The organism is Chryseobacterium amylolyticum (genome assembly GCF_051011775.1).
Lineage (GTDB): Bacteria > Bacteroidota > Bacteroidia > Flavobacteriales > Weeksellaceae > Chryseobacterium.
In genome coordinates, this window is record NZ_JBPCHX010000005.1 from 402,335 (window position 1) to 449,416 (window position 47,082).

Annotated in this window: 39 protein-coding genes (1 of these 39 running past the window's edge); 24 read left to right on the top strand and 15 right to left on the bottom strand. The window is 37.4% G+C overall.

From position 1 onward, the window contains the following. On the top strand, positions 1 to 528 hold the final stretch of the coding sequence (locus ACR1PO_RS16345; protein ID WP_433987454.1) for an NAD(P)H-dependent flavin oxidoreductase. 531 nt of this gene lie to the left of the window's left edge; 528 of the gene's 1,059 nt are visible here — the last part of the coding sequence; its start codon lies beyond the left edge, outside the window; its stop codon occupies positions 526 to 528. Between the two features lie 155 nt (positions 529 to 683). Here the strand turns inward: ACR1PO_RS16345 and ACR1PO_RS16350 are convergent, their stop codons facing one another. Next, on the bottom strand, positions 684 to 1,544 hold the full coding sequence (locus tag ACR1PO_RS16350) for a lectin-like protein (RefSeq protein ID WP_433987455.1): 861 nt from the start codon (positions 1,542 to 1,544) through the stop codon (positions 684 to 686). Between the two features lie 285 nt (positions 1,545 to 1,829). On the opposite strand from ACR1PO_RS16350, the gene ACR1PO_RS16355 reads away from it, so the two are divergent. Continuing rightward, positions 1,830 to 2,381, top strand: coding sequence for a hypothetical protein (locus tag ACR1PO_RS16355; protein ID WP_433987456.1), 552 nt, complete (start codon positions 1,830 to 1,832; stop codon positions 2,379 to 2,381). 296 nt (positions 2,382 to 2,677) lie between these two features. On the opposite strand, the gene ACR1PO_RS16360 is transcribed toward ACR1PO_RS16355, so the two are convergent. The 8 genes from ACR1PO_RS16360 to ACR1PO_RS16395 all read right to left on the bottom strand — a co-directional run bounded on the left by ACR1PO_RS16360 (position 2,678) and on the right by ACR1PO_RS16395 (position 10,011). After that, a complete protein-coding gene (locus ACR1PO_RS16360; protein ID WP_433987457.1) occupies positions 2,678 to 4,015 on the bottom strand; it encodes a UDP-N-acetylmuramate--L-alanine ligase in 1,338 nt (445 codons plus the stop codon). Between the two features lie 6 nt (positions 4,016 to 4,021). After that, the gene (locus tag ACR1PO_RS16365; protein WP_332386093.1) at positions 4,022 to 4,459 is read right to left on the bottom strand and encodes a hypothetical protein; all 438 of its coding nucleotides are present in this window, start codon (positions 4,457 to 4,459) and stop codon (positions 4,022 to 4,024) included. Positions 4,460 to 4,473: 14 nt separating this feature from the next. After that, the gene (locus ACR1PO_RS16370) at positions 4,474 to 5,280 is read right to left on the bottom strand and encodes a lysophospholipid acyltransferase family protein (RefSeq protein WP_002984229.1); all 807 of its coding nucleotides are present in this window, start codon (positions 5,278 to 5,280) and stop codon (positions 4,474 to 4,476) included. 27 nt (positions 5,281 to 5,307) lie between these two features. Further along, complete coding sequence (locus tag ACR1PO_RS16375; RefSeq protein WP_142726461.1) at positions 5,308 to 5,937, bottom strand: NUDIX hydrolase; 630 nt, start codon at positions 5,935 to 5,937, stop codon at positions 5,308 to 5,310. Positions 5,938 to 6,137: 200 nt separating this feature from the next. Beyond that, on the bottom strand, positions 6,138 to 6,614 hold the full coding sequence (locus ACR1PO_RS16380; protein ID WP_433987458.1) for an OsmC family protein: 477 nt from the start codon (positions 6,612 to 6,614) through the stop codon (positions 6,138 to 6,140). A gap of 194 nt (positions 6,615 to 6,808) precedes the next feature. After that, positions 6,809 to 8,368, bottom strand: coding sequence for an Rne/Rng family ribonuclease (locus ACR1PO_RS16385; RefSeq protein ID WP_433987459.1), 1,560 nt, complete (start codon positions 8,366 to 8,368; stop codon positions 6,809 to 6,811). A gap of 367 nt (positions 8,369 to 8,735) precedes the next feature. Next, positions 8,736 to 9,026 (bottom strand): HU family DNA-binding protein, encoded by a 291-nt coding sequence (locus ACR1PO_RS16390; RefSeq protein ID WP_002984212.1) that lies wholly within the window; start codon positions 9,024 to 9,026, stop codon positions 8,736 to 8,738. A 313-nt stretch (positions 9,027 to 9,339) separates the two neighbouring features. Then, positions 9,340 to 10,011: a response regulator transcription factor gene (locus ACR1PO_RS16395; RefSeq protein ID WP_120233558.1), complete on the bottom strand. Its 672-nt coding sequence runs from the start codon at positions 10,009 to 10,011 to the stop codon at positions 9,340 to 9,342. 179 nt (positions 10,012 to 10,190) lie between these two features. Here ACR1PO_RS16395 and tssO point away from each other — a divergent pair, with 179 nt between their 5' ends. The 18 genes from tssO to polA all read left to right on the top strand — a co-directional run bounded on the left by tssO (position 10,191) and on the right by polA (position 34,241). Continuing rightward, complete coding sequence (gene tssO, locus ACR1PO_RS16400; protein ID WP_374464308.1) at positions 10,191 to 10,727, top strand: type VI secretion system TssO; 537 nt, start codon at positions 10,191 to 10,193, stop codon at positions 10,725 to 10,727. Positions 10,728 to 10,738: 11 nt separating this feature from the next. Beyond that, a complete protein-coding gene (locus ACR1PO_RS16405; RefSeq protein ID WP_002984205.1) occupies positions 10,739 to 11,263 on the top strand; it encodes a type VI secretion system transmembrane protein TssO in 525 nt (174 codons plus the stop codon). A 48-nt stretch (positions 11,264 to 11,311) separates the two neighbouring features. Beyond that, positions 11,312 to 12,223, top strand: a complete 912-nt coding sequence (locus ACR1PO_RS16410; protein ID WP_002984201.1) for a PKD domain-containing protein — start codon at positions 11,312 to 11,314, stop codon at positions 12,221 to 12,223. 47 nt (positions 12,224 to 12,270) lie between these two features. Continuing rightward, positions 12,271 to 14,676, top strand: coding sequence for a type VI secretion system protein TssR domain-containing protein (gene tssR / locus ACR1PO_RS16415; protein WP_332386085.1), 2,406 nt, complete (start codon positions 12,271 to 12,273; stop codon positions 14,674 to 14,676). A gap of 370 nt (positions 14,677 to 15,046) precedes the next feature. After that, positions 15,047 to 15,454, top strand: coding sequence for a type VI secretion system tube protein TssD (gene tssD / locus ACR1PO_RS16420; RefSeq protein WP_433987460.1), 408 nt, complete (start codon positions 15,047 to 15,049; stop codon positions 15,452 to 15,454). Positions 15,455 to 15,624: 170 nt separating this feature from the next. Continuing rightward, a complete protein-coding gene (locus ACR1PO_RS16425) occupies positions 15,625 to 17,556 on the top strand; it encodes a type VI secretion system Vgr family protein (RefSeq protein ID WP_332386084.1) in 1,932 nt (643 codons plus the stop codon). Positions 17,557 to 17,558: 2 nt separating this feature from the next. Continuing rightward, entirely contained in the window at positions 17,559 to 18,941 is a 1,383-nt protein-coding gene (locus tag ACR1PO_RS16430; RefSeq protein ID WP_433987461.1) for a hypothetical protein, read from the top strand. A 6-nt stretch (positions 18,942 to 18,947) separates the two neighbouring features. Then, positions 18,948 to 19,556, top strand: a complete 609-nt coding sequence (locus tag ACR1PO_RS16435; protein ID WP_433987462.1) for a toxin-antitoxin system YwqK family antitoxin — start codon at positions 18,948 to 18,950, stop codon at positions 19,554 to 19,556. Positions 19,557 to 20,028: 472 nt separating this feature from the next. Further along, positions 20,029 to 22,524 carry an ATP-dependent Clp protease ATP-binding subunit gene (locus ACR1PO_RS16440; protein ID WP_433987463.1) on the top strand — a complete coding sequence of 832 codons (2,496 nt, stop codon included), beginning with the start codon at positions 20,029 to 20,031 and terminating at the stop codon, positions 22,522 to 22,524. A gap of 66 nt (positions 22,525 to 22,590) precedes the next feature. Continuing rightward, positions 22,591 to 23,454, top strand: a complete 864-nt coding sequence (locus ACR1PO_RS16445) for a lytic transglycosylase domain-containing protein (protein WP_374464298.1) — start codon at positions 22,591 to 22,593, stop codon at positions 23,452 to 23,454. A 337-nt stretch (positions 23,455 to 23,791) separates the two neighbouring features. Beyond that, positions 23,792 to 24,205 carry a type VI secretion system tube protein TssD gene (gene tssD / locus ACR1PO_RS16450; protein ID WP_053328223.1) on the top strand — a complete coding sequence of 138 codons (414 nt, stop codon included), beginning with the start codon at positions 23,792 to 23,794 and terminating at the stop codon, positions 24,203 to 24,205. A 190-nt stretch (positions 24,206 to 24,395) separates the two neighbouring features. Then, positions 24,396 to 26,582 (top strand): type VI secretion system Vgr family protein, encoded by a 2,187-nt coding sequence (locus tag ACR1PO_RS16455; RefSeq protein ID WP_433987464.1) that lies wholly within the window; start codon positions 24,396 to 24,398, stop codon positions 26,580 to 26,582. Between the two features lie 32 nt (positions 26,583 to 26,614). After that, positions 26,615 to 27,472, top strand: coding sequence for a hypothetical protein (locus tag ACR1PO_RS16460; RefSeq protein ID WP_433987465.1), 858 nt, complete (start codon positions 26,615 to 26,617; stop codon positions 27,470 to 27,472). Between the two features lie 17 nt (positions 27,473 to 27,489). After that, positions 27,490 to 28,737, top strand: a complete 1,248-nt coding sequence (locus tag ACR1PO_RS16465; protein WP_433987466.1) for a Tle-like phospholipase domain-containing protein — start codon at positions 27,490 to 27,492, stop codon at positions 28,735 to 28,737. Positions 28,738 to 28,771: 34 nt separating this feature from the next. Next, on the top strand, positions 28,772 to 29,656 hold the full coding sequence (locus tag ACR1PO_RS16470) for an ankyrin repeat domain-containing protein (protein ID WP_433987467.1): 885 nt from the start codon (positions 28,772 to 28,774) through the stop codon (positions 29,654 to 29,656). A gap of 280 nt (positions 29,657 to 29,936) precedes the next feature. Continuing rightward, on the top strand, positions 29,937 to 30,350 hold the full coding sequence (gene tssD, locus ACR1PO_RS16475; RefSeq protein WP_053328223.1) for a type VI secretion system tube protein TssD: 414 nt from the start codon (positions 29,937 to 29,939) through the stop codon (positions 30,348 to 30,350). Positions 30,351 to 30,714: 364 nt separating this feature from the next. After that, a complete protein-coding gene (tssD, locus tag ACR1PO_RS16480) occupies positions 30,715 to 31,128 on the top strand; it encodes a type VI secretion system tube protein TssD (RefSeq protein ID WP_002984162.1) in 414 nt (137 codons plus the stop codon). Positions 31,129 to 31,406: 278 nt separating this feature from the next. Next, positions 31,407 to 34,241: a DNA polymerase I gene (gene polA, locus ACR1PO_RS16485; RefSeq protein WP_433987468.1), complete on the top strand. Its 2,835-nt coding sequence runs from the start codon at positions 31,407 to 31,409 to the stop codon at positions 34,239 to 34,241. Between the two features lie 78 nt (positions 34,242 to 34,319). Here polA and ACR1PO_RS16490 read toward each other — a convergent pair whose 3' ends face one another. The 4 genes from ACR1PO_RS16490 to ACR1PO_RS16505 all read right to left on the bottom strand — a co-directional run bounded on the left by ACR1PO_RS16490 (position 34,320) and on the right by ACR1PO_RS16505 (position 36,782). Continuing rightward, complete coding sequence (locus ACR1PO_RS16490) at positions 34,320 to 35,033, bottom strand: hypothetical protein (protein ID WP_433987469.1); 714 nt, start codon at positions 35,031 to 35,033, stop codon at positions 34,320 to 34,322. A gap of 7 nt (positions 35,034 to 35,040) precedes the next feature. Then, positions 35,041 to 35,496 carry a hypothetical protein gene (locus ACR1PO_RS16495; RefSeq protein ID WP_433987470.1) on the bottom strand — a complete coding sequence of 152 codons (456 nt, stop codon included), beginning with the start codon at positions 35,494 to 35,496 and terminating at the stop codon, positions 35,041 to 35,043. An 18-nt stretch (positions 35,497 to 35,514) separates the two neighbouring features. Beyond that, on the bottom strand, positions 35,515 to 36,249 hold the full coding sequence (locus ACR1PO_RS16500) for a protein phosphatase 2C domain-containing protein (protein ID WP_433987471.1): 735 nt from the start codon (positions 36,247 to 36,249) through the stop codon (positions 35,515 to 35,517). A 134-nt stretch (positions 36,250 to 36,383) separates the two neighbouring features. Next, positions 36,384 to 36,782, bottom strand: coding sequence for an immunity 22 family protein (locus ACR1PO_RS16505; RefSeq protein ID WP_332386068.1), 399 nt, complete (start codon positions 36,780 to 36,782; stop codon positions 36,384 to 36,386). A gap of 216 nt (positions 36,783 to 36,998) precedes the next feature. Between ACR1PO_RS16505 and ACR1PO_RS16510 the strand changes: the two genes are divergently transcribed. Continuing rightward, positions 36,999 to 37,646, top strand: a complete 648-nt coding sequence (locus ACR1PO_RS16510; protein ID WP_332386067.1) for an MgtC/SapB family protein — start codon at positions 36,999 to 37,001, stop codon at positions 37,644 to 37,646. Positions 37,647 to 37,687: 41 nt separating this feature from the next. Here the strand turns inward: ACR1PO_RS16510 and ACR1PO_RS16515 are convergent, their stop codons facing one another. Next, positions 37,688 to 38,173: a copper resistance protein NlpE gene (locus ACR1PO_RS16515; RefSeq protein WP_433987472.1), complete on the bottom strand. Its 486-nt coding sequence runs from the start codon at positions 38,171 to 38,173 to the stop codon at positions 37,688 to 37,690. A 377-nt stretch (positions 38,174 to 38,550) separates the two neighbouring features. Here ACR1PO_RS16515 and ACR1PO_RS16520 point away from each other — a divergent pair, with 377 nt between their 5' ends. The 3 genes from ACR1PO_RS16520 (at position 38,551) to ACR1PO_RS16530 (ending at position 42,829) form a co-directional block, all read left to right on the top strand. Next, entirely contained in the window at positions 38,551 to 40,689 is a 2,139-nt protein-coding gene (locus ACR1PO_RS16520; protein WP_433987473.1) for a S46 family peptidase, read from the top strand. A gap of 68 nt (positions 40,690 to 40,757) precedes the next feature. After that, positions 40,758 to 41,756 (top strand): polysaccharide deacetylase family protein, encoded by a 999-nt coding sequence (locus tag ACR1PO_RS16525; protein ID WP_433987474.1) that lies wholly within the window; start codon positions 40,758 to 40,760, stop codon positions 41,754 to 41,756. After that, on the top strand, positions 41,753 to 42,829 hold the full coding sequence (locus ACR1PO_RS16530) for a GNAT family N-acetyltransferase (protein WP_433987475.1): 1,077 nt from the start codon (positions 41,753 to 41,755) through the stop codon (positions 42,827 to 42,829). The genes ACR1PO_RS16525 and ACR1PO_RS16530 overlap by 4 nt, the downstream gene beginning before the upstream one ends. A 76-nt stretch (positions 42,830 to 42,905) precedes the next feature. Here ACR1PO_RS16530 and ACR1PO_RS16535 read toward each other — a convergent pair whose 3' ends face one another. Next, positions 42,906 to 45,773, bottom strand: coding sequence for a M16 family metallopeptidase (locus ACR1PO_RS16535; RefSeq protein ID WP_433987476.1), 2,868 nt, complete (start codon positions 45,771 to 45,773; stop codon positions 42,906 to 42,908). Positions 45,774 to 47,082: the final 1,309 nt, after the last annotated feature.

Genomic DNA, 47,082 nt, shown 5'->3' on the forward strand with positions numbered 1-47,082 from the left:
TGTGTTCAGGGAATAGAAGCCGGAGGTCACAGAGGAAGTTTCGAAGCAGAAAATATTCCGCAGATCGGAGGTTTATCTTTATTGTCACAGATATATGATCAGGTAAATGTTCCTTTGATTTATGCAGGAGGAATTTATGGCTCAAGAACATTGCTGGCTGTTAAAGATTTGGGAGCACAGGGTTTTCAGGTAGGTAATCTTTTATTGGCTTCTCAGGAAAGTGCTTTACTGCCATTTGAAAAAGAAAGATTGAAAAAAGTAAGAGAAGAAGAAATTGTCTTAACGAAGAGCTTCTCCGGAAGATATGCCAGAGGGGTAAAAAATAAATTTATAGAAACCGTTGAAAACTCAGAATATATTTTACCGTATCCATATCAGAATAAACTGACCAATGCCTTACGCAAAGCTGCAAAATCTCTGCAAAATCCGGAGTTTGTGGGGATCTGGGTTGGACAGTCTATTCATCAGTATAGTGAACGTTCTACAGAAGACATTCTGAAGAAACTGATCAAAGAGTGTGAAAGATGAATCTGTAGGCATAAATTTGATGATAATTTTATATTTTAGTACATCAATAAGTCGGTACCGGGGAGCAGGGTTCTTACCTTCAGTTCTCCGTTGATGTCATAGGAAAACCCTCTCTTATTTATAATATATTTCAGAGATATATATGCACCGGAACGCTATTCATTGAATTCTATAATAAGCTGGTTCATAACTACTCCTCCAAGGGTTGTAGATATTCCATTCAGATCATTCCATTTTCTATCTGGATAATATCCTGAATATATATGAACTGAACCTTCGGCTCCCTGATAGTTATTGGGTTCTCCCGGATTAAACCAGTTTTCCGTGGTGGCAGGATTGGTCGCCCAGTTGATGATAAATTCTTCCCCGGTAATCCACTGGAGTCTGTCCGGATTTCCTGGTCTCTGGATTTTATTAAAGCCAATCCATATATTGTTTTGCAGGTTGTAACCTGTACCTGTAGCTACAATATTAGTGTTAACCCAGGCTCTTTCCGCATCACTAGGCATGGTGACCAGATAGCCTCCCATAAGCTTTCCGAAGATGAAGGCATTAAACCAGTTGATCGCTTGTGAAAGCTGATAGGCACAGTAGGTATGATGATTTCCTGACCATTTTTTGCATCCGAGTTCTGTCGCGGTGCCTCCGCCAGGCAGGGGTACAGGAGGTTGTGGTCTTGCAGCGACGGGCTTTGGTTCATAGCCCAGAATTGTATTGCTGAAGCCTGATGGAGGATTGCCCAGATCGCTTTTTGGAATCTTACGGATATTTCCCTCTGAATCTGCCGAGAGTATATTGTCTGAGTCGCTACCGGAGTTCAGGGTTCTTACCCTCAGTTCACCGTTGATGTCAAGGGTTTTTGTAGGGGTTAATGTATTGATCCCCACTTTACCCGTTTGCCCCTGCATCCATAGGGTAGGGAAAAAGAAAGCGATAAAGAGAATAGTCAGGTCTGGAATTATACCGGACAGGATATTTTCCTTTGGAAAAAGATTTTTCAAATTTTTTTTTAACATAATTGTGTTTTTTATGGTCTGCAGTTTTAAAAGTCCGCAGTTCTTTTTAATTTTCAACCCATTGTGGGATATGGGATTATGCTCAGTTTCCTGATGCCGGCACTGTCTGTAAGGAGCTTCAATTACTTTTCTCAGCGTGTGTTGCAGCCTGTTTTTCCTCACGTAGCTTCCGGGACTGCTTGGCTACTGTTTTGTTTTTCATATCTTTGCTTTATAGCATTTTAGCAAATATATAGCCTTTTTTCTATTTACAAAATAAAAAATATACTTTTTTCTATTTTTATTATGAAAGCTATCGAAAGGATTTATGAATATATGGATTATAAGGGGATTAAAGCTATTTCTTTTGAAAGGTCTATTGGATTGTCTAACGGATATCTGGGGAAACAGTTAAAAAGAAAAGCAGATCTGGGCGAAAGTATTCTTATTAAAATAATAGACAATTGTCCTGATATAAATCCATTGTGGCTTATTACCGGAAGCGGAAAAATGCTTGAAACCGGGAATACCCACTTTTCACAGGGAATCAGTGAGGCGAATCATTCCAATATCAGGCTACCTTTTGAAAAGACAATCGCTCCTCCGGAAACCGTTGCAGAAAAAGAGGCTGTATATGGAAAAACGCAGACCGATCCTTTGCTGGTTCACGCTTTGAATGAACATTTAAATGAACAAAAATTACTGTATATTAGACAAATACAGTTGCTGAATGTTCAAATTGAGATGCTGACAAAGGATAAAGAAGAAAGAATTCAGGAATACAGAGACAGGATATCAGAACTTAAAGAGTATATAGAAATCCTAAAAAATATGCCACCGCCGGATGTTATTCATTAGGGGTTGAGATAAGGCTGGAACTCATCTGCTTACTGCTGTGTTTTTGAAAATCTGTAAAGCTGTTTTTAATTTATTATGTTTTTTGAAATAAATAGGTGATTATTAGGATGTCGAGTGGGTGTGAGTATGAAGGAGCTGTTCACTTATTGAGAATGACTAAATAGATGTTGTCATTGTTTTTTATATTAGATAATAATCCCCTCCTTATAGCGAACCTGAAAATAGTAAAGACTTACAATAAATCCTTTCCTGCATACAGGAAAGGATTTTGTTTTGTAAAACCGGAGATTACGATCTTATTTCGTTAGATTCAGTCCTCCGAAATTTCCGGAACTCATCATTAAATAAACACCATCCGTTTTATCTAATGTGTTCCAGTATGCATGAAGATCTTCAGCATTGGTGAAAACCCTTACATTGTCATTCCTGAACTTTTCCTTGATGAACTCAGGAGAAATAGGCTCCATTCTTTTAATCTTCAAAGCTTCTTCAGAATAGAAAACTACAGCCTCGTCCAGACCATCCATAGCGTGGTCATACTGCTCAAGGAAAGCAGGATTTAAGCTTGAATAGGTGTGAAGTTCAAGAAACCCATGCTTCTTATCATTTTTAAACTGTTCTACGAATGCTTTTACGGCAGCCTTTACCTTACTTGGTGCATGGGCAAAATCTTTGTAAAGGATTCCTTTATCTTCTCTTTCCACTTTTTCAAGGCGTTTGGAAGCGCCTTTGAAGCTCATGATCGCCTCATAGAAATCTTCATCCATGATGCCAAGCTGCTGGCAGATATGTCTTGCTCCTTCAAGGTTTAACAGGTTATGTGCTCCAAAAACAGAAAGCGGAACATCTCCCATTTCAGTTTTTAAATATACTTTACCGTTACTGATTTCATATTCAGGAGTTTTGTAAGGGATCTTTCTGAAATAATTTTCAGCATTTTCCACTACTTTCACTACTTCCGGGTCTTCTTCATTGTATACAAGAACTCCGCCTGCAGTAATGCTTGCCACAAACTTTCTGAACTGCTCAATATAATCATCAAAAGTTTTGAATACATTGATGTGATCCCATGCAATACCGCTCATTAAAGCAATATTCGGTTGATACAGTAAAAATTTTGAGCGCAGGTCAATAGGAGAGGAAAGATATTCGTCACCTTCCAGCACCATGAAGTCATTATCCTGGGTCAGTTTTACCATACAGTCAAAACCTTCAAGCTGGGCACCCACCATAAAATCCACATCTTTATGATGAAAATTCAGCACATGAAGAATCATTGAGGTAATGGTTGTTTTACCGTGTGATCCCGCAATGACGACTCTGGTTTTATTTTTAGACTGTTCGTAAAGGAATTCCGGGTAAGAATATATTTTCAGGCCCAGTTCTTTTGCTCTTACCAGCTCAGGATTATCCTGATGTGCATGCATCCCGAGAATGACAGCATCAATATCCGGAGTGATCTTTTCCGGGAACCAGCCCATTTCCTGGGGCATTATTCCCTTCTTTTCAAGTCGGGATTTTGAAGGTTCAAAAATAGCATCATCAGAACCAGTTACCTGATATCCTTTGTCTTTTAATGCGATGGCAAGATTATGCATGGCGCTTCCGCCAATGGCAATGAAGTGGGTTTTCAATTGTCTTTACTGTTTTTTAACATTAATATTAATGATCTGCTGGAAAGCTTCAAGAATATTGTTCCAGTTGGTCTGGTAATTCGGAATGATCATGCTGGCATCCGTTTTACTGCCTTCATTGGGACCTTTCTTAACATTGATGGAAGTCGAAATATTGTCATACAATTTTTTACGGTCTTCCTGTATCCTCCTGAAATTATTCTGAGAAAGAACCTGGTCCAGTTTCTTTAAATCTTCATCAGAAATTTTAAAATCCTGTTTGTATTTTTTTCCCTGGCCTTCAAAAGAATAGTGTGCATTATTCCCTTTTATAAGCAGGTTTTCATAAACAGGAGCATAGCCTCCGCTTTTCGAATAGCTGATGTCAAAATCCGAATATACCTTCTGGCTGTTGCATGAAACTAATACTATGATTGCGAATAATATTCCAAGTATTTTGTTCATAATTTTTAATTTACTTAATTATTTGAATCCTTTTGTTCTAATTTTTTAGCTTTAAGTTCTTCATCATAATTGTGTAAAAGATTGAAATCTTCTGTCTGCTCAATAGCAGTCATGATTTTCAACAGGATTTCCGGTGCTTTTTCGTTATCATAATCGATATCCAAAGGAGCTTTGAATTCCATCGTAGGTTTCACACCGGTTACCTTCACGCGGAGTCCTTTCTTGTCAAAAGCTCTTCTGAATCCGTTTATTTTGATTGGAATCACAATAGGACGCTGGTTTTTTACCAATTTGGCCGTTCCTCTTCGTCCCTGTGCAAAAGCTGATGTAGTACCCTGAGGGAAAGTAGCTACCCAGCCATTGTCCAATGCTTTCATAATATTGTCTACCTCACTCATGTCTACCATTCTGTTGACATTTTTTCCTTCGGATCTCCAGGTTCTTTTTACCGTTACAGCCCCTGCAATTTTAAAAATCTTGGGAAGAATACCTTTATTCATGGTTTCTTCGGCTGCAACATAGTAAAAATCGATCTTTGGATTTAGCAGATAGATCGGGTTTTTTATCGTGTTTAAATATCCGTTGTTTACAGCACAGAAAGCATGATACATCGCTGCTACGTCTGCAAAATAGGTCTGGTGGTTAGACACAAACAATACATTGGAATCCGGAAGATCCACAAGATGTTCTGTGCCGGTAATCTTCAGTTTATTAAAGCCATTGAACCTTCTGTAGGATACAATACCTAAAATAAAAATAATAAACCTTTTCAAAAAATAAGGTGTTCCGAATGCATCGGTGAAAATATTTTTCTTCGCCATTTCTCAATTAAACACGGTAGTGCAAAGTTACATTTTTTTCAGCAACTGGCTGAATTCACTTAATATCATTGCTGTAGCGCCCCAGATAATGTATCCGTTGAAATTAATGACCGGAACCTCATGTCCGCCTGCACTCGGCAGAGCCATAATTTCAGGCGTGTCTGAAAGATTGAGAAAGGATGTGATCGGAAATTCTATCGTTTCCACTGCTTCCGTCTGCTGAAGAACGAAGGCAGGATTTTTTTTAGTATAGGAAATATAAGGATACACGTAAAAATTGCTTGGCGGAATATAAATAGGGGACATTTCTCTGATGATTCTTACATAATGTTTATCTATCCCTATTTCCTCAGAGGTTTCCCGAACCGCCGTTTCTGCAAAGTCTCTGTCCATTTCCTCACGCTTTCCTCCGGGCAGCGATATCTGTCCGCTGTGTCTGTCGTGCTCGTTAATAGTCCTTTGAATCAATGGAAAATACCACTCGTTGTCTTTCAGATATAAAACAATATTGACTGCTGCAAATTTGGGATTCTTTGCCAATACTTCATCATAAGTAAAAACGGGACGGTAGGGAGGTGAGAAGACTCCATGGGCGTGCTCACCGGGAAGTTCCACACTTTTTATTTTTCTCAATAAATCTTTTCCAAAATTTTCCATAGCTCAAATTTAGCAATATATCTTGAAGAAATAAGGGCCTTAACATTAATTAACCAATAGGAAAAGTTTATCAATAGTGAATTTTGCTTCGCAAATGAATAGTGAATTGTTATAGGTCACAACAATTGACAAATGAAGCAAATTAGCTATGCAGCAATAGTTATTATTACTGGATTTTCAATTTTACTGTATTTTTGAATTTATTTTTCTGATTTAACTAACACTGAAGGAATATGTTTTACCGGAAAATTAACCGAATTGGCAATGAAGCAATATTCATTCGCTTTATGATGAAGCTGTTCTGCTTTTTCAGTCATTGATGCTTCTGTAACCGTCACCCTGGGATGTAAGGTCACTTCTGTAAAATGACCGCTTCCGCTGGCTGTTTCTGCCATTATGCCGGAAGCTTCATCTGTATATTCTGTTACAATAATGCCGGCTTCAGAACAGAAGTGCAGATACCAGAGCATGTGACAGGAGGAAAGAGAAGATAAAAGCATTTCTTCCGGATTATATTTTGTGCTGTCACCACGGAATGCCGGATCAGATGATCCTTCAATAACAGGTTTGTTTTCTGCTGAAATGGTATGGCTTCTTTCATAGGCTCTGTAACCGCTGGTTCCGGTACCTTTGTTTCCTGTCCATTGGATGGTGGTTTTGTAATGGTGAGTTTTCATATTTAAAATGTAAAATGTAAAATGTAAAATGTAAAATGTCTTTTTGTTAAAATTCAATAGGGTGGTTTCAACCGACCTGCTAAGAAAATTATCCATTGGCTTCAGCCACACTTAAATTGTTAATCATATTCTGTTCTTATAAATAAATTATAAAATGAAAAAAACCTCCAGTACAACTGAAGGTCTTAAATTTTTTAATTGGAGAATTCTATTAATTCTTCTTTTTTAGCATTGTAGATTTTGTATTCTAAATATTTAAAAGAATCTCTTGGAACGATGGTTACCCATTTTTTGTATTTGATAAACCACTTCATCTGGATACTTTTAATGCCTTTTGTAAGGTAGGCTTCCACAAATGGGTGTACATGCAGGTATACTTTTCCTTTTTCCTTCTGCAGGATGTTTCTTAAAGTTTCACCCATTCTTTCCACGATAACAATAGGAGCTACAATTTCTCCGTCTTTGTTCGGGTTTTCTTCTTTGGTTTCGATCTGCTTTTCCGGACGGTTTCTTTGTCTGGTGATCTGGATCAGACCAAATTTACTTGGAGGAAGTATTTTGTGGCGGGCTTTGTCGCGCTTCATTTCCTCTTTGAGATGCTCGTAAAGATCTCTTCTGTGATCAGAATTCGGCATGTCTATGAAATCGATAACGATGATCCCTCCCATATCGCGGAGGCGAAGTTGTCTTGCGATTTCAGTAGCCGCCATTTTGTTCACTTTCAGTGCGTGTTCTTTATTGACAGCCGTTCCGGTAGTAATATTGTTTCCGGAGTTGACGTCAACGACGTGAAGGGCTTCTGTGTGCTCAATAACAAGATAGGCTCCTTTAGAACTTGGGATGTTTACGTGCTTTCCAAAGCTCTGTTTAAGCTGTTTTTCAACATTGTAATATTCCAGAAGCGGAATATGAGAATCATAAAACTGGACAATATTTTTCTTTTCAGGAGCAATTACTTCAATGTAATTCTTCATTTCGTTCACCATCTGTTCATCGTCACAGATGATATTCACGAAGTCCTGGTTAAAATTGTCTCTTAAAATAGCTGAAGCTTTGTCTTCTTCGCTTAAAACTTTAGACGGAACTTTATTTCTCTGGATATTTTTAAAAGTGCTTTCCCATTTCTGAACCAGCTGGTTCATGTCATTATGAAGATCGGCTACTTTTTTTCCTTCTGCTACTGTTCTGATGATCACCCCGAATCCTTCAGGCTTAATGCTGTCGATAAGGGTTCGCAGTCTTTCTTTTTCCTCAGAGCTTCTGATTTTTTTGGAAATAGAAACTTTATTGTCAAAAGGAATTAAAACCAGAAAGCGTCCTGTTAATGAAATCTGGGTAGAAATCCTGGGACCTTTGGTAGAAATTGGTTCTTTGGTAATCTGTAGCAGAACCAGATCGTCTTTGACGATTACTTTGTCTACTGTTCCGTTTTTGTCTATTTCGGGTTGTATCTCGAAATTTTTTAAGCTCGAAGTGCTTTGTTTTTTGGAAATAGTATCTTTTAAAAACTTTCTGTACGTAAGGTACTGCGGTCCCAGATCCTGATAATGCAGGAATGCATCCTTATCATATCCGATATTGACAAATGCCGCATTCAGATTGGGTGCCAGTTTTTTTACTTTTCCTATAAACAGATCTCCAACTATAAAATCGCTTTTGTCTTCTTGCTCATGAAGTTCACATAGTCTTCCGTCTTCCAGCAGTGCAATCTTTGTAAGATCATCTTCATGCGAAACTATTAGTTCTTTCTTCATTTTTTAATAAGATAAAATTGTTAAGATTATAGGAAGTGGATGTTTTTTTCGATTTATTCATCTATTAAATATAAGGATTTTGAATGAAAACCATTATATGTTTGTTAAAATAATATTTGAAACCATCCGTTTTCCGCGGAATCTTATAGTTGCAAACAAAAATATAGTCAGTGAACTTTAAAAATTTAAATCCACCAACTATATTATTATATTGTAAATCTCGGGAAAAAGAGATTATTTTTTCTTATGTCTGTTTGCTCTTCTTCTTTTCTTTCTTTTGTGAGTCGCAACCTTGTGTCTTTTTCTTTTCTTTCCGCTTGGCATAATTTTAATTTTTTAGTAACTAGTTAATATTCAGTTAATGTTCTTATTTTACTGCAACTTTAGTTTTTACTTTCTCAACAAAAGATTTTGAAGGTTTGAAAGCAGGAATGTTATGAGCAGGAATCTCAATTGCAGTGTTTTTAGAAATATTTCTTCCTGTTTTAGCAGCTCTTGTTTTAATGATAAAAGATCCAAAACCTCTTAGATAAACGTTATCCCCATTATACATAGAAGTTCTGATCTCCTGCATAAAAGCTTCTACAACTTTCTGTGTTTCATTCTTTTCTGTTCCCAACTTATTTGAGATGGTGTTTACCAATTCTGCCTTTGTCATTTCCTTATTTTAATTTTAAATTTTAGGTGTGCAAATTTAGTTAAAAAAATTGAATACTAGCAAATTAGTGACAAAATATTTTTATTCAAAGAGCAGGACTTTTTATATATACACTATATTAAGGCAGGGTTGTAATAATTTAACAATAAAATAATGTAGCGGGATAAGGGTGCAGAAAAAACCTGAACAAAACTTAATAAATAGCGGATCTGGATGGCTCTGCAGGGGTTTGTAGTCTTATAAAAGACACTAACAGAATGCCTGCTTACCTCTTTTGTTAGCCGGAATTAAAAAAAAATGCTGAATCGGAATTTTACAGACTGGAATTATAATATCCGTTTTCTACGCAGAATCTTATGAGGTGAAGCTTGGTTTTTAATCCCAGCTTTTCTGTAAGACGGTTGATATAGGTGTCAATAGTTCTGGTACTCAGGTTAAGTTTTTCTGCAATTTCCTTATTGCTGAATCCTTCATAACAGAACCTCATAAGCTGTATTTCAGCCGGTGAAAGCTCTTCCTGTCCTTTCTTCTGCCTGTCCATATATTCCTGTACGGCAAGGGGCTGCTGCTCCCATTCTTTGGAATAAGCCTGATAATCGAAGTCATCAGAAGCAATACTTCCTTTAATAATATCCTTTATAATGGTACTTTTTTTCTGACAGTAGTATATATTGGGAATCTTTGAAAGGATTTCGGCCATATCTTCCTGATAAGTGCCGGAGTAGGTGATAATAGGAGTTTCAGTATTGTTTTTTCTGATATACTTGATTGCTTCAATCCCGCTTAATACCGGCATGAAGAGTTCAATAATGAACACGTCTTCCTGTCTTCTGTAGATTCTGTTTACCAGTTCATGTCCGTTATTACAATCATTCAGAAGCATATAGAAAGGGTTTTCCATAAGTGTTTTGATCATTATTTTCTTAAAATAAAAATCACTGTCAGCAATGGAAAAACGTACGGTATTAGATAATATTTTGCTCATTCTTAATATCGATTTGGCGAATGATATTTAAAATTCAGAGGTCTAATTTATGAAAAACTTATCAAAGTGAAAATTAATATTAATTTAATCAGGGTTTTCACGAAACAGGGTTGGGGAAATTACGTATTGTGCATGAATTTTTTTTTTTATATTTTCACAGGCCAAACAAATCGCAAATTATGTCTTCTAACAGGGAAAAAAAATTGAACAAATCTGACGTCAGAATGGGCATTTGGAAGTTTATTCTGTCATTTGTTGTTTTGTCGGTTGTATCTTTTGCTTGCTTATTTCTCTTCTTTAAGAGTTATGATATACAGCGGGAAGGGATCAGCCGTGAAGCTGAAGCCTATAAAGAACTGATGCTTCGAAGTGACGTACTGAAAGATCACATTGATGATATTTACGACAAAATGAACCAGCTTAGTATTAATAAGGTGGAAAATGAAGTGTTTCTCAGAACCAATATTATGGATAATGTGAGAGATGCCAAAAACATTATGGGTAAAGACAGTGTGGAAAGCTTTAAGCATTATGCCGTACTCATGAAGCAGATTGTGCCTATGATGAACTTAAAAGCTAAGATCATTGAGGTAGAGTATCAGAAGAAAAGTATTATAAGGGATCTGGATGAATGTATGGGTAAGATAAAAGTGACCAACAATGAGCTTAGAAAAGATCCTACAAGAAATTTCACAGGAAGTAAAAGAAGAAGATAAAAAGGAAAGATATGCAAGGACAAATCACATTATCTAAGAAAGAAAGGCATTATCAGTTTTTTTATTTAATACTGATGCTGGTGACTGCCATGTTATTTTTGGGAGTGATCTTTTTAAAAGGATTCCAGTCTCCCTTTTCTGATGAAGATGTAAGAGGCATTCAGAATCTTGAACAGAAAGCTGCGTTTGAAAAACACCAGAAAATTGTTCTTCCTATCATGGACAGTACTTATACCATGATCAGCAAACTTACCGATGACGGACCACAGCCTTTCATGGAAAACAATATTCAGCTGGGCGTTAATGACCTTAACAGCTATTTCAACAGTACAGATGTTGTGGATATCCGTAAGGATGCCTATCCTCAGATCGCAAAATTCTATAAAATGTATTTTGAAGACAAAAAAGTTCTTTCAACAGCCTCTGAAGACATTAAAATTTTCCAGAAGCAGGTAGATGAATGCAGAATCGGATTTAAAGATAAACAGAATAAGCTCTATCAGCGCGAGCAGGATCTGAAAGCAAGAATGCAGTAAGCAAATAAATACTAGGAACATAAATAAAACACATCACAATTACTAACTATGAATTATTTTCAAAAGAACAAGAAAAACATTATTATCGGTGTTATTGCAACTTTGCTGATCGCAGCATTGGTTGCTCTGTGGCTGCAGAAAAAGGTAATACATTCGGCAGATGATATTGTTGGGGTGGTTTATCCGTCTTCACTGGCGGTAGGAGACACGCTTTTATTCGAAGATAAAACCCAGTTTGCCAAAACCAAAAGATGGAATTTCGGAGATGGGACAACTTCAGATAAAAACAGTGGTATTCACTTCTATAATAAACCGGGATATTATCAGGTGAGTTTGATCGTCGACAATAAGTATACGAAATCTTTCCCTGTAATGGTAAGCGCAAGAAGCGTTCAGAAGCCAAAGGATACAGCCAAGATTACAACAACAATTGAAGCTCCTGCACAGGCTATGCAAAATGAAAATGTACCTTTCCGTGCTGTTTCTGAGGCAAAGCGTTTTGCATGGAAATTCGGAGAAACCGGAAACACGGATGCTAAAGATAAATTTACAATCTATTCCTATAAAAAGCCCGGTGATTATCTTGTAACGCTTTACACAGAAGAAAGCGAAGATCCTGTTTATCACCGTATTAAAATTCTTCCTGCTTATGATGCTCTTGCAGAAGATGAGATTTCTGTGGAAGATTCTTATGCAAAAGTAGACAACGATTTCAAATATCACCTGCAGCAGATTGCTAACGGAAACAGTTTCAATATGCATTACAATTACCTGTTGAAAACTTACCTGTGTAACAATGAAAATACAGTGGTAAAAGTAAATGACAGTAAAGTAAATAACTTCTACATGTATTGTGCAGGCCTTCAGTTTGACAAGAATACGGTGATCCAGACTGTAAAAGTAAACCTGGATGATACCCAGAACTGTGTAACGAAAGTAGATATCAATCAAAGCAAATAATTTTGTCCGGTCTTACGGATGTACCAATCATAAAAAGATTAAATAGGATGAAAAATAAATTTCCTCTAGCAGCATATTATATAGGGTTATCAGTATTATTGACGAGTTGCCAGGTAAAACTGCCGTCCAAGAAAACCCCGGAGCCATCACAGTATGGGCAGGTGGATGCTTCCCCTGTCGTTAACGGATATCCAAAAAAATCAGTTCCATGGATCGTCATTTCAGACAGATCAAGAAATACGGCTTACCTGGATAAAGATGATGAGAAGTCTTACAAAGAAGTCAAATTCCTTGAACCTTTAATGGTTCTGAAACATAGAGACGGAATGGTAAAAGTAGCGGAATATGTTCCGGATGCTTTAATGAAAAAAGTTTCGTCAAAATCAGTTAAGACATATGGCTGGATTCCGGAATCTGACCTTCTTCTCTGGAATAACGCTTTAAAAAGTGAAAAAACAGGGTATCCTGTAAGAGTAGCAGTAGTACCCAATAACAGCGAAGTCATCAGAAATGCTGAAAGATACTATAAAAATGACTCTATTATGGTGTTTAACTCACCGAGTCTTATTGAAACAGCCAATGTGAAAATCCCTAACGGACAGATTGTATACGTTTACAAGATGGCTGAAAATAACAAACGTTTCCTGGTAGGTAAAAAACCTTCTGTTGATATGGACAGTATCAGCAAGGGACTTTACGGATGGGTAAGCTCAAATGTAATTTCTACCTGGGGAGAGCGTTCTGCCATCAAACTTAAAAATACAACAGGGATTAACGATACAACACTGGGAATCCATGAAGGGCACCCTGGCGGATCAGCATCAGATGCAACTAATAAAACAGCAATTCTTCTTACCGACGTAAACAAGAGAACACCTCTGGAAAATATTTACCCGGTAAATCTTCCTTTAGAAGAAACTCCGACTCCCGATACCAAGACAAAATATTTCACCAATATTTTAGACTACAGCAAAAACTTTGTATCCAACGTATTGGGAGAGCCTATCTATTTTGACCGCTACAGAGAGATCACGGAAAAAGATAAAAATATCAATATTGTGTTTGCATTGGATGTGAGTGCTGCCAATGCGCCTTATGCACCTATTGTAAAATCATTGCTGCAGGATCTTCAGCTTAGATTCGAAAAACCATCATATTTTAACAATGTTAAATATGGAGCGGTTTTATACAAGAATAATCCTTGTGGGGATAATGTGGCAGTATCCACCTTAAGTACAGACTACAGTAAGATCACTGCATTTATTGATCAGAAAACGAATGAAATGAACTGCGCAAGCAATAACGGTTATCAGCCGGTAGGAGAAGCTCTTACTGCAGCCGGAAACCTTCTTTCCAATGTTCCTGATGAAACCAATATTGTTGTAACTGTGGGAACTTCTGCCAACCAAAGCGGGAATATGTACAGCGTGATCAGTTCACTGACTCAGGCTCAGGCAAGACTGATCATGTTCCAGACCAGTGCAAGATCTGCAGATACCTACAATGATTTTGTACTGATGGCGGAAAACGTGGTTACCAATACAGCTAAAAATATTGCTGAACTCAAAAAACAAAAGATCATCGACCAAAATGATGTTTTAACCAAAAATAATTTCAGCCTTGTGGAAGGTGATTCGGGATTCTTTTCTTTAGCTTACCCTAAACAGAGTATGTCCCAGGGATTCGTTATCTTCCCTAAAAAAGGAGATATTACGACTCCGGGATTCCTGAAAAAATCGGTTGACAGCCTTATTGCACAGGTTACTTTGGACAATCAGACGGTTGATAAATCCCTTAATGAATATTTCCATTCGTCAGTAGGCGCAGGAAGAACAGATGTTGATCTGAAATATAAATATCTGTATCCGGGACTTACCAATCCTGTTTCTGCAGGCATTGCAGCACAGCTGATCAATTACGGAAGCCCGTTCCTTGTGAAAGGATATATTCCAAAAGATCTGAAAGAATTTACACCGGCAATAGAAAAGGGAATCCTTATTTCCGAATCGGAATATGATAACCTGAAAGCTTTCTACACGGAAGTATACAGAAATACCCAGGCTGACCGTGCAGATTTCAACCAGGCAAGAGCTGTCAAAGAGTACGTTAAGCTGCTTAAGAAATATAATCCTACGATAAAATTCCTAGATAAAGGAGCGCTTTATGAACTGCCTATGTCTTACGCTATCGGAATGAGTACAGGATTTGATCTTTCTGAAGAAGAATTGATGGCTAAATATAAACTGAAAGGCTGGAAGAAATCAAAAGTTGTTCCTAATGAAACGGTGAAAAACTATTTTTACCACTATAAAAACCTGGCAGACAGAATGCTGGCCAACAGAAATAACCCAGCTGTAAAAATTCAGCAGAACGGACAGACTTTCTATTGGCTTAATGAATACTTTACCCCGTCAAGAATTCCAACAGAACAGCCGGAATATACAAAACATTAAGAATCTTATTTTAATGATACCAAAAGCAGGAGGATTTACTTCTGCTTTTTTTGTGTTGTAATGAAACTTCCCTGTTTTAAAATAATCCTGAATTTTATACTTTGAATTAAATTTTCAGTCTCATTATTTCTCTTTTATGTGTAAAAATAGTATTTGTCTTAAAAACGGGATTTAACTTAAAATGCTTCATTGGTGGGAGTTATAAGGTAGGGTTTAAATCAATTGTCGTAGAATTACTACAACAAATCGTAGAACTACTACAATTTCTGAGATTTGTACTGAAAAGTTTTTTTTAGCGGAAAAGAGCCTCTATCTTTGCTATACAATCACTGAATCACAAAATATTACTAACGATTAAAATTTACTAATCATGGCCGAAAGAAATTCAAGAGGAATCTTAAAATTCAATAATGGAGAAGGACAGAAGCTGTTAAAAATGAATTACAGCGTTTCCCGATCTACAGACGTATCAGGACGTGTAGCGTCAGACCCTTCCAACGCACTTATCAAGGTTACGGTAGAAGCTACTGAAAATTCAGACATCCTTGAAAGCCTGTTAAACGGTAAATACAAACCGACAGTAGGAGAAATCACCTTCAACAAATCTCACGAGGAAGGAACACTGATCACCCTGAAATGGGAAAACGGATATGTAATCCAGCATCAGGTAGACTTCGATGCCATTGACAGCAACAGTATGCTGATCAGCTTCGTAGTAAGTGCTGAAACCATTGACTACGGTACTTCTCAGTATGCGGGACTATGGCCGTCAAGCTAATATTACACACATTATCAACATTCATAAGAAAAAAGACTGTCCCTATTAAAGGCGGTCTTTTTTTGCCTGAATAAAAACTAATTCAAAGGATTTTTATTCTACAACAGGCTTATATAATGTCTGTTATGTAAAATATTGTTATCTTTAATACCAACACAAACACAAAGCATATGAAAACCGAATCAAAGACAAAAGGATCTTCTTTCCGTCCGTCACAGAATGCAGACGGAATATCCGAGAATCATCATACGGGCATCAACCGGCTGGTTAAATTGTCACTGGTTGTAGAAGGCAAAATTATTAAGTACTATAAACATTTCACTCTCAAACAAAAAGCGGGTCACCACCACGAATTCAATCTTATCCTTGCTCATGATGCACTGGGAGACAGACAAAGCCATACTCTTGAAGAAGCTAATAAATTCCTTGGAAAACGTCTGACAGCTGTTATGTCGTACAAAGATATTGAGAATAGTCCTGAAAGAAATTTCGTTGGGGTTATTACCAAAGTAGGATTCAGCCAGGAAAAGATGAGTCTTGGCAATATCGTGCTTTCAGGATACAGTCCGACCATTTTGCTGGATGGAGCTCCTCATATTCAGAGTTTTGGCGGTGGAAAGCCTGTGAATATGGGAATCATTGCAGAAGAAGTAATCAAACAGGGATTAGATAAAGAACGGTTTGACATAAGAGTGGATACCAATGATTATTCTCAGATTATTTACAGCAGCCAGTATAACGAAACCCATTACAATTATCTGGCGAGAATGGCAGAAGCGTATGGAGAACAATTCTACTACGATGGTGAGGTATTGCATTTTGGAAAACTTCCGCCACAGAATAAACCTATAAAGCTGATGTACGGAAGTAATGCAGACAACATCAGAGTGGAGTTAAAAGCTGTTCATACAAAACCTCAATATTACGGGTATAACAGCAGTAAAAATGAAAAACTGACTTCAGGTGAAACGCCGGTCAGCCATTTGGGGGATCTGGCCCGTACGGCATATAGCCATAACGATAAAATATATAAAACTCCGGCATTACAGGTTGCCCCAATCAAGGCAACCACACATCTGGATGTAGAGCATTCCCAGAGGAGTACATCAGGCAGCGAAGCTGTCAATGTATTTTCTGTTTCAGGATCTACAACCGTTCCGTTTTTGCATCCGGGATGCGTTGCAGATATTCATATGAGAAAGCCGGATAGCAATGAAACTTCCTATTTTACAAAGGTGATGGTTACTGAAGCTGTTCATGAGATTGATACAATTGGCCATTACACAGGCACTTTTGAATCCATAGCGGCTGATACAGGCTTTTTACCCAAACCGGAATTTACAGTACCTGCTGCCCAGCCGCAGATTGCAACAGTAATCTCGAACACCGATCCGGAAGGTCAGGGCAGGGTTCAGGTAAGATTTGACTGGCAGATGAATGATACCACCCACTTTGTCCGGGTAATGAGTCCGGATGCAGGAGGAACCGATCAGATCACACAAAACCGTGGTTATGTTGCCATTCCGGAAGTGGGTGATCAGGTAATGGTCAACTTTGTCCACAGTCATCCCGACAGGCCCTTCGTGATGGGAGGAATGTTCCATGGAGGAATAGGCCTTGGCGGCGGGGCCGACAACCGGGTAAAATCTATCCAGACAAGAAGCGGCCACAGAATAGTTTTCACTGAAGATGAAAGTATCATTATTACAGACAAAAGCGGCAATGAGATCCATCTGGATACTACAGGAAGCAATATCAATATTACAGCACCGGAAACCATGACCCTGAACTGTAAGAATATGAACATCAATGTGGGGGAGAATATGACTACGACGGTGGGAATGAACAAATCAGACAGTATCGGATTAAATAATACCGAGACTGTAGGCGCTATGAAACTTACTTCGGTTATAGGAAATGTAAGTACATTCATTACGGGTAAACTTACTGAGATCATTGAGGGAGATGTACACAGTGAAACAAAGAAGGAAAGAAATGAAATTTCGGAGAAGGAAATCAACATTACTTCCAACGCTTCCATTAACAAACATGCCCAGCAGGAAGTTCAAAATAACAGCGGTGAGAAATCTAAAGCACATTAGCCATGAGCAGAACGAGAATTGTAAAAGGCACCTACAACAAAATCTCACATGAAAATCATAATATGTATTCTCAGGAGAGTATTATTTCACGTGCCATGAAATGGATTTCTGAAAAGGGTAATGCTAAAGGGGTGAGCCATAATACGCCGCAATCTCCACCACTACAGCAGCTTATACAATTGATTGTACAATTCAGACCGAATAAAAACTGGAAAGGAGAGTTTGGCTTTGATTGGATGAGAATGGGAGATACGGCCCTTTTTAATGATCAGAAATTTGAGGATATTGTAGCTTATCAGTATGAAGATGCCAAGTTTACGACAAAAGTAAAAAACGGCAATAAATATGATGGATACTTTGAGGTCGACGAAACAATGTTTAATAACCTGAAAAAAGAGTATAATCCTTTCTCTGTTGCATGGAAAACGAAAAAAGATAAAACAGGAAAAGATGTTCCTGAAGAATACTTTATACCATGGCTATCTATCCTAAAAGATAAAGAAGTTAAGATTACTTTTTTTGCAGAAATACAACATGAAGCTGATTATTTGGAGTTTACCAAATCTGATTATTTTACTTTTACTCCTGATAAAATTGAAATAAAAGGTAAAAAGAAAATAGCTTTGAACGATTATGAAGTGACGGTCAAATGCATAAAAGAGTTTACAGGTAATCAGACTATAGAGTTAAAAGCTTTTAAAACTGAAGCAGGTGCAACCGTTGAGTCAATTGCCGGAAAAATAAATGTCTGGGCAAATGATAATACAAAACAGAAGAAAAAAGATGTTGTGTTTGTTGAAATAAAAACTCCGGAATTGTCAACCGGATCAGGGAAGAATAAACCTAATATTAATGATGAAAAAAATAGGATTAATCAATACCTTGAGCAGGCATATATCAAATTATCGGATGATTCTGATATTGTTGAATTAGATTTAACAGCAGATAAAAATTTTATTGACTTCGTAACCAGTGGTGAGGTAGATCCTGGTAAAATGAGCGGCGGAAAAGAACTGCAGGATTATTTGAAAGTTCAATTGGAAAAGGCTTATCCTAAGAAATACACAAAGCATTTCAAAGCATTTTATTTTGCTGAGCATGGTTACGATGCAAGAGGACATGTTTCCGGATATTCAAATTATGGAGCAGATTATGTGGTCGTATTTAAAAGTAAAAACGAGCAGACTGCAGCACATGAATTTCTTCATTCTATGAATTTAGCCCATACCTTTGCAAATAAGGAGGCATCTTCTCATGCATTGTATACGTATGAGTATAGAAAGACAGATAATTTATTAGATTATTCGCATCATGGAGGGAATGACAATAAACGATGTTCATTATATTATTGGCAATGGAAAAAAGCCAATTCATCTATAAAATAGGTAGTTATGAATAAAATAATAGTGTTAATGTGGTTGAGTATGTTTATACAATGCCAATCTCAAAAAATAGATAAATATATGATACCAATTGTTGATAATAAGTATGAAAAATTTGATATTGAAAATTTCCAAAAGAAATCAGTAAGAGGCTACTTGAAAGTGCGGGAAGGTAGCAATACCTACATTCAGGATTTTCAATCACCAGGTTATAGAGAAATAATTTATAATGATAATCTGTTGTATAAGGTTACTAAATTTTTCTATGACAGTGGTAATATTGAGAAAAAAGGATGCTTGTTCAATGAAGGTTCAGTAGTTGGTATTTGGTATCATTTTGACGAATCTGGTAAGCTCCTTAAAGAGGAAAACATGGATGAAGGTTACGACTTTAAACCTGCGGATGTTATTGCATACTGTGAAAAGAATAAAATTGATCTGCCTAAAGGCTACCATGATTCTGGTTACCAGACTAGAGTATTAAAACAGGATTTTGAAGGCAAAAAAGTATGGAGAATTTCTCATCAAATTGCAGGCGACAAAATAGAAGAAATCATTCTGGATGGTAAAACAGGAAAAGAGCTTCAGAAAAAAACAGTACCTTTTTATAACCCATAATTCATGATTGATAAAAGATTTATAGAAAAACTATTTCTTGTTGGGTCGTTTTCTACAATGCCGATCTCAGGAATTAAAATAAATGTATAAGAATTGGAAAAATAGAAAGTGAATATCAGGAATATGGGCATAAAGAAGAGGAAAAAACAAACGATACCATTTAAAAAAAGAAATGAACAGAGAATTCGTTTTTGATTATGACGTAGATAGGGTTAATTCATTAATTCAGCAATATAAATAGCCTCTTTCGTTATAAACCGGGTAAAGGTCACTGGAGGTAAAAAAAATCATGCTTTCTTCTCTATTTGAAGAATTAACTATCTTTATATCATTTGGAATAAAATAACTAATTTTAGCATCACAAAAAGAACAATTTTTTATACCCTGATGAAAGGGATGGAAAATATGGATCGAAACCATCAAATCAGCATAATAAACAGAATGCAAATATATTAATATAAGAAAATTATAAATGGGAGTACTAGTAACCAACGAAACAGTAAAGCAACTATTTCATATTGCTCAGTCGATAGCGAAGGAAAATTATAATGGAACTTATGGTGGCCCGCACATCCTGCAGGCTTTAATGCATAAAGATATCGGACTTAATGAATTCCTGAAAAGTATAGATAAAGATCCGGGATACTTCTATGAATGGGCAGATGTGCGTATTGAAGAATACCCGAAAACCAGCCATCTTCCGGATGAAGTAGGACAGGATGATGCAGTGGATACCCTTATTGAAGAGGCTGACGATATCCGCTTAAAATTAGGACTGGATGAGATTACTCCGATCTGCATCCTTACAGCCATTGTAAAACCACAGGTTGTATTCTCTCTTCAGCAGTTAAAATCACTTCCGTTGAGGGAACATGAAATCTTTAATCTGTACAGAAAAGATACTCCGTTTACTGTTTCAGAAGATGGGAACTTCTCGTCATTATTTTCAAATGGTTCAGACTATTCAGATGCTTCCTTTCCTTCCATTAAAAGCTACTGTGTAGACAGAACGGCGCAGGCAAGAAAAGGAGAAATCGAAAATATCATCGGCAGGGATAAAGAGCTCAGAATGCTGGTGGAAATTCTTTGCCGCAGAAGCAAACCGAATGTGATTATCATCGGGGAGCCGGGAGTTGGAAAAACTGCTTTGGTAGAAGGTTTTGCCACTGAAATTATTAAAGGAAATGTTCCTGAAATGCTTAAAAACGGTACCCTTTTAGAACTGGATACCGGAGCATTACTGGCAGGAACCTCTTATAAAGGTGAAATTGAAGACCGCCTGAAAAAAGTCATCAATGAATGTAAGAAAATTGAAAAAGCCATTCTTTTCATTGATGAAATTCATACCCTTTTAGACCCGAAAGGAAGCATCGGAAACGTTGCCAATCTCCTGAAGCCCGAGCTTGCAAGAGGTGAAATTACCGTAATCGGAGCGACGACACAGGAAGAATACAGAAAAATTATTGAGCCGGAGCAGGCTTTCAACCGTCGTTTTGAAGTGTTAACCGTTCTTGAACCGGACGAGAAAACCTGTGTCAAAATGATAGATGTACTTCTTGAAGGGTATAAAAAACATCATGGAATTGAAGTAGAAAAAACAGCCCTTCCGGAATGCGTACGTCTGGCAAAAAGATATGCCAAAGGTAAAAAATTACCGGACGCTGCTATTGATTTGTTGGACAGAACAATGGCAGCCATCAAAATGCTTGATGAACTTTCCGAAAAAGAACTTGAAAGCTGGAAAGAAAGTTATGATGCAATTTTGAAGGAAGAATATGCAGACAGCAAAGATAAAGCGGATGAACTGATCTGGACTTACAACCTGTTGAGAGATAAAATAAGTCCGATTCTGTGGGGATCACTGAGTGAACAGCCTTCGATTGACAACTCTATGCCCGTAGATCAGATTCAGAAGATCATTGAAGATACCTACGCAGAGCTTTTACAGCATGCAGCTAAGAAAAGAGAAAAAGTAGACAGATTGGAACTGGCTGCGGTAATGGCTGCCAAAACCAATATTCCAATCGGGAAAATCCAGGCCCAGGAAAAAGAAAAACTTCTGAATATGGAATCCCTTTTGTTGAACAGAGTGGTAGGACAGGATCATGCATTGAAAATCCTTTCCGATGCCATTGTTGAAAACCGAAGCGGATTGAATAAGCCGGGACAGCCCATCGGATCTTTCTTCCTTCTGGGACCTACGGGAACCGGTAAAACAGAGCTGGCAAAATCAATGGCAGAATTACTGTTCAATGACGAAAAGGCAATGGTACGCTTTGATATGTCAGAATTTAAAGAAGAGCATTCCGCAGCATTGCTATATGGAGCACCTCCGGGATATGTAGGATATGAAGAAGGAGGTATGCTGGTAAATAAAATCAGACAACAGCCTTATACTGTTGTATTATTTGATGAAATTGAAAAGGCCCACCATTCCGTTTTTGATGTTTTCCTTCAGATTATGGATGAAGGAAAAGTTCATGATAAATTAGGTAAAGAAGGAGATTTCAGCAATGCACTGATCCTGTTTACCTCCAATATCGGAAGTGAAGAAATTGTAAAACAGTTTGAAGAAGGGAAAATTCCGGAATCATCTTCACTGATGCAGATTATGTCAAATTCAGGACGGTTCAGACCTGAGTTCCTGGCAAGAATTACGGAGATCATTCCTTTTGCACCGATCACAGAATCCATTGCAGAAAGAATCTTTAATATTCAGCTGAAATCACTTCATACGTCATTAACAAGGCTGGGTATCACTTTAAAAATAAGTGATGAGGCTGTAAGAAACCTTGCACTAGGAGGATTCAGCAGTAAGTACGGGGCAAGGCAGATTTCAGGAGTAATCCGTGCACAGCTTGCAAGACCTATCTCTAAAATGATTGTCAGAGAAGAAGTGAAATCCGGACAGACTATACTTGTAGATTGGAATAAAGACGAAGAAAAACTAAGCTGGAAAGTAGATTAAGTATACAGTAAAAAGGCAGATCTGCAATCCGCTTTTTTTGCCTTTTTGCTTATAAATAAAATTAAAATGAAAACGATTGTCAGAAATATCTTTACAGGTTTTCTATTATTAGGATCCGTTATCATGATCAACGGGCAGTTTCTTGCCGCTTCCGATACTTCGGAAAGCAGCGTGAAAAAGTACAGGAGTATCATTAATGCCAATAAAGATCTGGTAGAATTTATTGAGCAGTTACTTCTTCAGAAAGGACTTCCCAAACATTTGAGAAACCTGGCTCTGATTGAGTCTAATTTTGACAGAAATATCACCTCAGGAGCCGGAGCAGTAGGGGTTTGGCAGTTTATGACCGCACATGCCAATCAGTACGGGCTTACTGAGCAGGGACGTACGGATCTTTATAAAAGTACCAAAACAGCAGCGATTTCTTTAAGCAACCTCTATAAAAAGTATAATAATTGGGTGACAGTAGTTGCTGCTTACAACTGTGGCGAAGGAAATATAGCCAAAGCAATGGAAGCTGCAGGTTCCTCTCAATATCATGAATTTTATAAATATCTTCCAGGGGAAACCATTAATCATGTAAAGAAATACCTGAATGCATGTTATGCTACCGGAGAACTTCAGAGTGTCTTGAATAACTATAATTCATCAAGAATCAATAAGGTTTTTTTTGAAGGAGACCGGAAAGAGACTGCTGCTGCACTTTCAGAAACAGAAATCAATGCCGGATTCAATCTGAATGTTGTTGCGGCTGAACTGAATATAGGAGTAGATAAAATTCTTGCCTGGAATCCGGGAATTGTAGAAGAACTGCAGAAAAAAGGGGAAAGCCCTTTCTATCTTCCGGTTGATCTGATGCCTGATTTTCTGCTGAGAAAAAATAAAATATTGGTTCGTTCCATAAAAGAAGGCGGAAAGGCTCAACAGTAGATATTATCGAATAGATAAAAAGACGCAGCAGGCTTACTTGCTGCGTTTTTTATTACCTGTTAAAAATATATTAATTTTATTAAAAGAATCTTAATATTTCTCAATAATGTGGAAAATTGTTGATTTTATTTATCCTTTTAAATGTGTTGAAATCCTTTATTAATCGTATATTGGATAGATTTATTAAATCCAATGTCGTAGAATTACGACAACAAATCGTAGAACTACTACACTTTTTCAGATTTATATTCAAAAGTTTTTTTTAGCGATAAAGAGCTTCTATATTTGTTAACACAATCACTGAATCACAAAATATTAACGATTAAAATTTACAATCATGGCCGAAAGAAATTCAAGAGGAATCTTAAAATTCAACAACGGAGAAGGACAGAAGCTGTTAAAAATGAATTACAGCGTATCAAGATCTACAGACGTATCAGGACGTGTAGCATCAGACCCTTCCAACGCACTTATCAAGGTTACGGTAGAAGCTACTGAAAAATCAGACATCCTTGAAAGCCTGTTAAACGGTAAATACAAACCGACAGTAGGAGAAATCACCTTCAACAAATCTCACGAGGAAGGAACACTGATTACCCTGAAATGGGAAAACGGATATGTAATCCAGCACGAAGTAGACTTTGATGCTATTGACAGCAACAGTATGCTGATCAGCTTCGTAGTAAGTGCTGAAACCATCGACTATGGTACTTCTCAGTACGCAGGACTATGGCCTTCAGCAGGTAAATAAGCCTATTCATCATCTTAGTAAAAATAAAATTGGTACAGAACAGCGGGCAAGAGACGCTGTTCTGTTTTCTGCTTTAAAATAAGTTTCAGATAAATAATCACTAAACAGAAACCAATATCTGGAATTTACAGAGCCGGTAATAATACCTACAGTTTCAATTCAATATTTATTAACTTAAACACACAACACCATGTTTCAAGATGATAAAATTAAAGTAAAGAATTCTCAACAATCTATCAGCCAGGATACAGAGACGATCAAAAAAACGGCACAGGAAAATGCGGTTGCAAAAGCAGAAGAAAAGGTAAACAAAGCAGGAGATAAAATAAAAAAAACAGCAGAAACCACGCAGCATTCAAACCCGGTACAAGAAACAGGTAAGTTTCTGAATCAAACGCTGGTTTCCAATGATCCTTCCGTTGTTGAGACAAAAGTGTGGGCCAAGCAGCCTACTTCAAAAATACATAATGCAGAAGCTATCTCTCAGAGTTATATAGCAGGAATCAACCGGGTTATCAAGCTCGATGTAATTATTGAAGGGCAGATCATTAATCATTTCAAGCACTTTAAGTTGGTGCAGAGTGCTACCAGGCACCATGAATTCAGTCTGATGCTGGCCCATGATACTTTGGGTAAACCGGAAAACCACAATCTGGAAGAAGCTCAGAAATTTTTAGGAAAAAGAATCACAGTTGTTTTCAAATATAAAGATATTGAGAAAGGAGCAGAACGTAATTTTGTAGGAGTGGTTACAGAAGTGGGATTCAGCCAGGAAAAAGGAAGTCTTGGAAATATTATGGTCAAAGGGTACAGCCCAACTGTACTTCTGGATGCTGCCCCTCATATTCAGAGCTTTGGAGGAAGTCAGCCTGTAAGTCTGAACAGTATTGCCGATCAGGTAATTAAAGAAGGGCTGGGACAGCATAAATTTGATTTCCGAGTAGATGCCCAGCATGGAAATATATCGTACAGCTCACAATATGAGGAAACCCATTATAATTATCTCGCCAGAATGGCCGAAGCCTATGGAGAGCAGTTTTATTATGATGGGGAAGTTCTGCACTTCGGCAAACTGCCGCCTCAGGAGAAACCCGTCAGGCTTACTTATGGAAGCAGTGTAAGTGATATTGCCATCAAAATGAAAGCCCAGCATGTAAGTCCAACTTTTTATGGCTATAACAGCAGTAAAAATGAGAAGCTGACAGCTGGCAGCTCAAAAATTAACCATACATCAGATATTGCAAGACGTGCTTACGAAATATCAGAAAAAACTTTTACAACCCCTTCTTTGAGAGTTGCCCCTATTAAAGCTTCTTCCTTTATGGATATTGATGCTTCCCAGAAGGGAACCGCAGGAAGCAAAGCTTCAGAAGTTTTCGTTACTTCGGGAACTACAACAGTTCCTTTCTTATATCCGGGATGTACCGCAGATATTGAAATGCGTAAATCAGAGAGTAATGAAACCGCTTATTTTACAAAGCTGATGATTATTGAAGTCACTCACGAAGTAGATGCCAGAGGTTATTATGATGGCAAATTTGAAGCGATTGCCGCAGATACAGGATTTATCCCACGTCCCGAATTTCAGATGCCAAAAGCAGAAGCCCAGTTTGGAAAAGTAATTTCAAATACAGATCCTTTAAATCAGGGAAGAGTACGGGTGCAGTTCGATTGGCAAAGCGGACCGGATACTACTGAATTTATCCGCGTAATGACCCCGGATGCAGGAAGCAGTGATAAAGTAAGTAAGAACAGAGGATTTATGGCTGTTCCGGAAGTGGGAGACCAGGTTATTGTGAATTTTGTACATCAACACCCGGACCGTCCGTTTGTGATGGGAGGAATGTTCCACGGTGGAATAGGTGGCGGTGGCGGAACTGGTAACAATATTAAAAGCCTGAGCAGCAGAAGTGGAAATAAATTAGAATTAAATGATGGTGAAGGCTCTGTATTTCTAACGGATCAGGGCGGAGCCAATATGAAGTTTGACGGGGCAGGAAATGTCCAGACCAATGCCAATAACAATAAAACGGTAAACGTAGGAAATAATAATACGGTAAATGCCGGCAGTACAAATTCCATTAATGTCGGAGGAAAAGAAGGTGGGGCAGCCAATTCAGTCCTGACAATGGATGCAGACGGAAATATTTCTCTGGAAGGAAAAACAAAAATTGAATTAAGGGTAGGTCAAAACAGTATCACAATTACTAAAGAAGGCATTACTATATCCGCCAAAGAAGGAATGCTGGATTTGAATTCATTGAAAAATGCATTACTGGTAACACAGGATAATCTGAGTATTCACAGTAAAGCAGTCACTTCAATGAATGCTACGGGAGATATATTTATTACCGGAAGTAATGTTGATATTAACTGATGCCGCGAATGTATTCTAAAACGTATTAAAACATGACTTTGGACCCGAATAAAGTTGAAAAAAATGACCAGTTGTCAGGATTTAAATATGCCTGGTATAAAAAAGGAGAATATAATATCAATATCAGATCCTATCTTACTTTAGGAACAGGGAAGGCTAACGAGACAGAAATAGAAGAAGACTGGGCCGTAACACCCGGAGAATACAATCATATTAGCATACATTCTTCTACCCAGAGATATATTCAGGCAGACGGACAGATGCAGCCGTTTTATGAAATCCTTGAAAAAATAAATAAAGCGACGGAGGTTGTTGAATTATCTTTAAATACTGATAAAAGTATTCATGAAGTAATCAATAAAAATGAAATTGTAAGCAGGTGGGAAGAGATAAAAAAGGATCTTCATTTTTTTGAGCTGGTAAAAGAAAGTTATAAGGTATTTATTCAGATCTATGATCAAGAATTTAACAATATAGATCGTAATATCAGACAAAACTTTTTGTATCAGATCATGTTTTATCCTTTACCTGTATTCAGCGGAGGAAGTTTTACAGATGAAATTCCTGTAAGAACAACGTTGTCAACCCTTTTCCCGGGAGAAGAACTTGAGTACAGATCCTTATACAGAATTTCAAACAATAAAGAAGGAGGTTTCACTGTTAAACTGGATGGCAAAAGTAAAGGGAACCAGTCCCGTTTTGAAAGTATTTATAAAGATAAATATCAGAGAACACTTGGAAATGCTCTGGAATATAAGTACGCCATTGAGGGCGAATATACTTATAATGAAGATTCTGTATTATCAGAGGTTATATTTCATGTGAAAGAAGAACTCAATGAAAAGATGATCTATGTTTGCAGATACCATATAAAGTTAAATAAAAAATAACAATTAATACCATCACTATGAGTCAATTATATATCGCACAGGATACTCCGCTTACTTGTAGTAAAGGCCGAAGACTTATAGGAATTGGAGTCAGTTCCCAGTCTTCAGTAAAATTGAAGAAAGGAGCTAAGCTGATGGCTACGGAAAAGGACCGGTTTAAAGATAATTTTATTTGTCCTGAAATGATGATGGCAGGAGCATTAGCAGGTGTGGCAGTAGCAGCAGCTTTCTCCGGCGGACTTTTTGTTTTGGCTGCGGCAGCCTGGGCAGGAAGTGCCCTCATAGATGACTGCCTCAATATCTGTTCATTTTTATGCAAGGGAAGCGACTGGCAAAATACCCATCCTAAAGTAAAAATTGAAAATAAAAAACCTCTGTTGCAAAATTCCAGTTTACACTGTTTCATAGGAGGTAAAATTACCTTTCATTTACCTGTTGCCCAGCTGCAGGAGGCCTCTATTGCCAGTAGAATGGCCCAGGATTCTTACGAAGATAACGGGAAGAATACCAGTATTGAGGGATATACACGAATCAATACAGATGATCAGGCTGAGCTGGATAAGCTGTTCGGTCCCGGAGCTTTAACCAGCAAAGATTTCAACACCAATAAAGATAACGGTTTCTTTTCCTCTTTATATTATAATAAAGAAACAGGAGATTATTTTGTAGCGTTCAGGGGTTCCGAGCCTAAAGGAATGCAGTTTTATCATGACTGGCTTATTGAAGATGGAGGGCAGGCTCTTGGTTTTGCAACCCCTCAGATAGAAAAAACGAGAATGCTCGCTGAAAAAATGGATAATGCAACCGGAGGAAAAGTGAAATTTACCGGACATTCACTAGGAGGAGGAAACAGTGCCATGGCTTCCTATTATACTGGGCTTCCGGGATATACCTTCAATGCAAGAGGAGTACATGGCAATACACTCGATTATCTTGATAAAAAAGGAGCTGTAAAATCAACTTCAAGCATTATCAATTACAGTACAAGTAATGATATTCTTAACGGGCTGCAAAATAACAGGGAAGGCCTGCTCTCTACATTGGCTTTATCCAGAATTCCGGGGCTTAACAAAATTGCAATTTTCGGAGGTCTTACGGGAGGAGTTCCAAGGGCTTTAGGACAACAGCATGAAATCTTCGGATATATTGATGATAATGAAGGGCTTGGAATCAAAACCATTGGAAGCGGACATAGCGCATATAATGATGCGTTCCAGGCAATGCTGGCCACTATTAATACTGATGTTGTAGCTAATAATATATAATATGAAACCAATTATTTTAATAATATTTTCCATCATGACACTTTTTTCCTGTTCAGATTTTAATCTTAGGTCGCGTAAAAACGAAAATAGAAATCAATATCCTCCTTCAAGAATGTTTACGGGAGACGCTTTATCAGCTGCCCAGAAAATGTTTGATGGAGATCTTAAAGGCATGGAAGATCTGATTAAGGAAAAAAATATTGATATCAATAAATTGCAGGAAAATACAGGATATACCTTACTGATGTATGCTTCTATTATTGAAGATTTAAAAGCAATGGAAAAGCTTTTAGAGCTGGGAGCTGATCCCGATATCATAGTGCCTCATGAAGGTCTTGAATCTCCTTTGAATCATGCTGTAGCACTTAATAATTACGAAATGCTGCAATTGCTTTTCAAATATAAAGCCAATCCTAACCCGGCTGTAGGGAATTCCCCTTTATCCGATGCAATGACCCTTGGAGGTGATGAAGGTACCGAAAAGAAAATGATTGATTACTTACTTCAGAATGGAGCTGACATCAATAATGTTTCTTATAATGGAAGCAACATTATGGAAAGTGCTGCCCGGGACGACCTGGATATGGCTGAATACTTTTTAACTAAAGGAGGATTGCCTAAAATTAAAGGAACGAACCTTTGCCCAATCGCAGATTATATTCAGTATAAGGAAAAACAGAAAAATGAACGTAACCTGCCTGACTCTCCTTACTATGAAAAATTATTCAGAATTAAAAAACAGCTGGTTGAGAAATATAATGTATCGTTCCCATATAAGAAGGACACATTAGAAGAAGCAAAGCTCAGAATAAAACAGTATGAATCGTTAAGCTCCAAAGATAAGCTATCAGTGAATTTCAAAAAAAATTACGGAGAAAACCTTTATCAGGAAGATTTAAACAGAATTAAAGGAAAATAGCATCGTAAAAAGGTTAATAAATGCTTATTCAGGATGTTATTTATCCTTAATTTGTGAAATGTTTTATTTTTATAATTCTTCTTTTGGTTATGTAACATGCTTATAGATAGCGTAATATTTTGACATGTAAATCTAATGTCGTAGAATTACGACAACAAATCGTAGAACTACTACACTTTTTCAGATTTATATTCAAAAGTTTTTTTTAGCGATGAAGAGCTTCTATATTTGTTAACACAATCACTGAATCACAAAATATTAACGATTAAAATTTACAATCATGGCCGAAAGAAATTCAAGAGGAATCTTAAAATTCAACAACGGAGAAGGACAGAAGCTGTTAAAAATGAATTACAGCGTATCAAGATCTACAGACGTATCAGGACGTGTAGCATCAGACCCTTCCAACGCACTTATCAAGGTTACGGTAGAAGCTACTGAAAAATCAGACATCCTTGAAAGCCTGTTAAACGGTAAATACAAACCGACAGTAGGAGAAATCACCTTCAACAAATCTCACGAGGAAGGAACACTGATCACCCTGAAATGGGAAAACGGATATGTAATCCAGCACGAAGTAGACTTCGATGCTATTGACAGCAACAGTATGCTGATCAGCTTCGTAGTAAGTGCTGAAACCATCGACTACGGTACTTCTCAGTACGCAGGACTATGGCCTTCAGCAGGTAAATAAGCCTATTCATCATCTTAGTAAAAATAAAATTGGTACAGAACAGCGGGCAAGAGACGCTGTTCTGTTTTTTTTAACACCATTAGATTTTTCGGAACAATTTCAGGTATAATATATCTCTTTATGGTGTAATAATAGATATTCCTACCTGCTTTTAATGTATTTGTTATAAGTTGTTGATGTGTTGTTTTTAAATCTAATGTCGTAGAATTACGACAATAAATCGTAGAACTACGACATCAAATCGTACAATTACGACACTTTTTCAGATTTACATTCAAATGCTTTTTTTTCAAAAACAAGGGTTTTATCTTTGTTATATAATTATTGAATTACAATTTATTACTAACGATTAAAATTTACAATCATGGCCGAAAGAAATTCAAGAGGAATCTTAAAATTCAACAACGGAGAAGGACAGAAGCTGTTAAAAATGAATTACAGCGTATCAAGATCTACAGACGTATCAGGACGTGTAGCGTCAGACCCTTCCAACGCATTAATCAAGGTTACGGTAGAAGCTACTGAAAAATCAGACATCCTTGAAAGCCTGTTAAACGGTAAATACAAACCGACAGTAGGAGAAATTACCTTCAACAAATCTCACGAGGAAGGAACACTGATTACCCTGAAATGGGAAAACGGATATGTAATCCAGCACGAAGTAGACTTCGATGCTATTGACAGCAACAGTATGCTGATCAGCTTCGTAGTAAGTGCTGAAACCATTGACTATGGTAATTCTCAGTACGCAGGACTATGGCCTACATCTGGTAAATAATCCCATAACTTAAATAAAAAAGAAACAGTATGCCTTTGGGTATGCTGTTTTGTTTTATAAAAATAGCTGTCATAAGAATGGAAAGCTGTTGAATAAGAATGAACAAATAAGTTTTGAAAACAATAGCTGCTAAACGGGATTGTAATATCATAAGTCCGAAATCCTAGCCCTGCATCCAGTAATCCGCATCCTCAAACCCCGGATACCCATTCCCGAAACTCTTCCTCAAACTATCAACTTTTACTCCTATTTTCTTATATTTGTTCATTATAGATAATATGGACGCAACACAAGATAAAAGGCTGTTTCTCATCGATGCGTATGCGATGATTTTCAGAGGATATTACGCATTAATCAGGAATCCGAGACTCACCAGCAAAGGGCTGGATACTTCTGCTATTTTTGGTTTTACTAATTCTTTGATTGAACTGATCAGAAGAGAAAAACCTACTCATCTGGCCGTAGTTTTTGACGTAGGACAAGCCAGTGTAAGAACGGATGATTTCTCAGATTATAAAGCCAACAGAAGCGAAACTCCTGAAGCAATCAAGATTGCTGTTCCATACATCCACAGAATTCTGGAAGCAATGCATATTCCTATTCTTGGAGTAGAAGGATATGAAGCTGATGATGTAATAGGTACCATTGCCTGTAAAGCAGAAAAAGAAGGATATACCACCTATATGGTGACACCAGATAAAGATTTTGCACAGCTGGTTACCGATAAAATTAAAATTTATAAACCGGGGCTGAAAGGAGGTGATATCGAAATTCTCGGAGTAGAAGAAGTAAAGGCAAAATATGAAATTGAAGACCCAAAACAGGTTATTGATTTTCTTGCCATGATGGGAGATGCGGTAGATAATATTCCGGGACTGGAAGGAGTAGGTGAAAAAACGGCGATGAAGTTCCTTAAAGAATTCGGAAGCATTGAAAACCTGTTAGCCAATACTGATAAACTGAAAGGAAAACTGAAGGAAAAAGTAGAAGCCTCCGCAGAACGTGGGATTTTGTCTAAAAAACTGGCAACCATTATCTGTGACGCTCCGGTAGAATTCCATCAGGAACAATATGATCTTGAGACTCCCGATTTTGAAAAAGTAAAAGAAGTCTTTGATGAAATAGAATTCAGAAGGCTGTATGAAAACCTTTACAGGGCTTTTGCACCTGCACCGGCAGAAACTATTGTAGTAAGCGAGGTAGAAGTAAAACAGACCCCGGCTGGAACAGAAGTCAAGGGACAGGTAATGCAGCTTGACCTTTTCGCGAATTTTGAAGAACTGGAACAGGCTACCTCTACAAAATCAACCATTGAGCATAACGATCATCTGTATCAGTTTATCAATAACCCGAAAGCTCAGAAAAAACTGGTAGATAATCTTTTACTGCAAAAAGTGGTTTGTTTTGATACGGAAACCACTTCATTGAACGAGCTGGAAGCTGAATTGGTAGGAATGAGCTTTTCTTATAAAAAAGGGCTTGCCTATTACATTCCGCTTTCTGAAGACCGGGCAGAGGTTTTGCAGACCCTGGAGATCTTCAGACCGTTTTTTGAAAAGGAAGACCTGCTGAAAGTGGCGCACAATCTCAAATTTGATTATAAAGTTTTAAAACAATACGATATTACGGTGAAAGGGGCCATGTTTGATACCATGATTGCCCATTACCTGCTGAATCCTGACGGAAGACACGGGATGGATTATCTTTCCGAAGTATACCTGAATTACAAGCCTGTATCCATTGAAACCATCATTGGAAAGAAAGGTAAAAAACAAGGGAACTTCAGAGATGCAGATCTCAGAACCCAGACAGATTATGCGGCAGAAGATGCAGATGTAACATTCCAGTTGTACGAACTTTTTGCACCACAGCTTAAAAAAGAAAACCTGGAAGAACTTTTCTACAATATCGAAATGCCTCTGATGGAAGTACTTGCCAAAATGGAACTGGCCGGTATTTCCCTGGATGAAAAATGGCTGGCACAGGAAAGTGTGGACCTTGAAAACGACCTGAAAGGATTAGAAGCAAAAATCTTCGAACTTTCAGGAGAAGAGTTCAACATGAATTCACCAAGGCAGCTGGGAGAAATCCTGTTTGAAAAAATGCAGCTGGATCCGAAAGCAAAGAAAACAAAGACCGGGCAGTATGCAACCTCAGAAGATGTTCTTCAGAAGCTTTCTTCAAAACATGAGATCATCAAACATATTCTGGAATACAGAACTTACCAGAAACTGAAATCAACCTATGTAGATGCCTTACCGTCGCAGATCGATAAAGATGATAACAGGGTGCATACCAATTTTTCACAGACTACAGCCGCAACAGGCCGTCTGGCGAGTGTAAACCCGAACCTGCAGAACATCCCGATCCGGACGCTGAGAGGACAGCAGATTCGTGGAGCTTTTGTTTCAGGAGAAGGAAAAAAGATTATCTCAGCCGATTATTCACAGATTGAACTTCGTCTGATTGCTGAAATTTCAGGAGAAGAAAACATGATTAAAGCCTTCCAGGATGGAGAGGATATTCACGCTTCCACAGCCGCGAAACTGTTTAAAATTCCATTAGCTGAAGTTTCCAAAACCCAGAGAAGTCAGGCCAAAACCGTCAACTTTGGGATCATCTACGGACAGGGAGCTTTTGCATTGGCAGAACAAACCGGGTTATCCCGTACAGAAGCCAAGCAGATGATTGAAGCCTACTTCGAGACTTACCCGAAGCTGAAGGAATATATGGCAGAACAGGTGAATAAAGCACGTCAGTTAGGCTATGTAGAAACAATATTAGGCAGAAAACGCCATTTGAAAGATATCAACTCAAACAACTTTGTGGTTAGAGGCCATGCTGAAAGGAATGCTGTAAATGCGCCGGTTCAGGGAAGCGCAGCAGATATTGTTAAGATTGCTATGATTAAAATTGACAGAGAATTGGAAGAGCAGCAGCTGAAAACAAAAATGCTTCTTCAGGTACATGATGAATTGGTATTTGAAGCTCCGGCTGATGAAATTGAATCTGCTTCCCAACTGATCAGAACAGAAATGGAAAATGCCTTAAAAACACAGGTTCCGTTACTGGTGGAAATTGGAGTAGGCGATAACTGGCTGGAAGCACACTAATCAGACTAAAAAATAATACCGTAAATAAAAAACTTCCGTCTTGTAGGCGGAAGTTTTATTTGTTAAGACTGGGAAAGCTTATTCTTGTTCTACAGAATTGTAAATATTGGTAACAATATCATCAGGAGAAACGTTTTCAAATAAGAATCTTTCTTTCTTCACGATTACCTTTTTAGTTTCTGACGGCATTTCTTCTTCCATAGTATTTACCGTTTCAAGTGTTACTTTACCTTTCATTGGTTCATAATAGAGGGCAGAGTGAGAACCCGCCCCCATATTATAAGTTTCAATATAAGTGAGAACCAGGTTGTTGTCATTCATATATTTGAATTTGCTAAACTGATTGCCATTAGGCCCGATGTCATATAGATTGATATGTAATGCTCCTTTTTCAATACTGATGTCTTCCGGATCATACATTTTATAACCTGAATCATTGTATTCGGCGGGGAGTACTGTTTCTGAGGTTTTAAATAACCGGTAGGTTTTGTCAGGATTCTTTAAAAGAACAATCATGGTTCTTTGCGCTAAACTATCATCTTTTTTTCTGAGAACCAAAGCCTTATCAGGAAGTCCGTCCTGGTTGAGATCGCCCTCGGCTTCGTATTGAATTTCATACTGATTTGAAACAAAATCCCGGATTTGTTTTCCTGCTGCAGATTGCTCCTTCTGAGCTATTGCTGTATCCTTTTTTATTAAGATTGTAGAGCCTTTCGGAGCATCTGTTTTGGTTTTATTACATGAATAAACAGTTAAAGAAGCTAAAAGTAAAATGGAAATATTTTTTTTCAATGTTTTTTTAAGATACAAATCTAACTTTTATTTCCTGATAATGGAAAATTATAACAGACCAACATGCCAGCACGGTTACAGGAAGAAAGGAAAGTGAAACTGTATATTGAATTTCCGAACTGAAGTCGTAAGTGCTCCAGGAAGATTCCCTGTCTACAAATAGGGTGTAGTTCCAAAATAGCCAGACAAAGATCAGTAATAAGAACTCAACAGAAGCCTTAAGGAAGATTTTCTTAACAAAGAAAAGCAGAGAAAAGACAATTGATAAGAACCCACCGGTTATAAGGGATACAGACACCGCATCTTCAAAAAATGAACAGTCTGTACAGCCGCTTGAAATACGGTCCGAAAAGGATCCCATCGACCAGTAAAATTGCAAGAATGTAACCACTGAAATCAAAATTGTACTAATGAACCATCTCTTCAGAAAAGAGGAGAACTGCTTAGGTTTAGATTCTTTCATGATGTTCAAATATCCGGATTATTTTATCATTCTTATGATAGCCAGATCGTCTGTCGGTTTTACCCCATACTTATGTTCCAGCTGCTTAAGTTTTTTGTTAAGCATTTCTTCACTATTGCTATCTTGTTTGTCAATCAATACATATTCAGCAAAATTGATGGTTTCATCCGATTCCATTTTTTTTACTTTTGAAAAGCTCAAAATACCATCGGTTGCAATGGAGATATCATTCAGATGATCAAAAAATAATTTCTGAGACTGAGCGGAATACCAGTCTTCAAAGTCTTCATGAAGATGATAAGCTAAATAATCCGGTTTGTTATCACGGTCAAATTCAGTGATATTTCCATTGATACAAACAACACCATCACCAATCGCCATGATAATTCCTTCATCCTTTGCATGGTCATAAACTAAGATTATAACAGTGGCTAATATCTCTTTTTCGTCCATCATCAGGTAATTTTTAACAAATTTGAGTTCGTTGAAAAGACCTTTTATGATTTCCTTAAGCTCCGTTTCTAAACAATGCTTGTTTTCTTTTTCATATAATGCCTTGTAACCGTTTTCAATAATGATTTTACGTAAAATCTTCCTAATAAGTGTTGATGCAAAATGACTGTCCATTGCGGTAGAACATCCGTCCATCACAGCACATACCATTTTATCCGAACCGATTTTTTTGATAAGGAGATCATCTTCACAATGATTAAAATGATAATCTCCTATTTGTAGGGTAGAATATATATTCATCGGACGCTAAAATAGTTTATTTTTTAAGGTATAGCTTTATTATCTTCATTCTCATTGATTAAAAAATGGCAACAGATGATCCATATAATAAAATCACTTGTTGCCAGCAATTGCAGAACAGATTGGCTCTGATATTAAATATCGTACTCTATTTCTCCCACATAATGCAGTGAAAAATCATCATTTTCCACAGAAACAGGATTAGGAATCACAAATCGTGTAGCAAAAATAATGGCATTCACGGGAGTATCCAGACTTAGTTCATTCAATTTTCTTTCCAGGATCGGGAGCCACTGGTCAGCATAAGAATATTCTGCAAACTTGTCATAAAGACTCAGGCTTTCATCTTCGAAGCCATATTCTATAAAATCATCATCAAACCATTTGATGTTCTGTGATTCTGCAAACTTGGAAACATACTGATCTTCGGTTTCCTCCTCGATATAATAATTTTCATCTTCTTCCACGAAACTGTAAAAGTCTTCTTCATTTTTAAAATATCCTAACCAGAAGTGTGAAATTTCTTTATCCATAATGTATATAAGTATTATTTTTTGATCTTTTTGAGCAAATTTGCCGTTGGTTATCTTTGTAATTATTTATTTCAGAAATTGGTGCTATTAAGATGTAATATTACAAAAGTTTTTTCGTGAAATATTTTTTTAATGCAGAGAACAAAATCCGAGTGGCAAAAGTAGTTCTTTAATTGTATTTTATTGTAAATTTATTCCTGGTTTAAATTAAAAGCTATGGATTTCCTTCAGGACCATTACATTGTCAAAAATGAATTGCTGCTGATCCTCATTTCTGTTATTCTGGGACTGTTCATTGGTGCTGAACGTGAATACCGGAATAAGTCTGCCGGTCTCAGAACATTTATTCTCGTTTGTTTCGGAGCCTGTCTTTTTACCATTCTTTCTATAAAAATAGGAGTTGAGAACCCCGACCGCCTTGCTGCCAATATCATTACCGGAATCGGATTTCTGGGCGCAGGAGTTATTTTCAAAGGAGATAATAAAATTGAAGGTATTACGACCGCTACAACCATTTGGGCTACAGCTTCTATAGGCATGGCAGTTGGTTCAGGATATGTTTACATTGCCTTGCTGGGAGCCGCTTTGGTACTGATCGTTCTGAGTGCTTTAACCTACCTTCAGAATTTTATTGATGATTATAATAAAGTAAGGGAATACAGAATTGCTGTAACCAGGGCAGAAGATATCAGCTATTGTGAGCATATCTTTAAAGAACATCATGTAAGATATCAGATGATTAAACAACAATATTCACAAGACAATTTTACTGTTACCTGGAGGCTTGTAGGAAAAAACAGCCACCATGAAGAAGTAATACGGAGTCTGATAAATGATCCTAAAATTACTGCTTATCAGTTCTAGATGCTGGAAGAGCAAAAAAATAAAGGCCGGAGCCTTTATTTTTATTTTTTCTTGAATACATAAAGATCCTTGTTCGGACCGTCTATTTCCTTTCCTTCCATATCCAGCTGGATCAGCATATTCTCACCCACTTTATATTTATAGTTTGCAGATTTCCCTTTTAAAGTGATTATGCTTCCTGTTGCATCCCATGCAAAAGACCCTTTATCCTGGTTCTTTGAATTCCTGTCAAGGTACTCTTCCGTGATGCTGAATGTTTTATCATTGTTCAACGTTAAAGAAGTCTTGATTCCCGGACAGTCAGCACATGGAACAGTAGCTTCATAAGTTCCGGCCCAGTCCAGGGCATTCTCTGAAGTATCTCCGGCAGCAGTAGGAGTTGCTTTTGTGATACTGTCTGTCGCTGTTGGTTGAACTGCCGCAGCAGAATCTGCTGTTGCCGTTGTTTCAGTCGTTTCCTTTTTAGAACATGAAGCAAGGAACAGAGCGGCTGTCATACCCAACATGAGCATTTTGCTTTTCATCATAATAATAGATTTAAGTATGTTTTTAATAGTAAATTTACTTCCAATAAACAAAAACTGAGCCAGAGGGAGGGTGGGAGTTTAATGTTTAATGTTTAATGTTTAATGTTTAATGTTTAATGTTGCTGGTTGATAGTTGATAGTTGATAGTTGATAGTTGATAGTTGATAGTTGATAGTTGCTGGTTGATAGTTGATAGTTGATAGTTGTCAATGTACGGTTCTGGTTTGCGGTATAGATCATTAAATGAATTTTCTGTTTCCCTTCATTAATACCTTTTACTTTTTACATTTTACAAAAACTTACTCTTAACAACTTTTCCATCGGTTTTATAAAGCCTGTTCATATTTTTCTTCGTAAATTGGGGCAAAATTTTGATTATGACAAAAAAGATACTTTTATCTGTATTTCTTTTGCCAGCTGCAATGGCATTTGCACAACAATATGGAGGAATGTGGATTCCTACAGAGCTGAATGAAAAGGAAATGAAGGATTTGGGAATGAAGATTTCTGCAAAAGATATTTTTAACCCTCAGAAACCGAGCATTAAGGATGCAGTAGTGCAATTTAACGGCGGATGTACTGCGGAAATTATTTCGCCTAAAGGGCTGCTTTTAACCAATCATCATTGCGGTTTCGGCCAGATTCAGGCACATTCTACCGTTCAGAATGATCTTCTTTCAAACGGATTCTGGGCAAAAAATACAGAAGGGGAACTTTCTAATCCCGGACTAAAAGTAGATTTTATTGTAGATATAAAAGAAGTTACGGATCAGATTTTAGAAGGTACGGATCATCTTACAGAACCGGAACTTACTAAAAAGATCAATAATAATATTGAGGTATATAAAAACGCTCAGAAAATCGAATCTTACCAGTCGATCATGGTAAAGCCTATGTATTACGGCAACAAATACTATGCTTATACCATCGAAACTTATAAAGATATCCGGCTTGTAGGAGCTCCGCCTCAAAGTATCGGGAAATTCGGAAGTGATACGGACAACTGGGTTTGGCCAAGACATACCGGAGATTTCTCTATGTTCAGAATCTATGCAGACAAAAACAACAAACCTGCGGAATATTCAAAAGACAACATACCTTATGTACCTAAGCACTACTTACCGGTTTCCATAAAAGATAAAAACGAAAACGATTTTACTTTTGTATTCGGATTTCCGGGAAGAACTACGGAGTACCTTCCTGCCGTTGCTGTAGAGAAGATCATGAAAGATATTGATCCTGCAAAAATTGCCGTACGTGATGTTGCTTTAAAAACATTAGATGAGAAAATGCGCGTTGATAACGAGACACGTATCAAATACGCTTCAAAATATGCTTCAGTGGCCAATTACTGGAAAAAGTGGATTGGTGAAGTAGAAGGATTGAAAAAATCCAATGCTGTAGAAAAGAAAGTAATGTACGAAGGCTCTTTGGTTGCTAAAAATCCTGAGATCAAGAATACTTTGGACCAGCTGAATAAACTCTACAATGATCAGGCTCCTTATGCATTAAACAATGCTTACTACACAGAAGTGACCAGAAATGCTGAGACTTTAAAGCTTGCCGGAGACTATTATGATTTCGTAGCTGCAGTGGAAGCCGGAAGAATGGATGAAAAAGAACTTACAAAATTAAAATCAAAATTAACCTCTTTCTACAAAGACTATAGTGCAGAACTTGATGCTAAAGTAACAGCAAAATTGCTGGCATTATACGTTAATAAAACAGCACCGCAGTTTTTACCGGCAGGATTCAACAAATATAAAGATGAGAACGCCAACATTCCTGTAGTGGAAGATATGTCTAAAAACTCTGTTATCACAGGAAGAACTGCTGTAAACGGAGCAACCTTGACTACAGATATTGATAAAGCGTTTTCCAACCAGGATAAATTGATCAAGACTTTAAAGAAAGATCCGATTTATCAGCTGTATGTTGCGATGAAGGAAACCTATATGAAAACTGCAGACCCTCAATATACTTCAATGCAGGCAAAAATCGATGTCTTACAGAAAAAGTTCATGGCTCAGCAGATGCAGACGGATAAGGACAGAAAGTTCTTCCCGGATGCCAACTCAACGCTTCGTGTGACTTATGGTAAGGTAAAAGGCTCTACGCCAAGAGATGCCGTCTCTTACGGATATCAGACTCACCTGGCAGGAGTAATGGAAAAATATGTTCCGGGAGACTATGAATTTGATGTTCCAAAGAAGCTGATTGATCTTTACAACAAAAAGGACTTCGGAATCTATAAAGATAAAACAGGTGATGTTCCTGTAGGATTCACTGCAACAAACCATACAACCGGAGGAAACTCAGGAAGCCCTGCTTTGGATGCCAACGGAAACCTTGTGGGACTGAATTTCGACAGACAGTGGGAAGGGACTATGAGTGATATCAACTATGATCCGCGTTTCAGCAGAAATATCATGGTAGACACAAAATATATCCTTTTCATCATTGATAAGTTTGCTGACTCAAAGTGGCTTATTGATGAAATGAAAATTATAAAATAATTTAAAAGTTATACCTTTAAGAATCTATTTGAATTGAGTTTTGAATAGATTCTTTTTTATTTTAAATAATGAAAGACAGGATCATCAATGTACTGGCAGCCTTCGGATCTGATCATATCGGGAAATCTTTTCCGCTGGATTACTGTCTGCCTCTTTATCATAGTGTTTCAGACAGAGAACTTCCTCATCTAAAGCACGTGATCTGCTATAAGAATACCAGGCAGTTTGAAGAAGATCTGGACTATCTCTCAAAGAATTTTCAGTTTGTAAACTGGCAGGAGTTCAAGGATTTTATGTCAGGAAATTTTAAGCCTGCAAAAAAAATTGCTTTGCTTACTTTTGATGACGGTTTCAGAGAATTTTATGAGGTAGCTGCTCCCGTTTTGGAACGTAAAGGAATTTATGCCTGTAATTTTATCAACCCTGCTTTCATTGATAATAAAGAAATGATGTTCAGGTGTAAGGCAAGCCTGCTTGCAGGTGCTGTTGAAAAAATAAAAACCATAGATCCTGAAATTTATTTTAGTTTATCACTTAAAAATACAGAAAGACACATTTTAAAAAAGAAAATTTTATCGGTTAATTATCAGGAAAAAGATATCCTGGACTGGCTTGCAGAAAAACTTGATGTAGATTTTAAAACTTATTCCAAAGAATATAAGCCTTATTTGAGTACTGAAGAATTAAAGGACCTTACCCGTAAGGGCTTCGGAATCTCATCGCACAGCTGGGACCACCCGAAATACGGAGATTTATCTCTGAAAGAACAGCTGGAAACAACAGATAAAGCTTTTGCTTATGTAAAAGAAAGTGGTTTCCTGTATGAAAGCTTTGCGTTCCCGTTTACAGATTTTGAAGTGCGGAAAGATTTTTTTGATGAACTCTATAAAAATGAAGAAATTTACTGCAGCTTCGGATGTGCCGGCATAAAGCTGGACAGTATAAAGAGAAATTTTCAAAGAATTCCAATGGAATTGGGAGAGAGCGGAGCACAGATATTGAAAAAGGAAATTGCTTATTTCAGACTGAAAAAGCTGGTCAATAAAAATATGATTATGAGAAAATGATAACACTGAAAACATATAACAGAAAAGAGCTGGAAGATTTTATATCATCCGGAGATTTTCAGCAATATGATTTTCTTCCGGTTACCAGACATCGTGCACTGTCTCATATTCAGAATCCAAAAGCATCAGCCGAAGACACGCTTCTTATTCTGGCTTTTTATGATGAAAAACTGGTCGGTTATGTAGGATGTTTTCCGGATTATTTTGACATCGACGGAAAAAAAATCCGCTATGCCTGGCTCAGTACTTTATATGTAAACCCTGAATACAGAAAGAAAAGACCAGCAAAAGCATTGTTGAAAAAAGTTTTTGAAGAATACGAAGGAAGAATTGCCATTACAGAATTTACCAAAGAAGCAGAGGCTCTCTACAATATTATGGGAGTGTTTGAGTATGTCTTTCCTAAAGAAGGAAAACGCTATTATTTCAGAACCGATGCTGCTAAAATGATTCCTGAAAAAAAGCCGGGAACTCAATTCCTGAAGCCGCTTTTTCAATTGCTGGATGCTGCAGCCAATGGGCTGATTTCAATAAAAAATCTTCCCATACAAAAACCGGATTTCAAATATGAAATGCTGGATAAAATCGATCAGGAAAGTGTTGTTTTTATTAATGAATTTCCTAACAAACGGAATGCAGATGAAATCAACACTTTTATAGACAACCCATGGGTGCTGGAAGGGGAAAAAGATGAGAAATACTTTTTTTCAAGTTTTGCAGGGACGTTTAAATATTTCTGGATTAAAATTTTTGATTCAAATAGTAAACTTAAATCCTGCTTTTTACTACAGCTTCGCGATGATTATCTTAAAATTCCATATCTGTTTTCAAAAGCTGATTCAGATGAGGTTGCCAGGTTTTTAAATTACTTCATCATTATTTATAAAGTAAGGGGTTTTACTTCTTACCAAACCGGATTGAACAAAGTGATACAAAATTCAAAAGTATTTTCCCATATCTATGAACGTGATTTCAAAAGAGAGTATCTTTTTCATAAAAACCTTTTGGCATTGCTACCCGATCATTTTAATCCAAACTATCAGGATGGCGACGGAGATTGTATGATGACATAAGCAGAATAAATTATCAATTATCATTCATCAATTATAAAAAACAAACGCCTGATAATCTTATCAGGCGTTTGTTTTTTTAATGTCCGAAAATATCCTTCAGGCTTACTTCTTTAAATGTTCCCATTTTATTAACGGCTTCCATATCCAGATTTTCTTTTTTTCCGATAATGGCTGTATTGAATTGTATTGGTTTTATTATGGTATTATAAAATTTTTTCAGATCTTCGAACTTCAGGTTTTGGATCTGTTCATAGGTGTTTTTTCTAATGTCGTGGTAGATATTGAGTTTTTTTAGATCTAAAGTGTTAAAAAATATATTTTCGCGGGTTATTCTTGTTGAAGCAATCTGTTTCAGGGCTGTATTCTTTGCATTCTCAAACTGAATAGGCACTTCAGGAAGTTCCGTCATCAGTTCATTCAGGGTGTCCACCGCAATCATCAGCTTGTCTGGTTGGGTCCCGATATAAGTGGTCACATAATCAGGATGGTTGAGTTCAGAATTCGCTGCATAGGAAACATACGCTGAGTAGGCGAGACTTTTACTCTCACGGATCTCCTGGAACACAATCGAAGACAACCCTCTTCCAAAATATTCATTAAATACATTGATCTTTCCAAAATGATTAGGATTCACCTCGTTTCCTTTTCCGATCTTACTCATTTCAATCTGAACCATATCATAATCGATGAAATTGACATTTCCTCCTGTTGCAGGTTCCGGATATTGCTTGGCATCAGGGATCTGAAGACTTTCAGGTTCTATATACCTTCCGATATATTCCTTGAATTTTCCAAAGTCTTTACCATAGAAAAACACCTGATAAGGATATTTGAAAAGCTTTTTCATTCTGTCTGTAAAAACGTCCGCGTTGCTGTTTTCAAGTTCTTCCTTGGAAATAATATCCGTAAAACGTGAATTGCGTCCCAACTTTGTATAATTGTTCAAAGCCGTTATAATACGGTTTTTGTCTTTCTTGATCGCCTGGCGGTTTTCCAGTACTGTTCCTACAAACTGATTATAGATCTCCTGATCAGATTTTACATCATGCATCCAGTGCTGAAGAAGGGCAATCCCTTTTTCTATATTCTCTTCCAGCCCGCTTAAAGATATGGTCAGCTGATCATTTGTTGTTTTAAAATCATTGCCGATTCCTATTTTGAAAAATTCCTTTTTCAGATCTTCCGGCGAAAGCGTATCTGTTCCCAAATACTGAAGCAGTTGAGTTGAAATTCCTAAATCTCTGTCATGATCACTTCCCATAGGAAAAATAAAATGCAACTGGGCAATATCGTTGTACTTGTTCTTTACAAAGCTTAATTTTTTGCCATTCAGCTGATCAGTGATGATTTCCTTCTGATAATCAATAAATTCAGGCTTAATGTCATCAGTTTTATCTGCTAAAATCTCTTTTAAAAATTCAGACTGAACATCACGGTTGATCTTAATAGGAGTGATGCCGGGGTTCTCAACTCTGATCAGTTTGTCGTTTACCCCTTTTTCTTTATTAACAACCACATAGTTTTCCCTGAAAAAATCATTGGCAAAATTTACCACATCTTCCTTGGTGAAAGAGGCGTATTCATCCATTTCATTCAGTTCCTGCTCCCAGGTTCTTCCTTTTATATAAGAATCATAAAGTGTAGTGGCGAGTCCTTCTGCGGTTTCAAGCCCTTTCATTCTCTGAAGTTTGAAATCATTGATGATTGCAGGCAGCATCCAGTCCGGGAAATCTCCTTTCTTGATCAGTTTAATTTCATCAAGTACCATATTCTTTGCCTCCTCCAGAGTTTGTGTTTCCTTAGGAACAGCAACGATGGAAAAGTAGCCGTACTGTCTTAATCCAACAGAAAAGGCTTGTGCCCATAGCATTTTCTGCGTTTGGTTGATATGTAAATCAAGTAATCCGGCTTCCCCTCTGTTGCTGAGGATATTGGCTATAATATCGGCCAGCATAGCTTCTCTGGTTCCATAGCTTTCTGTTCTCCATGCAATCTGAGCCCGTGGAGTAGTAGGGCTTTTTACCGTTCTTGTAACAATTGATGTTATAGGCTGTTCAATAACGGGCGTCTTCTTGGGAAGTTCTTTATAGGGTAAAGTACCGAAATACCGATCAATCAACTGAATCGTTTTTTCAAAATCAAGATCACCGACCAATACCATGGCATAGTTATTAGGAACATAGTATTCATCAAAATACTTGTGAATAGCCTTCATTGAAGGATTTTTCAGGTGCTCCGGTTTTCCAAGGGTGGTTTGCTGTCCGTTAGGATGAGTAGGAAAAAGAGCATCCATCAGCTCATAATTCACAAGTCTCGTATCATTGTCCTGCGCTCTGTTGAATTCCTCATATACTGACTCCAGCTCAGTGTGGAAAAGACGAAGTACAATTTCAGAGAACCTTTCCTTTTCTATTTTCAGCCATTTTTCAAGCTCATTATTCGGAATATTGTTTTTGTAAACCGTTTCATCAAACCAGGTATGTGCGTTGGTTCCGCTTGCTCCCAAAGAAGAAATTGCTTTGTCATACTCATTGGCAATGGCGTACTGGCTGGCTTCCTGTGAGATATCATCTATCTTTTTATAGATTTCCTTTTTTTTCTCAGGATCCTGTTCTGCTTTATGCTCTTCATACAATGCTGAGATCTGATCAAGAAGTTCCTTTTCTTTCTCCCAATTCTGAGTCCCTATTTTTGAAGTTCCTTTGAACATCATATGTTCAAGATAATGAGCCAGCCCCGTATTGTCAGCCGGGTCATTATTACTTCCTGTCCTTACGGGAATGAAGGTCTGTATTCTCGGAGCATCAAAGTTCTGTGCAAGAAAAACCTTTAATCCATTCTTCAAAGTATAGATTCTGACGTTGTTCTCGTCGTTTGTTACTGTAATATATTCGTAATGGTTATTATCTGTATGAACCGTTTCCTTATATTTTCTGTCTGTCATATAAAAACTCATTTCATTCCTTAGAAACCGGAATGCACTGCAAATGTAAGGAATCAAAAAAAATGTCAGTCTCTTTTTATCATTATTACATCTATTCTTATAGTTGAAAACTTGAATCATAAAAAGAAAGCCATTACTAGAAGTAGTTAAGATTTGTGATTGTTTCCTTTATTAAGATATCACTCTCCGACCCTCCAACCTTCCCACTTTATTCAGGAGCTTCATCCTGCTATCCATTTCTACTCCTCGCGCCGGGGCTTCCCATCTCAAGCCCTTTCGCTCCGGCTTCTGCTGCGGGGTAACCATTGCTATCAGGGCTAGGGAAGGATTTGTTAATGATGAATGATGAATTTCATGGTAGGAGGATATAGTGGTCCGGGGTATTGTGTTGCGAGCTTCGGGTTAGTGAATACAAGCCTTTATTTCCATTGTGTCATTCCGTAGGAATCCAAACCTCTTGACCAGAGTAAAGGATGTAAGTTAGCAGGATAATGTCTAAAATCTTTTTTAACAGTTGGTATTATCCGTGTCATGCTACGGACAAGTTTTGTCCGGACTCCTGTGGATTGACAATGCTGTGTTTGATATATAATCTGGTGTATCATCAATTCAATAGGAACCCGGTATAATTCTGAACTTGTCGAAGAAAGCTTGTTTTCTTCTATAGTCTGGTCTCTATTATATAATATATATACTATTTTGATCAAGGGTTAACCCGCCCACCAACTCCCGGACGCTCCCACGCTTCCCACCCAGGACCCCAAACAAATGTTTAAAATTTTTCTACCTGCCTGCCAGCGCTTTAAGCTGAAATATTACGAAACGGTAAAATTTAAGTTAAATAAACTTGTTTTGCGTTGTAAGAAGTTACTATCTTTGCCCCACTGAAAACGAGAGTAGATCAGTAAGCGCAGAAGAGCCTTTGAATAGGCAGAGACATTATGACTCCGAAAAGAGACAGACGAAAAAAACTTCAAAACTTTTTGTAAAAAGAGTTGCGGGATAAAAAAGAGTTTGTATCTTTGCAGTCCGAATAAATCGGAGCGCAGGAGCAGGGTGATTGAGATGTTGGATAAGGATTAAGGTTACTTAAAAAACTTTAAAATTTTCTTTAAAACATTTGGTCATTACAAAATAAAGTTTTACTTTTGCACTCGCAAATACGGAGCGACACTGACAGAAAGATTGCTTCGTTATAAAGCGGAAGATATAAAGATCATTGACATACAATATAACAACCAAGTAAGGAAAAACTAAAGCGTTAAAAACTTTGAGTGAGTCAGACAAACATACAATGGAGAGTTTGATC

Bases quoted from the DNA above. Each gene is read 5' to 3' on its own strand.
- ACR1PO_RS16350 (WP_433987455.1), bottom strand. From the start codon at position 1,544: ATGTTAAAAAAAAATTTGAAAAATCTTTTTCCAAAGGAAAATATCCTG.
- ACR1PO_RS16355 (WP_433987456.1), top strand. From the start codon at position 1,830: ATGAAAGCTATCGAAAGGATTTATGAATATATGGATTATAAGGGGATT.
- ACR1PO_RS16365 (WP_332386093.1), bottom strand. From the start codon at position 4,459: ATGAACAAAATACTTGGAATATTATTCGCAATCATAGTATTAGTTTCA.
- ACR1PO_RS16370 (WP_002984229.1), bottom strand. From the start codon at position 5,280: ATGGCGAAGAAAAATATTTTCACCGATGCATTCGGAACACCTTATTTT.
- ACR1PO_RS16375 (WP_142726461.1), bottom strand. From the start codon at position 5,937: ATGGAAAATTTTGGAAAAGATTTATTGAGAAAAATAAAAAGTGTGGAA.
- ACR1PO_RS16380 (WP_433987458.1), bottom strand. From the start codon at position 6,614: ATGAAAACTCACCATTACAAAACCACCATCCAATGGACAGGAAACAAA.
- ACR1PO_RS16385 (WP_433987459.1), bottom strand. From the start codon at position 8,368: ATGAAGAAAGAACTAATAGTTTCGCATGAAGATGATCTTACAAAGATT.
- ACR1PO_RS16390 (WP_002984212.1), bottom strand. From the start codon at position 9,026: ATGACAAAGGCAGAATTGGTAAACACCATCTCAAATAAGTTGGGAACA.
- ACR1PO_RS16395 (WP_120233558.1), bottom strand. From the start codon at position 10,011: ATGAGCAAAATATTATCTAATACCGTACGTTTTTCCATTGCTGACAGT.
- tssO (WP_374464308.1), top strand. From the start codon at position 10,191: ATGTCTTCTAACAGGGAAAAAAAATTGAACAAATCTGACGTCAGAATG.
- ACR1PO_RS16405 (WP_002984205.1), top strand. From the start codon at position 10,739: ATGCAAGGACAAATCACATTATCTAAGAAAGAAAGGCATTATCAGTTT.
- ACR1PO_RS16410 (WP_002984201.1), top strand. From the start codon at position 11,312: ATGAATTATTTTCAAAAGAACAAGAAAAACATTATTATCGGTGTTATT.
- tssR (WP_332386085.1), top strand. From the start codon at position 12,271: ATGAAAAATAAATTTCCTCTAGCAGCATATTATATAGGGTTATCAGTA.
- tssD (WP_433987460.1), top strand. From the start codon at position 15,047: ATGGCCGAAAGAAATTCAAGAGGAATCTTAAAATTCAATAATGGAGAA.
- ACR1PO_RS16425 (WP_332386084.1), top strand. From the start codon at position 15,625: ATGAAAACCGAATCAAAGACAAAAGGATCTTCTTTCCGTCCGTCACAG.
- ACR1PO_RS16430 (WP_433987461.1), top strand. From the start codon at position 17,559: ATGAGCAGAACGAGAATTGTAAAAGGCACCTACAACAAAATCTCACAT.
- ACR1PO_RS16435 (WP_433987462.1), top strand. From the start codon at position 18,948: ATGAATAAAATAATAGTGTTAATGTGGTTGAGTATGTTTATACAATGC.
- ACR1PO_RS16440 (WP_433987463.1), top strand. From the start codon at position 20,029: ATGGGAGTACTAGTAACCAACGAAACAGTAAAGCAACTATTTCATATT.
- ACR1PO_RS16445 (WP_374464298.1), top strand. From the start codon at position 22,591: ATGAAAACGATTGTCAGAAATATCTTTACAGGTTTTCTATTATTAGGA.
- tssD (WP_053328223.1), top strand. From the start codon at position 23,792: ATGGCCGAAAGAAATTCAAGAGGAATCTTAAAATTCAACAACGGAGAA.
- ACR1PO_RS16455 (WP_433987464.1), top strand. From the start codon at position 24,396: ATGTTTCAAGATGATAAAATTAAAGTAAAGAATTCTCAACAATCTATC.
- ACR1PO_RS16460 (WP_433987465.1), top strand. From the start codon at position 26,615: ATGACTTTGGACCCGAATAAAGTTGAAAAAAATGACCAGTTGTCAGGA.
- ACR1PO_RS16465 (WP_433987466.1), top strand. From the start codon at position 27,490: ATGAGTCAATTATATATCGCACAGGATACTCCGCTTACTTGTAGTAAA.
- ACR1PO_RS16470 (WP_433987467.1), top strand. From the start codon at position 28,772: ATGACACTTTTTTCCTGTTCAGATTTTAATCTTAGGTCGCGTAAAAAC.
- tssD (WP_053328223.1), top strand. From the start codon at position 29,937: ATGGCCGAAAGAAATTCAAGAGGAATCTTAAAATTCAACAACGGAGAA.
- tssD (WP_002984162.1), top strand. From the start codon at position 30,715: ATGGCCGAAAGAAATTCAAGAGGAATCTTAAAATTCAACAACGGAGAA.
- polA (WP_433987468.1), top strand. From the start codon at position 31,407: ATGGACGCAACACAAGATAAAAGGCTGTTTCTCATCGATGCGTATGCG.
- ACR1PO_RS16495 (WP_433987470.1), bottom strand. From the start codon at position 35,496: ATGAAAGAATCTAAACCTAAGCAGTTCTCCTCTTTTCTGAAGAGATGG.
- ACR1PO_RS16500 (WP_433987471.1), bottom strand. From the start codon at position 36,249: ATGAATATATATTCTACCCTACAAATAGGAGATTATCATTTTAATCAT.
- ACR1PO_RS16505 (WP_332386068.1), bottom strand. From the start codon at position 36,782: ATGGATAAAGAAATTTCACACTTCTGGTTAGGATATTTTAAAAATGAA.
- ACR1PO_RS16510 (WP_332386067.1), top strand. From the start codon at position 36,999: ATGGATTTCCTTCAGGACCATTACATTGTCAAAAATGAATTGCTGCTG.
- ACR1PO_RS16515 (WP_433987472.1), bottom strand. From the start codon at position 38,173: ATGATGAAAAGCAAAATGCTCATGTTGGGTATGACAGCCGCTCTGTTC.
- ACR1PO_RS16520 (WP_433987473.1), top strand. From the start codon at position 38,551: ATGACAAAAAAGATACTTTTATCTGTATTTCTTTTGCCAGCTGCAATG.
- ACR1PO_RS16525 (WP_433987474.1), top strand. From the start codon at position 40,758: ATGAAAGACAGGATCATCAATGTACTGGCAGCCTTCGGATCTGATCAT.
- ACR1PO_RS16530 (WP_433987475.1), top strand. From the start codon at position 41,753: ATGATAACACTGAAAACATATAACAGAAAAGAGCTGGAAGATTTTATA.
- ACR1PO_RS16535 (WP_433987476.1), bottom strand. From the start codon at position 45,773: ATGACAGACAGAAAATATAAGGAAACGGTTCATACAGATAATAACCAT.